A 52158-nucleotide genomic window follows, 5' to 3' on the forward strand; every position below is an offset into this window, starting at 1 on the left:
TTTTCGTTTTACGCATTGCTGCCTCTACTTCCGAAACAGCCAAAATACTGCTATAACCTGGTTCTACATCCTTAACAAAATCAATCATTGGATTTAATACATCTTGTTTGAGACCTGTCATAAAGCCAGCTTCCCCAAGCATCGATTTTTCCATTAAGGCATTACATGGACAAACAGTTACACATTGACCACAACTTACACAAGACGAATCATTAATCGATACACCATTATCCCAAATTACACGCGGACGATCTAAATTCCAATCAATTGATAATGTTTCGTTTACTTGTAAGTTTTGACATACTTCTACACATTGCCCGCATGCAATACATTGATTTGGATCGTAACGATAAAACGGATGAGACATATCCACTTCTGAAGCGCTCACTTTTGGTTCATATGGATATTTCTGTTCTTCAATTCCCATCATATGCACTGTATTATGCACCTTACAATTTCCGTTATTATTATCACAAACAGTACAGTACAATAAATGATTTTCCAGCAACCGATCCATCGCTTCTGTTTGGGCCTCAACCGCCCGCTTTGATTTTCTTTCAATATGCATACCGTCTTCAAGGTTTGTTGAGCAAGCACGCATCAATTTCCCATTTACTTCAACAATACACGTATCACATGTCTGAATCGGATCTACTTCTGGTACGTGACAAATTTGCGGGTGTTCAAGTTCTCTTTCGTTTAATAACTGAAGTATCGTTTTCTTACCAGATGAAATATACTCTGTACCATCAACAGTTACACGAATTGTGTGTTCTGACATCTTTCCCCTCTCCTTACAACCAACCGTACAACACGTTTTAAATACATTTTGAATGCGTTTTCAAAACAATGTTGCTATACGCTCTTTTTCAAAACAGAAAACAGTTCTTAGAGTTAGATTCTTGATGTATAAAATAAGCTTACAATTGATGTATATTACTACTATTCTATTATATCGTAGAACACAAATAATCACCAAGGAATGTAATAAAAATACAAAACGAATGCTTTTCTTTTTCTATTGTTTTATGATAAAAATGGGAGAATAATCGATAAAGGGGAATTTTATATGGAGTCTGTTCAAGATACATATCCAATGATTCAGTACCGAAATGGTACATTTCATCAAAAAGATGACGAAATTGTAACAGAATATCCACTTACAATTAAACTAAATGGTGAAGAATATGTAACGATTGTCTGTACACCTGATCATATTGAAGATATGGTTGTTGGCTTCTTAATATCAGAAGGTATTATTCCTTCCTATAAACATATTGAACAATTATGGATCCAAAAAGAAAAAGGATTTGCTCATGTAACAACATCGCAAACAAATCCACTATATCAAACTTGCTATAACAAACGGTATGTTACCTCTTGCTGCGGAAAAAGCAGACAAGGCTTTGTATTTGTCAATGATGCTGCAAAAGCAAAAAAAATGCACGATATTCATATTACACTCAAGCCCGAAGATTGCTTTCGTTTAATGAAAGATCTACAGCAATCCTCCTCTACTTTCAGACAAACAGGTGGTGTACATAACACCGCCTTATGTGATGCAACACAAATTCTTATTTCACGAATGGATATTGGACGCCACAATGCTTTGGACAAAATTTACGGTTATTGCTTACAAAACAATATTTCAATAACCGGAAAAGTAATTGCCTTTAGCGGCCGCATTTCATCGGAAATTTTACTCAAGGTGGCAAAAATTGGCTGTGAAATTGTCCTATCAAAATCAGCCCCAACAAAATTAGCTCTAGAGCTTGCCCATGATTTAGGTATTACTGTCGTTGGCTTTATTCGTGGTGATTCTTGCAATATTTACACACACCCAGAACGAATCGAAGGATTTATAAAGTGAAACTTCCATAAGTAGGTGGGTTTCCTACTTATGGTTAGTTGAACCAATCGGGCTCTTACAGACGGTTTGTTATTACTTCGCAGCTAAGCACCTTACCGACTGTTAGAGCGGGGTAAAGTGAAACTTCCTTTTGGAGCGCTCTTCTCCAAAAGGTTAGTTGAACCAATCGGGTTCTTACGGGGAGTTATCTCCCACCTCTTCTTTGACTTCTCAGGATCTTAAGGTGGGAGTTTTATTCCCCGTTAGTGCGGGATAAAGTGAAACTTCCAATAAAAAGCTAAAAAGGCCTCTCACATGAGAAACTTTTTTAGTTATAAAAATGTAACATATATAACTGTTGAATAGTTAATAAAGTTAATATATAATTTCATTACATAAAACCATTACATTAGGAGGTTGCTTGTATGAACATTCGTGTCTTAACAAAAGAAGATGCAAGTATATATTTACAGCTTGGCGTAGAAGGGTTAACTCAAAATCCAGAAGCATTTAGTTCCTCTTATGAAGATGTTATGAAACAAGAAAATCCTGTTGCTGCAATGGCAAAACGATTAGATAATCCTGAAAAATTTACAATAGGCGCTTTTAAAGACGATGAATTAATTGGCATTGCCACACTTGAAATTAAACCTTTTATTAAACAAGAGCATAAAGCAAAAATTGGCTCTGTGTATGTTTCTCCGAAGGCACGTGGTCTTGGTGCTGGAAGAGCATTAATTGAAACAATCATTGAAAATGCACCAAGATTAGATATAGAACAAATCATGCTTGATGTTGTTGTCGGAAACGAACCGGCAAAGAAACTATACGAATCACTTGGTTTCCAAACATACGGCGTACAAGAACGTGGTTTAAAATATAACGGACAATATTGGGATGAAGAGCATATGGTTTTATTTTTAAATGCTTAGTCTTCTTTTACACATAAAGTGAAACTTCCATCAGTGGAAGTTTTTTCCTCCTCCACTGATGGTTAGTTGAAATAATCGGGCTTTTACGGGCAGTAAGACCACTAAAAAAAGCCTCGCACACATTGTGCGAGGCTTCTTATTTTTATCCTGCTCTAACAAGCGGGTGTTTAATACGAAATCATCTATAAGAGCCCAATTGGCTCAGTCCATTATCAGTAAGGAAACCCTTCATTGATAAAAATTTTACTTTATAATAATTAAAAAAACTTCCTAGCATAAACAACGATAGTCATCATCATTAATGCAATGCACACTATAGCTGCATTGTGTTCCTACTTTTCAAGGAATTGTTCTTTTTATTCACTATTTAAATCCTTTTTATTAACAAAAAAAATGTGAGATAGAAATTTTCCTTATCCGATGCGAGGTGAATACGAAAAATGTTCTCTATCTCACTTACACAATAGAATGGAATTTGTCATTTTGAAAAACAAAATGACATGACGTTATGTCGCAACATAGGGTATTTTTGTGCTGCTACATTCTCATTATAAAAGAAAGATTTGCAAAAGTAGTGCATTTTTTATGGCAATTGTCCTTTTCTTCATAATATGAACAGTGTTTTTTGTAAAAGTTCATGTAAAATATATAAGGGAAACTTCCTTCAGTGGTTGGTTTTTCATCCCACACTGATGGTTAGTTGAACCAATCGGGCGCATGCCAGCAGTGTGATCTCACCTATTTTCTTCGCTTCTCTCTGAATATTAAGGTAGGGTCTTACTGCCCGCGAATAGCGGGATAAACATAAATACTGGAAACTTGAGGTGTACATCATTATGGCAAAACTATTATTAGTAGATGATGAAGAACGCATGCTGCGCTTATTAGATTTATTTTTAAGTCCGCGCGGGCATTTTTGCATAAAGGCAACTTCAGGACAAGAAGCACTTGAACTCGTTCAACAAAAAGAGTTTGATCTTATCTTATTAGACGTGATGATGCCAAAAATGGACGGCTGGGAGACTTCCTTTCAAATTCGGCAAATAAGTAGCGTACCCATAATTATGCTAACAGCACGTAATCAAAATTATGACATGGTAAAAGGTCTCACCTTAGGCGCTGACGACTATATTACAAAACCGTTTGATGAGCAAGTATTAATTGCTCGTATTGAAGCTGTATTGCGTCGTACGAAGAAAGAAGGATTCATAAGCTTTAACGGAATTGACTGGGATAAAACGAGACATACGGTGACTGTCTACGATGAAAAACTCTCTCTTACACCAATTGAATTTTCATTACTTGGACTCTTTTTACAAAATATAAACCGTGCTTATAGCCGTGATGAACTTATCGAAAAAATATGGGGATTTCAAACAGATATTGAATATCGTACCGTTGATTCTCACATTCGTAATATACGCGAAAAGCTTCGAAAAGCAGGATTCCCTATCGAAGATTACCTGGAAACCGTTTATAAAATCGGCTACAAATGGAAAGGTAACTAATCGTAAAGATAAAGTGAAACTTCCTTTTGGAGCGTTCTTCTCCAAAAGGTTAGTTGAACCAATCGGGTTCTTACAGACGGTTTGTTATTACTTCGTAGCTAAGCATCTTACCGACTGTTAGAGCGGGATAAAGTGAAACTTCCATCAGTGGGGGTTTTCTTCATCCCCCACTAATGGTTAGTTGAACCAATCGAGCGCATGCCAGCAATTATTCCCCACCTAGCTTCTTCGATTTTCTCTCAATCTTGAGGTGGGGGTCTTACTGCCCGCGAATAGCGGGATAAAATGAAACTTCCACTAGTGAAGAACCTTTATTGGAACCACTCAGGCATATGCCGGCAGTTTTTCTTCTACTGAATTTCATTATTCCTTCAGAAATTTATGGCGGGAGTCTTACTGCCTGTTAGTACAGGAAAAAGGTTGTGAATCATAATGAATAAACTTTCTATAAAACTTGGTACATACTTTTTATTATTATCTCTTTGCATTGAATCGGTATTATTTGTATCCTTTCATACAACACTGGCGCAAATGCGTGTAAATGAAGAAACTACGTCCTTATTGGCAAAAGGAAATTGGTATCGTGATATTATTGAAAAACGCTATAGCGAACGAGCCGTTGAACATGTCGCGGCGATGGAATCTAACGCCCCTTCTCATACGAAACTCGTCATAACAAATGCAGAAGGTAATATTTTATCTTCTTCCGATCCCATTACAGAAGGCATGCACAAACAACTTGAACAAAAGATTAAGTATATTCCTAGAGACGGAATGATAACAGAAGATCGCTGGAAAGAATCAAAATATATTTCAACAGTCAGTCCTATTACAAAATATGGGGTAGTGGTTGGCTATGTCCATATGTTTTTAGAAACTGCTTCTATAAAAGAAATGATTTTCCGCCTAACAAAACAGTTCGTTTCCGTTGGTGCTTTGACAGTAGCTCTCACAACAATTTTAGTGTTTTTATTTTCAAGAGTTATTACAAATCCACTTATCAAAATGAAGCGAGCAACCGAAAAAATGATGAAGCAAAATGAACCGATTACATTAGGTATTAAGAGTAAGGATGAATTAGGAAGTTTAGCAAAAACAATTGAACAGCTTTCTAGTGAGCTAACCTATATGAAAAAGGAACGAAATGAGTTTCTCGCAAGTGTTGCACATGAATTATTAACCCCGCTCACATATGTAAAAGGATATACAAAAGTTGCAAAAAGAACGTCTTTATCTAAAGAAGAACGGGAAGAATATTTACAAATTATTGAAGAAGAAACAGAAAATATTACCGAACTCGTACAAGATTTATTTGAACTTGCACAACTTGAACAACACCAATTTGCTATAAAAAAGCAACCTGTTTCACTGCTACCATTTGTAGAGCGTATGGTTGAAAAAATAAAGCCACCTCTTCAAAAAAAGAAAATAGGCATCTCTTTATATTGCCCAGAAGATTTATATGTCTGCATAGACGAACGCCGCATGGAGCAAGTCATGCTGAATTTGTTACATAATGCACACCAACATTCTCACGAAGATTCTCAAATTACAGTACGAGTATTAAAAAAGGCGCATACTTTTCTTGTACAAGTGCAAGATGAAGGAGAGGAATTCCAAGTGAAGACTTACCACATATTTTTGAACGCTTCTACCGGGTCGATAAATCCCGAACGCGAGCAACTGGTGGAAAAGGTATTGGCTTAGCTGTTGCAAAAGAAATCATAGAATTACATGGTGGTTCTATACATGTAACAAGTGAAGTTGGAATTGGAACTATATTTACGATAGAATTACCAATTCAATAGACATTTTTATTATTTTAGTAAATAATTTTCAATCAATAACATTAACCATAAATACTATATTTTTGAAATTATTATTACTTTAATATAAGATGTATATGTACAACTACCAAAGATTTAGAAGGTGATATGATTGGAAATTCGTGTATTGACAAAAAAGGATGCAGAAATTTATTTAGCACTTCGCGTTGAAGGATTAAAGCAAAATCCAGAAGCGTTCAGTTCCTCTTACGAAGATATCATTAACAAGGAAGACCCTGTTGAATATAAAGCAGAAATATTATCTCAAAATGAAAATTACACACTTGGTGCTTTTAAAGATGGTGAATTAATCGGTGTTGCAACTCTGGAAACGAAATCATTTTTAAAGCAAGAGCACAAAGCAAAAATCGGTGCTGTTTATGTCTCTCCAAAAGCACGTGGACTTGGTGCTGGTAAGGCACTTATGCAGGCAGCAATTGAAAAAGCAAAAGAATTAGAAGTAGAACAACTTATGCTTGATGTTGTCGTTGGCAATGAAGGCGCGAAAAAACTCTATGAATCATTAGGCTTTAAAACATTTGGCGTACAAGAACGTTCGTTAAAATATAACGATCAATATTGGGACGAAGAACACATGGTATTGTTTTTACATGAAGAAAACGAATAAAGGAAAAGGGACTTGTTTAAAAGTCCCTTTTCCTTTATAACCTATGTTAATGAAATAAAATTGCTTGCTCCTTGTAATATCCCTTCAATCAAACCATGCTTTTGCCAGCAATTGAACCGCTTTATCAATTTCTTCCTCAGATAAAATTGCAAAACCAAGCAAGACGGTTTTATTATCAGCCCTCACATCATCATAGTACATGGAAACCGGATGTACCTTTATACTATATGCTGCCGCTCGTTCAATAAGCTCTCGTTCTGTCATACCATTATTTGTGCGCAATAATATATGCAGCCCTGAATCTTGTCCAATTATTTCAACATATTTCGGAAAATATGTTGAAATTGCTGAAACCAGTGTATCTCTCTTCTTTCGATACACAACTCTCATTTTATGAATATGCTTTTCCCAATGTCCACCCTCGAGAAAACGTTTCACAATTTCTTGATCAATTCGCGATACAGTCTGCGTATAAAAGAAATAGTCTTGTTGATATACTTCAATTAGCGCTTTTGGGAGCACCATATAACTGATACGTAACGATGGAAGTAGTGCTTTCGAAAAAGTACTCATATAAATAACCTTCCCATTTGTATCTAATCCTTGGAGGGCTGGAATTGGTTTACCAGAATAGCGAAATTCACTATCATAATCATCTTCTACAATATAACGTCCTTCCTCTTTCTCTGCCCAATGTAAGAGCTGCATCCGCCTTGAAATTGGCATAATCATCCCGCATGGAAATTGATGGGACGGTGTAACAAACACGACATCTGCATCGCTTTCTTCTAAATGTGAAAGCATAATTCCATCTTCATCAAGAGGAAGCTGTTCTACATGCTCTATCCCTTTTTCATACGTAACCATTTTTCGATGGTATCCTGGATTTTCTACCGCAAATGTACTTTCCTTTAACAATTGAAATAGCATTCTTATTAAATATTGCGTTCCTGCTCCAATAATAATTTGGCTCGGTGAACAATATACACCACGCGATTCATATAAATATTTTGCAATTTCTTTTCGCAGTCCAAGTTCACCTTGCGGATGCCCAAGTAGCAACACTTCTTTATTCTCAATCTGCAGCACTTCATTTGCCAATTTACGATATAGGGCAAATGGAAATGACTGAGCATCAACACCTGTATGCGTAAAGTCAAATACGTAGTCTCGTTCATAATAAGGTATTTCTTTTACATGTTGCATCTTTTGTTCTACATGCAATACAGTTTGTTCCATTTCACATACGAAATATCCTTTACGTGGAATCGCCTCTATGTAACCTTCTGCAACAAGCTGACCATAAGCGGCTTCAATTGTATTTTGGCTAATTTGCAAATAGTGAGCTAATTTTCGCTTCGATGGTAATTTCGTATAAGGCGGGACATTTCCAGATTTCATTTCCTCTTTCATGTAATTATATAGTTGTACATATAGTGGTTCTTTACTATGAATATCAAGTTTCGGTGTAAATTCTAACATACAAACTGACCCCTCTATTTTATAGAAAACTGATACTTTTTATGGTATCAGAAGTTATATATAATCATACTTATCATTTCTGTTTTAAGAAATCAAGTCATACAAAGGAGGATACATCATGAAATCACCTCGACATCTCGGTCTGATGATGATTATTAGTGGAGCAATATTATGGGGGTTATCTGGTCCTATGATTCAGTGGCTATTTAACCATACTGAACTATCATCTACTGATTTTTTAGTCATTCGTCTACTATTAGCGGGCATGTTTATTTTAGGCTCCCTACTATTTACAAAACAAAATATATTTGGGATTTGGAAGTACCCGATTCATTGGATTCAACTACTAATTTTTGCGATTGTTGGCATGCTTGGTGCTCAGTATGCATTTATTGAAACAGTGCATATAAGTAATGCTGTAACTGCAACACTATTTCAATTTCTTGGTCCGGTTCTTATTACTATTTATGTTGCAATGCAGCATAAAAAACTTCCTTCCTTTATGCAGGTTATAGCAATTTCTGCTGCACTGACAGGCACGTATTTCCTTATTACCAATGGTTCAATTGAAAATATTGTTCTTTCTAAACAAGCAATACTATTTGGTATTTTAACAGCAGTCGGCTTTGCTTTTTACACACTTCATCCCGCTTCTCTTATTAAACAATGGGGGACATCAGTAATTGTTGGCTGGGGGATGTTACTTGGAGGAATTTCTTTATTTCTATATAATCAAGAATTTCATTTCCGTTATGTAGCAAATACATTAACTATAAACACATTTTCTATGCTTATTCTCGTGATTATAAGCGGGACACTTTCTTTCCTTCTCTATATTGGTAGTCTAAAATATTTATCTGCAACAGAAACAAGTATTTTATCAAGTATTGAACCACTCGTAGCAGCTATTGTTTCAATTATCTGGTTAAATGAATCATTTGGAGCCTATCAATTATTAGGTGGTATTTTCATTATTGTCGCAGTTGTCTTTTTAACAATGCCAGAAAAATCTAGCAACAGAACACATGTAAGAAAAGAGGAAACGCTATCCGCGTAGCCTCTCTTTTTCTTTTACAGGAATTGTTCTTTATTTTGTCCAATACAATTAAAATACAAATATGAATAGGAGCGTGGCCAAATGAAAAAACTTGGAACCGTGCTACTTCTCTCCTGTCTCATCACTGGCTGTACGACTACAGTAAAGAAATCTACTTCCCCAAAAATAATTGAAACGATACAACCACAAAATAACATTCCCTCTTTCTTTCACCTTAGCATTCTTAAAGATGTCAATTGGGAAGAAAGTCCATCATTTCAGCACGATAAAATATCTGTAAAAGGTATACAAGACAAGGTTGCAATTGTAGATGCTACTTGGATTGCTAATCAACCAAATAAATATATGTGGTTCTTTCTCAACTCAAATATACCCTCTGGAAAACTAACCGTCATTGCAATAAAACAAGGCTCAACGAAACCAGTTCCTGTCTTTTTTCAAGATGAGATAACAGGCAATGTTTGGACAGCACCGCAAGAGATTACAAAAGATATCACAAGTATTCCCTCTAGTATGTTACTCCCTTCTTCTGGCTTATGGCTATTAAATGTATACATTGGAGAAAAGTTGTATGGGCAGATTGTTGTACATGTAGAAGAAGGTGATAAACCATAGTATTTTCCTTACAACACTGTAATCCTTATGTCATCTAATTCAATAGTTCCGAAATGAGCTTTTCACTATACTAAAAGTAAGAAATGAAACCAAAAACAAGGAGAGATAAGAGATGAAAAAAATAATGGAAGTTGTAGTAGCAGTAGTCCTAGTTTTAGTGAATGGTAAAAATATTGCGATGGAGTTAAACAAATAATGAATATCCCCCATACAATCACATAAAAAGAGATAAGGTTTCATTGTTTTGATCCCTTATCTCCCTCTTATTATGAAAGAACAGCATACTATATTAAACTCCTTTTTCTGTCCATTTCTTTTCCCTTTTCAAAACATCAACCACTTGTTAAATAATAATAAAATGCCTCTGCATCTGTTTGTACCCAAGGTGAAAAATGAAGTTCTTGTACTCGATCTGGTTGTTGTTTTTCAATTTCCTCTGTAAGCTTCTGTGTATCCTTATCCGTCACATCTATCCCAAGTTCTTTTGCCACTTGCAAAGCCTTTTGTTCATTAATTTCTTGTAGCACTTGATAAATATCTTTTCCATACAGATCAATATGAAGGTTTTTCGCTTCTGTTTGAATTTTCGTTTCATATATTTCTTTCGCTAACGCTTCCATACTTTTTCCCTTTTCTGAAATACCAAGTTGCTTTGCTTCGTTTTTTATTTTTGTGCCATAAAGCTCCTCAGCTATCGCACCAATCTCTTTACCTTCTGTAGAAACTCCTAATTTCTCTGCTTCACTTTTTATTTTTATCTTATTAATTTCCGCTATTAAATCTACAATTGCTTTTCCCTCTACTGGTATCCCAAGTTTTTCTGCTTCTTTTTTAACCTTCGCTTCATATATTTCTTCCGAAAGTGTTCCAACATCTTTGCCCTCTGTGGAAACCCCCAGCTGATTTGCTTCTTTCTCTACTTCCGTTTCATGAATTTCCTTCTCAAGTGTAAGTAGCTCTTTTCCTTGTGTTTCAATTCCTAAATTCTGCGCTTTATCTTCTGTATATGCAGCATGTATAGTCTCACCATTCACTTGTGCACTACTAGGTTGAGATGATTGTATTCCTTTATCTATCTCCTTATTTGTACAAGCTGAAGCTCCACCCATTACACTGAGACTTAATACTCCAACAACTAGTAGACCAAACGTCTTTTTTCTAATCACCTTTCACTTCCTCCCTTCATCATAACTGTTCCTTAAGCCGTTATGTCTTTTTGATGCTTTACTCTCCATTTTGCTCGCAACATGACAAAAGATATACATAGTCCAGTTCCAGTTAAAATAAGCATAACAATCGCACCGATTAATCCAATTACTCCTGTATGCAGTTCCTTAACTAATTTTGATAGAGAATTGAGTCCCCCATTATTTCTATCTTGAAAAAATTGTCCATTTGTCGCTGCACCTCTTTGATTAAAATCGGAATTCCCAGCTTGCATTCCTTGTCCATTTTGTCCATTCCCTATAGCACCATTTCTGCCAAATCCTCGTTCTCTAAAATTAGCAGCTCCTCCACCGTGGCTTTTTTCATTAAAATACATATATACCCCTGTTGCAGATTGAATAAAAATAAATACCGAAGCAATTAACCCAATCCAAAAATGAAGTTTTCTCATTCTTTTCATTTTCCACTCTCCTTTTTCATCATTTATCATTTGTAATTCGTCATTAGGTCTATATTTATTATGAAAAAGGTTCCTTAACTTTCCCTTAAAAAAGACGACCCTGTATAAAACAAGATCGTCTTTTTAATTACCTATTTTTCTTTCTTATAAATATTTCGTACTTTTGATTCTTTGGAAATATAATTTCAAAACAAGTACCTTCTCCAATTTTGCTATGCACTTTTATTTTTCCGGAATGCTTTTCAACAATCCAGCTTGCGATAGAAAGACCTAATCCAGCTCCGTTTGATGCTGATCTTGATTTATCACCTTGATAAAAACGGTCAAAAATTTTCGGGATATCTTCTTCAATGATGCCAATCCCATCATCTTTTACTTGGATGACAATTCCATTTGTTGTTTCAAAGCAAGATACTTTAATATTTCCACCTGCATTTGTATACTTCATCGCATTATCTAATAAAATTACAATTAATTGATGAATACGCTCTTTATCTCCAATAAAAGAAATAGAAGGAACTACATCTAAAGTAATTGTTTTTTCTTCATACAAAGCAATTTCCGAATAAGGATTTACAATTTCACTTAGCAATTTATCTAATGCAAAATCTTTCTTGTCCATTTCAATTTGATCTGAATCAGAACGTGCTAATGTTAGTAAGTTTGCAACTAGTTTGGATAAGCGTCGGCATTCCTTTGATATAGTTGAAATATCCATCGCCTTATCTTCTATTGTTGCGGTAGGTGATTGAAACAATACATCTGTTTTAGATTGAATCACTGCTAAAGGGGTTCGTAATTCATGTGAAGCATCTGAAACAAACTGCTGCTGTTTATGCCAAGCATTCTTAATTGGTACAAGCGCCCTACCAGCTAAAAAAGCCAATCCCCACCGCACATATACTTCCTATACTGCACCCAATTACAAGAATAAGTAGAAGTGTATGCAGCATTTCCTTTTCAGGGTTTATGTCCCGCAATACTTGAAACGTGACTTTCCCTAAATCTGTATCTCCCTGAACTGCAATCATCCGAAAGTTTACGCCTTCCACTTCTATATCCTGCCGTTCTCCAAATGTTTTAGGAAATAAATTAGATTGATTTCTCTCAAAAAAGTTTGGATCTATAAATCGCGGTTCCATATCTACCAGTTGATTCTTTGCATCCCATTTTAAAACGATAATCCGCGAATCGCCAATATGCACATCTTTGCTAAAACCAAACTGACCCGGAATAGACTTGTCTTCTTTTTCTTGTTTCTTAATGAATCTGTCAATTGAATCATCTATTCCTTCATATAGTCGTTTATGTGTATAAGAATAAATAACATTTCCTAACATACCAATTAATATAATAAATACCAATGAATTCAAAATCGTAAGTTGAATGCGCGTCTTTTGAAACATGCTATGTTGTCTCATTGTTCTTTTAAGATATATCCAATACCACGTATAGTTTGAATATCTTTATGATAGCCAAATGGCTCTAGCTTCTTTCGCAAATGATGCACATATACCTCTACAATGGCTACTGTTGTATCAGAATTAAATCCCCATACTCTATCAAAAATTTGTTCACGCATTAAAATCTTCCCACTATTTTGAATCAGATATTCTAATAGTTCATATTGCTTTAAAGTTAATTTTATAGGTACCTCATCCACTTGAATGTCTTTCTCTTTTCCAAACAGCTCAATACCACGGTACCGAATTGTTTGATTAGTCGTTAAGCTTCCACTCCTTCTTAATAAAGCGCGAATTCTCGCTTGAAGTTCTGGCGCCTGAAACGGTTTCACTAAATAATCATCTCCGCCAAAGTCCAACCCTTTTACCCGATCTTCTAAAGAGTCTTTTGCAGTAAGGAATAAAACAGGCGTTTGAATGTTTTTACTTCGAATCCGCTGAATTACTTCAAATCCATCCATCTCTGGAAGCATCACATCTAGAAGAATTGCATCATAAATATTTTGCAATGCTAGAAATAACCCTTCCTCACCATTTTTTGCCGTATCTACTTCAAATTCATTTCGTAAAATTTGTGTAATTGACTCCAATAATGGAGGATGATCTTCCACAACTAATAAACGCATCTCACTTCTTCACCTCTTATTTTTTCTTCCGTTATTCACGAACAATAAGACTTTCACCTCATAATTCTAAAAAACAAAGAAGATAGGTGGACGATAACTGTCCGTAAAATTCTGATTGATGATGCTTTCCATCAGTAGGAATGAAAAAATCGCTGATGGAAATTTCATTTTATCCCACATTAATGGGTAAGACCTCCACCGATCGAAGTTTCACTTTATACTAGCAAAAGAAAGCGGCCGCAGTATGCGATCGCTTCAATTTCTAGGCAAAACTACTGCCGATAACATGTTCTATTCATATCGAAGTGCTTGAATAGGGTGCAGCTTCGATGCTTTATTGGCTGGAAATACCCCAAATCCAACTCCTACTAATAAGGAGAATAAAAATGCAAGCAATGTAATAGGGAGAGAATAAGCAATTGTCATGCCTGTTGCCATGGAAATAACCTTTGCAACCAAAAGTCCTATTCCCATTCCTATTAAACCTCCAAGTGAACTTAGCACTACCGCTTCAATTAGAAATTGTAGTAAAATATCCCTTCTTTTCGCCCCAATTGCTTTACGAATGCCAATTTCTTTCGTTCGTTCTGAGACAGATACAAGCATAATATTCATAATTCCGATTCCGCCAACTAATAAAGAAATGCAAGCAATTCCTCCAAGCATCATCGTCATTGTACCTGTTACCGAACTCATCGTATCTACTAAATCTTTTTGATTAAATACGCTGTAGTTATCTTGCTTATTCGGGAACATTACAGCTAATTTATTTTGAATTTGTGCCATGACAGTATTTATTTTTTCCTCACTGCTTACTTGCACATACAACGTTTGTATATTTGTATTCTTTACAACTCGCTGCGCTGTACTCAACGGCATAATAATAACATCGTCACCGCTTTGTCCCATAGAACCACCTTTTGAAGCAAGTACACCTACTACTTTATAAGATCCACCATTTACTTGTACATCTTTTCCAACTGGATTTTCAAATCCAAATAGATTTTGTGCTGTATTCGCACCAAGTACAATGACTTTTTGTCTATATTCTACATCCATATCTGATAAAAAGCGACCTTCATTTACTTTCATATCGCGAACTTGCTCATAAGAGCTATTTGTTCCAGTAAGCGATACCTGTGTTGAAACCTTACCATTTTTTACAGTAACTCGTCCTGAGACAACAGGGGACATTTCTTTTATCCCATCAATCTTTTGAAACTTCGCAACATCTTCTTCAGTAAATTTTATCGTGTCAGATCCCATCATATTTACTGTTAACAAATTCGTACCCAAACTATTAATTTGATTTGCTACAGCTTGACTTGATCCTTGACCAATCGAGACAAGTACAATAACAGACGCAACACCAATAATAATACCTAGCATCGTTAAAAATGCTCGTAACTTATTACCTTTGATACTGCGCATTGCCATTTTGACGGATTGTATTAGTCCCAATGTACTCACCTCTACTTTCAAATAATTGCCCATCTTGTATACGAACAATCCGGCTTGCTTGTTTTGCTACTTCTAAATCGTGCGTAATTAAAATAATTGTATGTCCCTGCATATGAAGCTCTTTCATGACCTCAATAATTTCTTCACTTGTTTTGCTATCTAATGCCCCTGTCGGTTCATCGGCTAATAAGATTGGCGGATTTCCAACTAAAGCGCGTGCAATCGCAACGCGCTGCTGCTGTCCACCTGACAATTGGCTCGGCAAATGATGAGCCCTCCCTTGTAAACCAACTTTCTCCAAACAGCTATACGCAATATTTGTTCTTTCCTTTTGACTCATCCCTCGATATAAAAGGGGCAATTCAATATTTTCAAGCGCAGTTAATTTTGTAAGCAAATTAAAGTTTTGGAAAATGAATCCGATTTTTTCATTTCGAATCGTGGCTAGTTGATTATCATTCATCTTATCTACTGCATCTCCATCCAATAGATACTGTCCATCATCTGGACGATCTAAACAACCAACCATATTCATAAACGTAGATTTTCCTGATCCAGAAGGACCGATAATGGAGAGAAAATCACCCTCATAGATTGTAAGAGAAACATTATCGAGCGCACGTACAATTTCGCCACCCATCTCATATGATTTGGCCATATTATGAATCTCAATAATTGGTTTCATTCTCACCCTCTCCCTCCAGCTCTATTTCTATTCATACCTCCACCGCCGAAGCCGCCTCCCATGCCTCCGCCTGGTGACATCATAAAGCCTCTTTGTTTATTATTGGAGTTATTTGTTCCATTTCCTTGCGCAGCCATAGGCAATTGAACATGTTCTCCCTCTTGCAATCCTTCCGTAATTTCTACCGAATCTTCATTATGAATACCTGTTTTAACAACTTTTCGCTGCATATTTGTCTTTCCATCAGAATTTGTCTTTCCATTAGAAGAAGCTGCTGAAGATTGAACAAGGACGAATTTTTGATCTCCTCTTGTATGAACTGCTTCTACTGGAACATATAGAACATTATCTTTACTATCAGTCAAAATGCTAGCTTCTGTTGTCATTCCAATTTTCACATCTTTTGGATCATCAATATGAATCGTTACATTAAAGGAGGATACACCATTAGAAACTGTTCCTTCCTTCGCTACATCTGTTACCTTTCCTGTATAGGTTGTATCTGGGAATGAATTCACTTTTAATGTTACACTTTGTCCAACCTGCACTTTTGGAATGTCTAATTCATCAACTTGAATAACTGTTTCTAAATCACTATAGTTCGTAATATGAGCAACAGCCTTCCCACTCGTTACACGATCTCCAGCTTGCACTGATATAGATGTAATCGTTCCATCAGCTGGTGCTACAATTGAATCACTTCCATCTGTAAATGTAATTAACTCCTGACCCTTTTTTACTACATCATTTGCTGAAACTAATACTGAATCGACTACTTTATTTGAGTCTGCTGTAATATCTTCATTTGTCACAGATTGAGTAGAACCAGAACCTGTTACTTTCACATCTAGTTTCCCTTTTTGAACTGCCACACTTACTGCTTGATTCGTCACTGGTTGCGATTTATCCCTAAATACATACCAAGCCCCTGCACCGAGTACAATGATAAGAACTCCTAAAATACTAATCCACTTTTTCAAAATCGTGTCTCCTTTCCTACACCTCATTGTTCATTACGTAAGACTTATTATCGAATCTATTCCTTAAAATTCCCTTAACAAAAATAAAAAGAGATAAGGTTTCATGATCGTTTTGATCCCTTATCTCCTCTTTTCCCCTACATTAGCTCGTTTGTATAGGGAATCTTTCTTATTTTATAGAATATACTTTTTGACTTGGCAATTCTAAACAGTTCAGCTGGCCGCCGTATACAGCCCCTCCATCAATACCAATGATACGATTTTCACCAAAATACACGCCAAAATTCTCGTTATCCCCGTGAAGAATTTTCGTTTCTGTATGCCCAAAGACAACCACTTTCTCGCCAGTATATCCATTATGAAACTCATCTCTAATCCACATTAATGTATACGCATCCGTTTCAGAAACAGGTGTCATTGGTTGTACACCCGCGTGAGCAAAAATATAATCATCTGTTTCAATATAGTGGTCTAGCTCTTTTATAAATTCTATATGTTGTTCTAGCACCTCAGACTGTAACTGTGGTCTTATGAATTCCTCTTCACTTACAGCAATATCACTTTCAGAAAAGCCATAGCTATGTAACGTTTGATCTCCTCCGTTTCTCTTTACCCAATGATTCCAGAATTTTTCTTCCTCTGTCGTTAAGGCTTTTATCATCATATCTTCATGATTACCTTTTAAGACGAACGCGCCAACTTCTTTTAATTGCATTACTTTTTCAATTACCTCTTTAGCATTAGGACCACGGTCTACATAATCCCCTAACAAAATTAATTGATCATTTTTTGGATTGTACTCTACTTTTTCTAATAACTTTTCAAACTTCTCTAATTCACCATGAATATCACTTATCACAAACATCCTTCTCATATCTATTCCCTTCTTTCTAGTTGTAAAAGTTAATTCATATTATAGAGAGGCTCTATTAATATCTCAATTTTCAAACTAAAAATATTATTAAAACAAAAGACTAGCGTCTATTTAGACACTAGTCTTTAAAACATACTTCATATACTATAATCAGGTTGATTTCACATTTATATTATTTTATTCCGTAAAAAAGCATTTTTCATCCCCCTTCCTAAAGTAACTTAACTTAGGAAGGGTTTCTTATCTACGCTACTTCGACATCCGCTGCAAACCCTGTTTGCTCATGGAATTGTAAGTCAATACGCAAACTTTCTGGAATAAAGTTGTGATATTCCCTTAGATAAAATGCAATTGCATCAATTAACTCCTGCTCACCAAGCTCTACAGTTCGGTACGGTAAACGAGCACTGGCACCAAATCCTCTATCCGGATGAAACTGCAAATCAACATCAATTTGTTCCGGACGATACGCGTGGATAGAGGCCGCATGTACACAAACCGCATCAACTACATCCTGTTCAATAAAGAAAATCTTCATCGCTCTCTCTCCTTCTTAACGTCTTGCGAAAATACGACGTATAATCCAAATAATTCCTAAAATAATGAGGATATCTATTAATAAACCACTAGAAAAGAAGCTTCCGCCTACTCCACCAACTCCATGATTTCCAAATGGATGTAGCATACTACCTAGTAAAGCTCCTGCCCCAAATGATGCTGCATGACCCCAAAAGCTAGATTTCTTAGGAGCTGGCTGTGACTGTGGTGTACGATCTACAGAAGCTGGTTTCTTCGATTGCACATTTGATGACGAAGATTTATAGCCAGAATGATATGTCCCATCTGAAGAACGAGAGCTGCCAGAAGTCGATCCTTTCGTGCTGAATCCTCCGCTACTAGAATGAGATGAAACTGACGATTTACTGCCACTATAGGTTTTTGCTTGTGCAAATGTTGGTACGGCAAACAAAGTGAAAGCTAACATTAGTGTGAAAATTTTCTTACTTATATTCATCTGAATCCCTCTTTTAATAAAAAATGAAATGTAGCACTAGTATAATTAACTTTTCTATTTCTTGCACGTATTTTGTACAAAGGATAGCTACAGTTGAAAATCCTTGCTAACACTATGTTTTTTAAGATAAAACAACCAAAATCAGAACAGTTCTTCTGCATTTTCCGCTGTGATTGTAATAAAGTAAAACTTCCATTAGTAGGAGGCTTATCCCCACTGATGGTTAGTTGAACCAATCGGGCTCTTACGGAGAGTTATCTCCCACCTCTTCTTTGATTTCTCAGAATCTAAAGGTGGGAGGTTTACTCCCCGTTAGTGCGGGATAAAGTGAAACTTACCTCCCGCTAGATTGAGATGAAAAAAACTCTTCATTAATAACCAGAAGGATAAAGTCTTTCTTCTATTAAATGTTTCATAGTAGTATATTGAACGTTCTTCGAAAAATCCTTTCCTCTTGTACATACTGAGAGAATATACTCTCGGTGGAAAGGGATATGTTTTATAAACCAAATTCCCTTCAATTGTTCATCGTATACTCTCCCTTCTGAAAGAGAAACTGTAAAAGAGGACAAGTTTTTAGATACGCCTGTTCCAATCGCTTTTATATAACTTTCCTTTGCAGTCCAAATGCGATAAAAAGTCTCTAATTGTTTTTCTTCTGTTATTTGCTGCCACCACTTTTGTTCTTGTGGCGAAAATAAATGCTTTGTTGCTTGAAAGTCAACTGCTTGCACACGTTCTATATCTATTCCAATAGGCTGCGTATCAACTGCGCATACAACCCATTCGCCTGCATGGGATAAACTAAATTGAAATGAAGATAGATTATGAATATAGGGCTTTCCATATGAATTCTTTCCCCACTCTATCGTACTTTTTACACCATATTTTTCATATACAATGTGCTGTACAAGTACATCGCATACTATTTCTCTGATGATATCTTCATACGTTTTTCGAAGCGAAATTCTCGCACGTCTTTCTTCACTTATATAAGGGAGAAGACGTTCCCAATTGATGAACGTCTCTTTCTCCATATGCACAGCATATATTTCTGGCATATGAAATCACCCGACTTCCTTATCTTGTCTCTGTGTGGCATAACAATAATGAGCAGATGTTCCTTCCCAATGGGTATACGCAGGTAAGGTTTCTCCTTTCATGACAAGCGAAAGATTTCCAAGTGATGATCCCTCATTCATAACCGTATCATATAAGACAACAGAACCATTTCCGATTGAACAATTATCACCAATAACAAGATTGGACATTTTCATAACACGGTCTTCAAATAAATGCGTCTGCAATGTACTGTTCAAGTTAATAGCAGCCCCATTTCCAATATGAACTAAATCAAATTCTGATACGTGTGTAGAATCTAGGAAGACTCTTTCTCCTACTTTCACACCAAACCAACCAAGAATATACCGAGCAAATGGTGTACCAAGAAAGAGATTTAACAAATAAGGAACAGTCACATTTTCGTATAAAGCTGTCACTAATTCACTGCGCCATACAAATGTGCTCCATAGCGGCTTTGCTGTCTGCTCGTAACGACCGATAAGAAGTCTTTTAATAAGAACAACTACTCCCGATGCTAGTAAACCCGATCCTATAGCCAACAATGGAAACAATGTAATTATCTCGAGGGCAGAAAAATAGCGAGTTTCCTCCCAGAGGCTAAACACTAAAAAGCCACTGATCCAAATAGCAAAAGCACCAGGAAGCGTAACGCGACAAAATTCAATCATAAGTCGTTTTATATAAAGATTTCTTGTTGGATGATATGTTTCCTCTTCCGAAAAAGACGTATTAATGTCTCGGTTTGGTAAAAATATAGATGGTGAACCTAACCATGATGTATCATCCGAAATCTCTTTTTCTTCAGGAGGAATAGACATAACTCCAATTAAACAACCATTTCCGATTGTTTTTCCTCCTTCAATATGAGCGCTATTTCCAATAAACGTACGACTTCCAATCTTTGTTTTCGCAATATGAATTTGATTATGAAATACTTTTGGTGTACCAATAGAAACAGCATCAGCAATAAAGCTGCCTTCACCCGCGATTAGTAAATCTGGGGCAATATTCGTAACTGTAGAAACTTCGACCATTTTCCCCATTTTCGCACCGAGTAGACGTAAAAATGGTGCTGCATAAATTGTTGCATACAGCGAATTGTTGAATACTAAACTCATCATAAGTAGCTTATCTACAAACCATTTTCGTACATAAAATATACTATGCAAAGAATATTGCCCTTCTTTTACTCGACCTAGTATAACTCGTTTTAGCAATACGATTACAAAACTTAACGTAACTACACCAATAAGCGAAAATATAGGTGCTAGAAGCAATTCCCAAGCTCCCATATACGGAAATAAGCCTCGTATTAGAAAAATAGCTGGTAAGAAGCTCATACTTGGAACGAGCATAAGCATAATGATTCCTATTACATACAATACGCCAAGCCCAAACCGATGAAATCTATTATGGTTTGCTGCAAAAGCTGCCATTGCCTCTACATGATCATCTTTTACATTTGTTTGGCGTGCAGGAGAGCCGCTCCAACGTTCATTGAATGGTATAACCATATTAGAAGGAAGCATCGATTGCTCTCCTAATTGCGAGTGATCTTGGACAGTTGTATTAGGAGAAATAACAGCATTTGATCCGATATAACAGTTGTTTCCCACTGAAATTTTACCGATTTTTAGTGTATTCCCTTCAACTGTGTAACCAAGCAGCTGTGCGTCTAATCCAATACTGCTTTCATTTCCGATTTCAATTAAGTCAAACGTATGCACGTGTTGCGTGCCAATATAACACTCTCTTCCAATTGTTGCTCCCATCAGACGATAATACCAATTTAAAAACGGTGTTCCTGTTAAGAAGCTAACCGGTGCAAGTGCTTGAATTCGGCGCACAAGCCACCAACGAAAATAATAACTTCCCCAAAGTGGATACTCTCCCTCTTTAAAACGTCCAATTAAGAGCCACTTTGCCGCAATAGAAATAATAATCATAGCCGGGCAATAAATAGCAAACATAGAAATCACAGCAAGAAAAATTTGCTCATCTCCCCATGGGCTATTAGATAAATGTAAATACACAAGTACAAACGGCAAAGATGCTAGCAGCATAAGAGCATATATGCTTATTCCCTGCATAAATCCATTTCTCTTATACATGCCATCTGACACGGGAGGTAGTTCTTTACGAACTGGTTGTTTTGTTTCCGTTCTAGATTGCGATTGTATAAAATCAGCAAGTTGTTTAATTGTTGGATGTGCATACACATCTGAAACTGCCATTCCCGTCATCATGCTATGTTCCCTAAGTTTTGATACAACAAGCGCAGCAAATAGAGAATGCCCTCCTAAATCATCAAAGAAATGCTCTGTAACAGAAATCATCTCTTGCTGGAAAACTTCTTGCCATGCCTTTGCAATTATTTCTTCCGTTTCATTACAAGGCGCTATATATTCTTTATGGAAACGATGCTGTCCCGTCGGTGCAGGTAAACTCTTACGATCAACCTTCCCGCTTAGAAGAGTCGGAAGCTCATCAAGTACCTCAATGTAAGAAGGTACCATATATGCCGGAAGACGTTCTTTAAGACGATTGTGTATAACCGATATATCCAACGTTTTTCCTTCATCCAATACAAGATAAGCAACTAATACTTGTAGTCCAGGTGCCTGCTCATGTACATTCACAACCGCATTGCGTACATCAGGAACGGCCATAATAACTGCTTCAATTTCGTTAAGCTCAACTCGATATCCACGAATTTTTACTTGACTGTCAATTCTACCTAAAAATTCAATGTCTCCTTCCTCGTTAAAACGAACTAAGTCTCCTGTCCGATATAAACGTGAAGAATCAAAAGGTGTTTTACAAAATGGATTATCAACGAACTTTTCTTTTGTTAAATCTTCTCGATTCACATAACCACGCGCTAATCCGGCACCTCCAATATATAATTCACCAGATTCTCCAATCGGCACGGAATGCATCTGTTCATCAAAAATATAAACAGTATAGTTAGGAAGAGGTTTTCCAATTGTCACCGGTTTGTTTGGATCACATTCTGCATAAGTAGCAATTACCGTTGCCTCTGTTGGACCGTACGTATTCATCATGCGTCTTCCAAGGCGACACCAGCGCTTCACAATATGACTTGGACACTCCTCTCCTCCTACAATTAGCAAACGAAGTGTCGGAATATCTTCTTCCCACATAGTAAGCAATGTTGGTACACAAGAAAGAACCGTCACACCAAGCTCTGTCAACCTCTTTGGTAACTCCATTCCACTTTGCTGTAACTTACGTGTACCAACTACAAGAGCTGCACCATTTGAAAATGCCATCCAAATTTCTTCCACAGAGGCATCAAACGCAGTCGTAAACCCTTGATACACTCGATCTTCTGGCACAACTTTATAAAAAGTTTGCGAAGCTCTCACAACATGAGCTGCAGTATGATGCTCGATTAGCACACCTTTTGGACGCCCTGTAGTGCCTGAAGTGTAAATAATATAGGACAAATCCTCACATTGTACTTGCACTTCTTCTTTACATAAGCGTTCACCGTCTTGTTTTGCAATCAGCGCAGCCTCTTGATCCAATAGTATAGCTAAGCATCCTACATGATACCGAGCAGCAATTTCCTCAGTCATAATAACTGCAGCAATACCACAGTCTTGTACAATATATTGCACCCGATCTTCCGGATAACTCGGATCTAGCGGTACATATGCAGCTCCCGCCTTCATAATACCTAGCATCGCAATATAAGATTCTATAGACCGCTCTAGAAGAATCGCCACACAGCCGCCGCGTTTAATTCCTTTCAATCGTAAATATCTTGCTAATTTATTCGACTCTATTTCTAGCTCTCTATACGTTATCGTTCTATCGTCACAAATAACAGCTATCCTGTTTTCGTAACGATCTACAGTTTCTTCAAATATATAATGTAAACATTCCTCTTTAAGAAGTTCTGGCTTTCTTTGACCGTAATTCCATTCGAAAGGAGGAAAATGCATATGTGTAGATGTTTCTAGTATGGACTTCATACAATCCAATCCTTTCCAAAAACTAACAGGTAATGAATAACAAATCGTTTTTTACCACTGAAAGCTGTATGAATGGCATACTCGTATTATTACGAAAAAAATACGAAGAACAAGAACAAACAGCTTTAATTTGAAATATAGCACACATATATGTCAAATGTGTGTCCGCAATGTGTTTAATATATATACAAAAAAATTTATATATATCAATTCCTACTTCAATAGGAATTTTCTTCATCATTCACCGATGAAAAGCTCTCATCAATCAAGGCTTTCCTCTCTGTTAATAGCAAGATAAAGTGAAACTTCCATCAGTGGAGAGTTTTTTCATCTCCCACTGATGGTTAGTTGAACCAATCGGGCTTTTATGGGCAGTTATCCCCCACCTATCTTCCTCGCTTCTCTCTGCATCTTGAGGTGGGGGTCTTACTTCCCGTTAATGCGGGATAAAATCGCTATTATTTTATTCCAGCACAAAAAATTAATAACGGTCATCCAAAAGATACAAAAGAATGGTAAGTGGTATTTGGATACAAACCAAAAAATAATGCTTTTAATAATAAAAAAACACCTCACACAATGAAACGTGTGAGGTGTTTTCATCAATAAGCACCTGCTTTTTCTAGTATGGATTGGATTCTTGTAAATCCTCTTTCTTTGGCATGTTGGAGCGGGGTAACACCTTCTTTATCAGGAATGTTTACATCAGCATTGTGCTCTATTAACATCTGTACAATTTGCTGATATTCTTTACCTCCATTTCCTAAAAGAACAGCTTCCATTAATGCAGTCCAGCCAAGATTGTTAATATGATTGACATCGATATCTGTATGAGTGAGAAATTCCCTTACAACTTCAACATGGCCACGTTCTGCTGCTGGAATTAGTGCCGTACCGCCAAATTGATTCATTATCTTTGGATCCGCGCCCGCTTCAATCGTTAGCTTTAAAATTTCTAAAGTCCCCTCTGCTGCAGCATATAAAAATGGATTATCTTTGTGATTATCTTGGATATTTACATCTGCTCCTGCTGCCAGTAATGTTTTCACAGTATCAATATGGTTATAATACGTCGCTGCCATAACCGGTGTTTCCCCTTGTGTACCTCTTACATTCAGATTTGCCCCGCTTTTTATCAATTTTACAACTGTTTCTGTATCTCCGAGCTGTGCTGAAAGTAATAACTGCTTATCCATCCAGTTCTCTTCCTTTGTATCTACGTCTTCCTTTTTCACTATCATAAACTCTGCTTGATTCTGTTTTCCACAAGCTGTCATTACCACCAATAGTCCAAGTAACATGAGAAATGAAACGTTTTTTCTTCGCACAGTCTCATCTCCTATGGAAGATTGTATTTTGCTAACCAATCCTTCATAACATACAATAACTCTTCTTGAATATTCTTATCCACAAGCCCCTTATATTCCTTCATTAGGCCTAGTATTGTATGATTTTTCTCGACTTCTCGTAAAATATGATTCATGTTCGGGATGACATGCCACTCTGCCTCACCAGCTACATATTCAGCAATATCCTTTGCCTGTTCTGGCGGCACTTGTATATCTCGATCTCCAGTAATCGCCAAAACAGGACATGTTACTTTCTCTAAATACTCTACGACATTGTATTGAAATTGTTCACGTATCCACTTTGCATTTACTTTTGCCCCTTTTATTCGCATAACAGGATTTGACGATTGTTGTATTTTTTCCATCACCGCTTCATTCTGTTTCTTAATACGCTTTGGAAGTTTTAAAAAGCGGTATAGCCACCCTCGAAATCCAGATGCTGCTTCCAATTCTTTCACTACCGTTTCCATTTGTCTTGGAAGTAATGTTTTCGAAGGCTCAGCTCCGCCGCTAAGTAAAATTAAGTTAGCAACTGATTCTCTTACATAAATAGCTGGCGCAAGTAAAGCACCTTCACTATGACCTACAATTACGATTCGCTTTGGATCAATTTGCGGATGCTCCTTTAAAAAACGTACGCAAGCAACCCCATCATCAATTAAGTCTGCAACACCTGTTTTATAATAATCGCCTTCACTTTTGTGCGTACCACGCTTATCGTAACGTAACGTTGCAAATCCTAATGAAGTGAAATAATCCGCTAAATCTTTATATAAATGTAGTTTTAAACCGCGAACATTTCCATCCCGATCTCCTTTTCCAGTTCCGCCAATAAGTAAAATAGCTGGGTATGTTGGTGCGTCATATGCTGGAATTGTTAACGTTCCTTGAAGTGAAACCGTACTTTCAATTGTAACGAACAATTCTTTTCCCATCTTTTTTATTCTCCCTTCCCATTTCTTTCAGGAATTATAATTGTTGAAAGCGTTCTTCGCTTTCGCTCTGGAGATGGCTTACGCTTCATTGCTTTTAAAAATACTCCACTCATTTCTTGTATAAATTCTTGAAACTCCTCATCACTCATGTAAAAACTTGCTTGACGATACCCCACTCCATCTTTCTCAAAATCAATCTGATCTTGCTGCAAATAATCTTTAAAATTTGCTGTAAGCTGTGTAACAAACATCATGAAATATTGCATATGTTCTTCTTTCGTTACATCTTGCAAATCCTTTTGTGAAATGCTGGCCATACTGTTATTTAACACATATAATTTTTCAACCGTTCCTCGTATTTGTGTTTCCTGAGCAACTTGTAAAATATGTGCTGTTGTTAATTTTTCTAAATGGCGATATAACGTCGCTTGTGGAATATGAGGTAATTTTTTAGCAAGCTGCTTTGCTGTTAATTTTTCTCCTCCAATAAACTCTTGAATAAGTTGAAAGCGAATTGGATGAAATAATATATCCATCTTTTTTTCTTTCATATATAAAAACCTACTTCCTTTTCTATATCTTATGATTATATTATCAATTATGATAACAAAAATAAATAAAAAATAAGGTGAAACTTCCATCAGTGGGGTTTTCTTCATCCCCGCTGATGGAAAGCTCTCACCAATCGGGCGCATGCCAGCAGTTATTCCCCACCTATCTTCTTCGTTTCTCTCAATCTTCAGGTGGGAATAGCGGGGTAATCTTTATTCATATTAAAAATATTGATGGATAGCAATGAATAGAACCCTCTGGTATATCATTTTTCATTACAAAAAACGAGTACATGTATTACTTACACACATACTCGTTTTTGTTTTTTATATTTTAATAAAATGAAATTTATTCGCATCCCGTTATTAAAAAATCATCTTCTACTTTACACAATACCGTATTCGTATCTACTTCCTGTCCAACTACTACATCTACAGATACTATATTTCCACTAATCCCAACCGCTGCTTCTTCTAATACACCTTTATTATTTCTAATAATAAGTAACTTTTCCCATTCATATATATGAGACGTTTCATTGATTAACACTTCTTCTACTACTCCATTACATGGACTATAGACACTTTCAATAACTACTTTCATACAAGCTCTACTCCTTACTTTCCTATTCAAAATCTCATTTTCCTCACCCATTCTATCACTGTTATTCCAGATCTTTTATATTTTAAAAGATTTGAATTGTATTACATTTTTTAGTTAGCTATACCAATATAATAAACTTCCATCAGTGGTTTTTTTCATCCTCCGCCTATCTTCTTCGCTTTTCTTTGAATCTTGAGGTTGAGATCTTACTGGCCTCGAATAGCGGGGTAAAGTGAAACTTCCATCAGTGGTTTTTTTCATCCCCCACTGATGGCTAGTTGAACCAATCGGGCTTTTACGGACAGTTATCCCCCACCTATCTTCTTTACTTCTTTCTGCATCTTGAGGTAGGGGTCTTACTGCCCGTTAATGCGGGATAAATTTGTTCCATCATAAACCTGTGAACAAAATGAACTATATAAAAATTATGCTTTTAATAGAGTTATTTCTCTAATTATTTACCAGATATCCTTTATCACGTATCATGACCGTAATAACGCTATTATCTGAAAATTAAATCATTTATTGAAAGCGCAATCAATTTATTAAGGAGGGGTTTTTCATGTTAGCGATATTAGGATTTGCAATGGTAGTTGTGTTCATGTTTTTAATTATGACAAGGCGAATGTCCGCACTAGTGGCCTTAATGCTTATTCCTACCTTATTTGCTATAATAAGCGGTTTTTATGCTAATGTAGGACCGATGATGTTAGCGGGGATTAAAAATTTAGCACCCACTGGTATTATGTTAATGTTTGCTATTTTATACTTTGGTATTATGATTGATAGCGGTTTATTCGATCCCGCTATTTCGAGAATATTAAAAATTGTAAAAGGCGATCCATTAAAAATTGTTGTTGGAACAGCCATTTTGACACTACTTGTTTCTTTAGATGGTGATGGTACAACAACATATATGATTACTGTATCTGCTATGTATCCGCTATATAAACGCCTTAATATGAATCCGCTCATTTTGGCCGGAATTGTCATGCTAGGCGCTGGTGTAACAAATATTATTCCATGGGGTGGTCCTACTGCTAGAGCAATGAGCGCACTTGGCCTTGACGCTTCTCAATTATTTACACCGCTTATTCCAGCGTTAATCGGCGGGGCACTATGGGTGATTTTTGTCGCTTACATGCTTGGAAAAAGGAACAGAAACGATTAGGAATCGTCGATATTCAATTTTCCAAAGCAGAGAAATCAGCTTTTACAGAGCAAGCAGCAACTGTAGAAGTATATGATTATAAACGCCCAAAATTATTATGGATTAATTTCTTATTAACTGTGGTTCTTATGACATGTTTAATTATGGAAATTTTACCTCTTCCTGTTTTATTTATGCTTGCCTTTGCAATCGCTGTCATGATTAACTATCCGAACCTTGAACAACAAAAAGAACGGATTGCTTCTCATGCTGGAAATGTATTAGCAGTTGTTTCCTTAGTATTCGCAGCTGGTATTTTCACGGGTATTTTATCAGGAACGAAAATGGTTGATGCGATGGCACATAGTTTAGTTGCTCTTATTCCAGATTCCCTTGGCCCGCATCTGCCAATCATTACAGCAATTACAAGTATGCCATTCACGTTCTTTATGTCTAATGATGCTTACTATTTCGGTGTGCTACCTATTCTTACGAAAGCTGCAGCAAGCTACGGAGTTAGTGCTGCTGAAATGGGAAGAGCTTCCTTATTAGGACAACCTGTTCATATGCTTAGTCCACTCGTTGCATCTACATATTTATTAGTAGGAATGGCGAAAGTTGATTTTGGAGATCATCAACGATTCACATTAAAATGGGCCGTTGGAACGACACTCTTTATGTTATTCATTGCTATTCTTACAGGGGTAATTTCTTTATGAAAACTCCCGCCACTTATCTCCTGCGAATCTTGAAGCGGGGGGCTTACTGTCCGTTAATGCGGGATAAAGAAGCCTGCATCACAATAATTTGTAGCATGTATAATCATATTTTAGTCTAATACGATAGAAACAAGAATCGCTTATATTCTATAAAAGAAACTCCTTTCCCATAAGGAGTTTCTTTTTTCATCTACTCTGAGCTACTCCTCCCACAAAAAAGAGCATCCCCTTTGTATGAAGGCTGCTCTTCTACTTTATTTATGAAGAAATAGGAAAATATCTTCTTTCTGGTCGTCCCACATTTCCATAAATCAATTCAGCATAAATTTTCTTCTGCGAAATTAAATACTCTAAATATCGCCTTGCTGTCGAACGGCTGACTCCCGATTCTTTACTAAGCATTTCCGCAGTTATTCCGTTATACTCCATTGTTAGCACACACTGTAAAATTTTTTTAGAGTCAGAGGATCAATCCCCTTAGGTGAATGTTCTGTATGAATACCCACCCCCTGCGTTCTCCTGTTCCATAAACTTTCAATCTGTTCTGGTGATAATTTTTGAGATTGCTTTAATTTCTCCACTTTATTTCGATAGTTTTCTAAACTTTCCTTGAATCTTTCAAACATAAGCGGTTTTACAATATAATCAAATACACCACCACGGAGTGCACGCTGAACAACCTCAACTTCAGATGCTGCAGTAATCATGATAACATCTGTATCTGGCACATTATGACGAATGAACGTTACTAAATCTGTTCCTTTCATATCAGGTAAATAAACATCAAGTAATACAAGTTGCGGCTTTACAAGTTCGATCCATTCCTTTGCTTGCTCCCCTGTTATTGCTGTACCCACCACAGTAAACCCTTCCACTTTATCAGTAAAACGGCGATGAATTTCAGCAATGCGAACATCGTCCTCTACAATTAACACCTCAATAGTTTGAGACATGCTATTCCCCTCTTTCCTTTGGTAACGCCACAATAAATAAAGCTCCCCCTAAGTCCCCTTTTTCAATCGTAATGTTACCATGTAATTCATCTACTAATTCTTTCACTTTAGCCAATCCATACCCGCGCTTTTCTCCTTCTTTCGTAGAAAAACCTTTATGAAAGATATGTGCAACAATCTTATCATCAATTCCGGATCCAGAATCTTCTACTTCAATAATAATTTCATCTCCAATATCTGTTATAAATAAGTTTACTATTTTCTTATTCTCTTCTTTTCTCTCTACTGATTCGAAAGCATTCGTAATTAAATTGCCGAGAATTGATACAACATGGTTACTATCTATATAAGCTGGCAATTCTTTCAAACAACTCTCTCGATCTATTATTAAATCAATTTTTAATTCTCTAGCACGATTATAAAAACCAACTACAATTCCTCCTAACCACGGATTTTGTAATTTTGTCATAATAAATTGCACAAAATCCTGCTGAAGAGCTGTTTCTTTATGAATAAGCTCTATCGCTTCCTCATAAGATTCTAGTTGAATTAATCCTGATAATGTATATAAAAAATTCTTATATTCATGTGTCTGCGCACGAAGTGCTTCTGTATATGTTTTTACTTGTGAGAGTTCTTCGGTTAACTGATCAATCTCTGATTTTAGCCGGAAACTAGAAACGACTCCGATTACTTCATTTTCTACTTTGACAGGCAATCGATTTACAATCACTACTTTCCCGTTTACATCCATTTGTCGATCCAATTGTTCCTCTCCAGTCCGAAGTACTTCTAATATGGAAGAATTGGGCACAATCTGCAAAATAGGCTTCCCAATAACAGACTCCTCTTGCCTTAGAGAAAGGATATCGCAGGCTGCCTGATTTACTAAACTAATACACCCTCGTTTATCAATAACTATAATCCCTTCACGTACAGATTGAATTACAGCGCTATGCTCCTCATACAAAGAAGAAATCTCTTCCGGCTCTAATCCAAACATTAATTTTTTAATACCCCGTGCCAAGTAGACAGAACCAACAATACCTACTACAAGTCCACATACAGCTACCCACAAGATTGGAACACTATGTTTTTCTATTACTTCATGTATATCCTCCGCAAGAAATCCCACGGACACAACTCCTATAACCTTATTCGTTTCATCACGAATTGGAACTTTTCCACGTACAGAAAGCCCTAAAGTTCCAATCGCCTTTGATACGTAAGACCTTCCCTCTTTTAGCACACCTTCGTTATCTCCACCAACCATTTTTTCACCAATTCTATCCGGCACAGGATGCGCGTACCGAATCCCTTCCTTATTACCGACTACAATAAATTCTGCGTCCGTTTCAGTTCGAATTTGTTCTGCAATCGGCTGAATCACTTCAGATGGATGATTTGTGTGAAATGCCTTATGAATTTCTGGTATAGAAGCCACTGTCTTAGCTACCTGTAAAGCTCTCTTCCCAATTTGATCTTCCATGCTATCAGATAATATGTAATAAAATAAAATACTCATTTGAACGATAACGAACAAAACAAGAATACCTATAAATAATGCAACCCTTGGCTGCAATTTTAGTTTTTTCAGTTTCAAAGCAAGATCCCCTAACTGATATCACACTTTAATTTTAAGAATATACAGAAATTTAAATTTACATTATATGAAACACATTCCTCTTATATATATTGTACTAGGAGATCTATTTCCTATACAAGCTATGAATCTATAACCAACCTTATAGCAATGTATTACTTGATTCGATCCTATCTAGTCTTTTTTATAGATATACTAAAAATAAGAAAACTCTAGAATTTTTTCTAGAGTTTTCTTATTTTTAACTAATTATTATCTTTGTTTTCTTCAACTACTTGCACAACCATCTTTTCCTTCGGTGTCTGCTGTACTGCACCTTTCCCAGCAAAACTTTCCAGCAATTCTTTCAAATCAATCCCTGAAGAAGCTTTTAATGTTTCTTGCATCGTTGCCATTAAATCTGTTGCATAGCCTGCTACTTTACCAGCACCGCTATTTTTTCCACCGCCTGTATCCACAACTGTAATTTTGTCGATATTACTAAGCGGGCTTGCAATTTCTTTCGCATAACTTGGTAACATTTTCAGTACCATATCCATAATCGCTGCTTGACCATATAGTTCAAATGCTTCAGCAATTTTTTGTTTTGCTTCTGCTTCGGCAAGACCTTTTAGTTTAATAACATCCGCTTCTGCTGTACCTTGTGCTTTTTGTACTTCTGCTTTTGCTAAACCTTCAACACGCACTTCTTCTGCGCGCGCTCTTGCTTCCGCTTCAATTTTATACTGCTCAGCATCTGCTCTTTTTATTTGTTTCACTTTTTCTGCTTCCGCAGCCTGCTCAACTGCATAACGATCAGCGTCTGCTTTTTCTTCACTTCTGCGTCGTATTGCTTTTCACGACGAGCAATTTCTTTTTCTTCTAATTCGATTTGTTTTTCACGCTCAATAATTTTTACACGCATTTGCTCTTCTGTTACACCTTGTTGTGCTTTCGCCTGTTGTAGCTCATATGAAAGGTCTGCATCAGCACGTGCTTGTTCTTGCTCTCTTTTATATGCTTGCACCTTTAACTCTTTATGTTTCTCTGCTTCAGCAATTTGTGCATCTCGTTGGTACTCGGCCTCTTTTGCCTCTTTTTCAGCACGTGCTTTTTCAATACGTGCTTCTTTTTCTCTCTCTGCATTTGCAATTGTTGCATCACGTTTTACTGTTGCAATTTGCGGCTGTCCAAGTGCATCTAAATATCCATTTTTATCACTAATTTCCTTAATAGTAAATGATACAATGCGAAGTCCCATCTTCTTCAAATCAGTGGAAGCCACTTCATGTACTTTTTGTGCAAATTGTTCTCTATTACTATAAGCATCTTCAACTGTCATAGAAGATAAAATGGCGCGTAAATGCCCTTCTAACACTTCCTTTGCTTCTATTTTTAATTCTTCTGTTTCTTTTCCTAAATATTGCTCTGCTGCTGTTGATACTTCCTCAATTGTAGAACCCACCTTAATAATAGAAACACCATTTACTGTTACAGGAACGCCTTGCTTCGTATATGTATCACGTGTTCCTACTTCTAACTTATAGTTTAATAAACTGAGAGGTTCTGCTTGCTGCATAATTGGTACAACAAATGTACCACCACCGCGAATAATCTTAATCTTCTTACCATCATCTGTTGTAACAACATTTTTCCCACTACCTAGTCCACTTCCCGTTACAATCAAGGCTTCATCTGGACCGACAGTACGATATTTTGTAATAAAGACTAAAATAAGGATAGCTAATATTGCTAATAAAACACCGCCAATAATTAATGGAACCATAATAAATCCTCCTTATTATTTTGGTTTCTTTAAAGACATTGCTAAATTTTGCACAAGTAAAACACCGTCTTGCACAGCTTCAACAATGACATAAGATCCTTGTAAAATATCTTTCTTCCCTATCGTTTTAGCTGGCATTGCATTACTGCCAAATTGAGAAGACACCAGCACCTCACCAAAACCTTCTTTCGGAATCGTAATCAGCACTTCACCCTTGCAACCAATAAATTCATCCATGCGCTGCACTGTATTTTGTTCCGCTTTCGCAATCGGAGATAACACAAGCATTTTCATCGCAATTACCCCAATAAGCGCAAGAAAAAAGGCAACGAAAAAAATAACAATACTTCCCCAAGAAAACATATATTCAAAGATATATCCAAAACCACAAAACATAGCAAGAAAGCTAAATAATATTGTTACAGGTGAAGTCGGTCCGCCTACTATGTGAAATAATGATTCAAACACATCACTAAAAAATAAATATATAACAGTAATGAATGTCGTTATAATAAATCCGTATAAGTAAATTATTTCAAGTCCATGGCTAAACAACAGCGCTTCCCCTCCTTTCATCAATGCGTTCATCTTCTTATATGTATGCATCTCCCCTTTTAAATTTCATATTTTAAAATTTTCAGTTATTTCATCTATAGAAAAAGGGGCCTGCATCACAGACCCCTTAAAAAGGCACAGGAGGAGCCCGTAGTGACAGGCTCCTCCTCAAAAATAACCGATATATTGTATATCCATATAATATATTATTTTACATAAAAAGTAAAGATGTACACGCATTAGAATTTTTTAAAAATTAACTTTACTTGATACTGACGGTGAACGAAAAACTATAAAAAACCAAATAATATTAATAATTGCTGTTGTAATACAAAAACTTATGACTCCTACAAAATCAGAGATAATAGCTTTTGATCCATTTTTATTCATCTAAAAATTATGGTATGATAAAAGGTAAATGATGTAAAATCACATAAATTATGGTTTATTGATATTAATCGTAGAATGCCTTATTTACATAAGATGATTGATAATACTTGTTGGAAATATAACGCACTTAAGTGGCAGAAAATGATGAACAAACGATATACAAAACTCTATTTGTAAACGGTTCAGTTTATATCACATTTTCTACCATCTATCATCGGCTTCTAAGGTCGTGTTTTGACACCTCTCTTAAAAATTGTTATGGTTAATATAACTATTAACTTTATTAAATAAAGGTGGGATTGGATGCTCAAAAAAGAAAACAGTGTATTTTATATCTCTATTTTGCTGACAACCTTGTTTATTATATGGGGTGTACTTCCAGCAAAATGGATACAAGGCTATGATTTACAAAGTGTTACCTCGTCGTTGAACTCTTTTATCCTCAGTAATTTTGGATGGTTTTATTCTCTATTAATGACCGCAATGGTTCTTTTAGCCGCTTACTTAGCATTTTCGAAATACGGTTCCATTCGTCTTGGTAAAGATGATGAAAAACCAAAATATAGTTATCTTTCATGGATCGCAATGTTATTTGGAGCTGGTATGGGAATCGGCCTCGTCTTTTATGGCATTTCCGAACCAATATCACATTTAAATGCTCCTCTTACAGGTGAACCTGGCAGCCAACAAAGTGCTGAACTCGCAATGCAATATTCATTCTTCCATTGGGGATTATTCCCTTGGTCATTATATGCAATCGTCGCTTTAGTTCTTGCATACTTTACCTTTCGCAAACAAAAAGGTAGTACAATTAGCGCTGCAGTTACTCCTTTATTTAATCGATCGAAAACATCACCTATCGGATAGTGGATTACATTACTTATTCCCTTCTATTAGCAATACAGTTGGCACACAGCTCGTACTCATTTTAATCTTTACAGTCCTCTATTTAACGAGTGCACAAACAGGATTAGATCGTGGGATTAAATATTTGAGTAACTTGAACATTTCTCTTGCAGGAATTTTACTCGTTTCCTTTTTAATTTTCGGGCCAACTGTTTTTATTATAAAATATTTCATATCAACATTAGGATCTTATATAGGGTCATTGCCAAGTATGAGCTTGAACTTAGGTGCTTTTAGTGATCACAATTCTGCATGGATTGAAAAATGGACACTCTTCTATTGGGGATGGTGGATTTCTTGGTCGCCATTCGTCGGTACATTTATTGCACGAATTTCACGTGGACGCACAATTCGTGAATTTATTTTCGGCGTTGTATTAGTCCCAACATTAATCTGCACATTTTGGTTTACAGTATTCGGTGGAACAGCCATTCACATGGAGATGTTCCAATCATTAGGAATCGCGGACGAAATTACAAAAAACGGTATAGAAACCGGTCTTTTTGCTGTCATTTCTCATTTACCGTTTTCATCATTTCTAACAATTGTTGCGTTAATTTTAATCGCTACATTCTTTGTTACATCTGCAGACTCCGCAACGTTTGTTGTAGCCATGCAAACAAGTAATGGAAATTTATCTCCTAGCAATCGCTTAAAACTCATTTGGGGACTTACCATTTCAGCAATTGCAGCAATCTTATTACAAGCAGGTGGTTTAAATGCGCTGCAAATTGCAGCAATCCTCGCAGCATTTCCATTTTCAATTGTTATTATATTAATGGTGACATCGCTATTTAAAGAATTACGAAAAGAAGCTTTTACAATACAACGAACACCAAAATCGCAAAGTGTGCAAAAAACTGGATAATCATACTTTTCACTATTCCATCCGCAGTCTTCCAAATAGACTGCGGTTTTTTCCATATTCATAGATTAGGTGAAACTTCTATCAGTGGACCTATCTTCTTCGCTTCTCTCTCAATCTTGAAATGGTGGGCTTACTGCCATACGGGATAAACAATGAATTTTTATGCATGTATGGACAAACAAATAATCCTTTCTCATATGAAGAGCATATCTTAATCACATAGGAGGGAAAACATGAAAAAAGAACAACTCATTCTTACTATACTTGGAAGCAGCGGCGGCGCTGCTCGTGCATTTTTATCTTTATTAAATCATGCCGTGAAAGATAGTCATAATCCTTTATACTCTCAATTGCAGAACTGTTCGATTCATTTAATTGACATAAGGCAAAAACCGCAATCCTATTTTAAAGAAATGTATCCTGCATTATACGAGAGTTTTACATTTCATATGTTCGATCTAAGCGATAACGCATTATTTCGAAACCATCTACAAAAAACGGGGACAACCCTGGTTGTTGATGCTTCCTTAGCAGATGCAGTAGAAATGTTGACATGCTGTAATGAATTTGGAGTACATTATATTAATACAGCATTGCAATCACCAGCAATTGATGCGAATGAACATATAAAGCGATTCAGTTTACTAGAAAGACAAAATTTCTTTGAAGAACATAAACCTACCTTCACAAAAATGACAGGCATTATTTGTTCCGGTATGAATCCCGGTGTCGTCCAATGGATGGCAATTAAATTAATGAAGCAAAATCCTACGGAAATCCCCCTCGCTTGTTTCATCGTCGAACACGATACAACTTTCTATCATGATCCAACCCTTATTAAAGAAAAAACAGTATACTCGACATGGTCTCCAGCAGGTTTTTTAGAAGAAGGCATTTTAAACTATCCTCTTTTTATGAAACATCAAACTCCCATTCTCTTATGTAACACCGCTTATGAACAAGAATTTAAAGTAACGTTAGGAGATAAACAGTTTTCCGGTTGTTTAATGGGACATGAAGAAGTAATTAATCTCGGAAAATTATATGACATGGAGGTAGGTTTTTTATATCGTATCAATGATTATATGACACAATTAATTCATGACAATCAACATAATATTGATGAACTATGGAGCTGGGATCATCACGTATTAAATCCAGAAAACGGACAACTCATCGGTGAAGATTTAATCGGTGTCTTACTTGTGTATAAAGACAAAGAGGTATATATGTACAACACTACTGCTACCCAGCATGTGTACACACAATACGGAACAAATGCAACTTATTTTCAAGTGGCTTGCGGCGTTTACGGAGCACTTGCCAGCCTCTTACTCGATGATTTACCACTTGGTTGTTATTTTGTAGATGAACTTCTTTTAAATACAGATTCGAAGTATGGTGATTATCTTTCATATTATATGAAAGATTTTGTAATAGGAGAAAATGGTACGACAGATGGTTTATTATTTGATCGTATAAAAAAGATTGAGTAGTTTTTCCTACTCAATCTTTTTGGTTTCACTTAAAAACAAAAACCCCTTCACTTAGGGGTTCAAGCCATCTTTTCCTTCGATTCTTCTCGGAAAAAGCTCTTCATCGCATGAAATACGTCAGCTTTTTGTTTTAAAATATAATAGCGAAACTTCTCATCTTTCACATTTTTATATGCTGACATGAGTGTACTATGACGATTATACTGATTCACTTCTCCATACCCAAACATATTAGATACTTTCATTAATTCTTGCACAAGTTTTACACAGCGGGCATTATCAGATGTTAAATTATCTCCATCTGAGAAGTGGAACGGGTATATGTTATAGCGTTCCGGAGAATATTTTGTTTCAATCAGTTCTAATGCTTTTCTGTATGCCGATGAACAAATTGTTCCCCCGCTTTCACCTTTTGAGAAAAATTCTTCTTCTGTAACAACTTTTGCTTCTGTATGGTGTGCGATAAATTCAATATCTACTGTTTCATATTTCGTACGTAAAAAACGGGCCATCCAGAAGAAAAAGCTACGAGCCATATATTTTTCCCAAAGCCCCATCGAACCGCTCGTATCCATCATTGCTAACACAACAGCTTTTGATTCTGGCTTCAAAACTTCATTCCACGTACGGAATTTTAAATCTTCTCGCTTAATTGGATGAAAAGCTGGATTGCCATTCATTGCATTTCGTTTATAAGCAGATATCATTGTCCGTTTTTTATCAATGTTTCCCCAAAGTCCTGTTTTACGAATGTCGTTAAATTCAATGTGTTCAATACGATTTTCATCCAGTTCTTTACGCTGCAAATTAGGAAGCTCTAATTCTTTAAAAAATGCTTGCTCAAGCTCTAAAATCGATACTTCCGCCTCGTAATAATCTTCTCCTGCAGAGTCTCCTGCTCCTTGCCCTTTTCCTGGTCCTTTTTGCTTTTGGCCGCTCGATCCATCTCTCGCTACAACATCACCGACTTTACTATCCCCTGTTCCTTGACCGACATGTTTATTTTTATCATAGTTATAACGAATTTTATATTCATCTAGTGAACGAATTGGTATTTTTACAACATCCCTACCATTGGACATGACAATACTTTCTTCTGTAACAAGGTCTGGTAAATTATTTTTTATTGCCTCTTGCACTTTTTCTTGATGACGTTGTTGATCATCATGCCCTTTACGATGGAGGGACCAATTTTCCTGTGAAACCGTATAATTATATTGATTTTCTTCTGCCATTCCTTTCCCTCCTTACCTAATTTTTTATACTTTCACTTAAACACAGATTAAAACATGAAAATCCTACTAAGAGAAATTTACTTTTACATGAATAAAAAACTGATACACTTTCGCAATTAAGAAAGAAACACAATGCATTGTTGCACACTTTACAGCTGCACAACATATTGTATTGTGTTGACCTTTTTCTTTATGAATGGTTGGTTACTCTATCATATGCTCATTGTGAAAATAATTGACAAATAAATTCATAAGATTGCATTTAAATTTACTCATAGTGGACAAGCACCTCTTATAGTCGAAAATAAAATATAAAAAAAACTGCCCCTTTCCAAGAGACAGCTTTTCTTTTTCTACAACTATAATTATTATCGATTTAACAAACTACCTACATAACGCAATAATTCATTGGCAGATGTGGAATTGTAGCCATGTTCATCAATTAATCGTGCTACAACATTATTAATTTTCTTCAGCTGATTTTCATCCGGCGTTTTCGTTGAAGTCGTAATCTTCACAACATCTTTCAAATCAGCAAATAGTTTCTTCTGGATTGCTTCACGAAGACGTTCATGCGAATTATAATCAAATCGCTTCCCTTTGCGAGCATATGCAGAGATACGAATTAAAATCTCTTCACGGAACGCTTTCTTCGCATTTTCAGAAATGCCAATTTGTTCTTCAATAGAGCGCATAAGTTTTTCATCCGCACTCATTTCTTCTCCAGTTAATGGATCGCGTAGTTTCGATTTATTGCAGTATGCTTCTACGTTATCTAAATAATTATCCATAAGTGTCTTCGCAGATTCTTCATATGAATATACAAATGCTTTTTGTACTTCTTTCTTCGCAATTTCATCATACTCTTTACGTGCTAATGAAATGAAATTCATATAGCGCTCACGATCTTCATTGCTAATAGATGGATGTTGATCTAATCCATCCTTTAAAGAACGTAATACATCTAAAGCATTAATTGATGCTACTTCTTTACGAATAATTGTAGAAGAAATACGATTGATAACATAGCGCGGATCAATTCCACTCATACCTTCATCTTGATATTCGCGCTGCATTTCCTCTACATCAATAGAATTGTACCCTTCTACCATTTCACCATCATATAAACGCATTTTCTTAATTAAATCGATGTCTGGCCGCTTCGGATCTTTTAAGCGTGTTAAGATTGTAAACATTGCTGCAACGCGAAGTGTATGCGGTGCAATATGAACATCAGAAACATCACTTTCATGAATCATTTTCTCATAAATATGCTCTTCCTCACTTACCCGTAAGTTATATGGAATTGGCATTACAATAATCCGCGAATGAAGTGCTTCATTTTTCTTATTAGAAATAAAAGAGCGATATTCTGTTTCGTTCGTATGTGCAACAATTAATTCATCTGCTGAGATCAGTGCAAATCGGCCTGCTTTAAAATTCCCTTCTTGCGTTAACGATAATAAATGCCATAGAAACTTTTCGTCACATTTTAACATCTCTTGAAATTCCATCATCCCACGGTTCGCTTTATTTAATTCTCCATCAAAGCGGTAAGCGCGTGGATCTGATTCTGAACCAAATTCAGCAATAGTAGAAAAATCAATACTACCTGTTAAATCCGCAATATCTTGTGATTTTGGATCAGATGGACTAAATGTTCCAATCCCTGTTCTGCGATCTTCTGAGAAGAAAATACGCTCCACAACTACATCTTCAATTCTGCTTCCATACTCTTTTTCTAGGCGCATTAAGTTTAATGGTGACAAATTCCCTTCAATTCGCACGCCATACTCTGCATAAAAATCATCACGTAAATGATGCGGAATAAGATGAAGCGGATCTTCGTGCATTGGGCATCCTTTTATTGCAAAAACCGAACCGCGATCTGTATGTGAATATGCCTCTAATCCACGCTTTAACATCGTAACCAATGTAGATTTCCCACCACTAACTGGCCCCATTAATAATAAAATCCGTTTTCTTACATCTAAACGTTTTGCAGATGGATGAAAATATTCTTCTACAAGACGCTCTAATGCTTCTTCTAATCCAAATAATTGATTACTAAAGAAATTATATTTTCTTAGGCCGTCTACTTCTTCAATTCCAGCATCCTTAATCATATTATAAATACGAGAATGTGCTGTTTGTGCCACCCATGGTCTTTCCTTAAGAAGTTCTAAATAATCAGCAAATGTCCCTTCCCACTTTAAACGTTCTTCTGTTTCCCGGTGCTGTTCGATTTTCTTTAAAATATCCATTATAGCTCCTCCCCCATCTCCTTGTTCAAGCGGATTATTATAAAAGTATGCGAGGATGTCCTTAAACATTCGTACGAATCCAAATGAAATCGCACACAAACTTTATAAATTTTATTACCAAAATTGAAAGAAAATTCGATATAATACAAGTTATAGGGAATGAATATGAATGGGGGGCTAAATTCTTATGAAACTTTTATTAATTTTAGGTGTTATGCTCACATTTCTCACTGCTATTTTCACATCAGGATACAATGATAAACCAGGAACAAAATAAAGTGAAACTTCCATCAGTGGAGAGTTTTTTCATCTCCCACTGATGGTTAGTTGAACCAATCGGGCTTTTACGGGCAGTTATCCCCCACCTAGCTTCCTCGCTTCTCTCTGTATCTTGAGGTGGGGGTCTTACTGCCCGTTAATGCGGGATAAAAAAAGTGATGAGCTTGATGCTCATCACTTTTTATCTGTCATAAAATAATAACCTTGGGCTAAAATCGCATTTTTTTCTTTCAAAAATTGAATATCATTGCCTCCTCTACTCCTTCGGCAATGATATTCAACCCTAATGAAATTTGTCGATTTTTCAAACAGATGCAAGCCTTTCTTAAAAAATATTAGTTTTCTTCAAAGAAAAACCGTCATATGACGGTTTTTAATAAACAATTTCTACATCTAATCCCGGATAATTTTGCTGGCGCAATGCCTCATAAATTAAAATTGCTGCAGTATTAGATAAGTTTAAAGAACGGACTTTATCAGTCATTGGAATGCGTAAGCAATGATCAAAATTATGTTCAATCACATTTGCTGGAAGACCATTTGTTTCTCTTCCAAATACGAAATAATAATCTTTTTCTACGTTACTATAATCAAATGTTGTGTGTGCTTTCTCTCCATACTTTGTTAAGTAGAAAAACTCACCATTTTCATTTTTCTCATAAAATTCCTCAATAGAGTCATAATACGTAATTTTTACGTGCTCCCAATAATCTAATCCAGCACGCTTTAACGCTTTATCGTCAGTAGAAAATCCAAGCGGTCTAATTAAATGTAATTCTGCACCTGTTGCTGCACAACTACGCGCAATATTACCTGTATTCGCTGGAATTTCTGGTTGATATAAAACAACATGTATTCCCACAATGTTCACCTCAATCTTTTTCTACTACGTATTATACCACTTGGATAAAAAATCTCTAGTCATTATCAAGAATATGAAAAAACTTATATTTCATTTGCGGTGTATACTTACTTGAATCTTCATAATCCCAATAACGTCTGCGACTATTGGCAGAATGTGCATTTACAAGAGGCATACCATTAGCATCTTTTGCCACGACAATTGTCGTATGATTCCATCTGCCATCATTTTCAAAATCATATACAATGATATCTCCAAGCATTAGATCCTGTGGCTTCTCAACTTGCTTTGCTCGAAGTCCTAGAGAATCACTTGATAAATACCAATGAAAAGAATGAGCTACCGCCCAGCTCCAGCTCCATTGGCGATTTTGCTGCCACCATCCACTGCGAATATTCGGATATCCACTCATTGGTGTTTCACCAGCATGCAGACATTGAGAAATAAAATTTGTACAATTATCTTGGAAGTTCTGATAAGCAGGATTCCGATCATCCCACCACCGCTCTGCATATTTCACTGCCTCTAAGCGATTATAACTGTATGGAATATATTGTCCTTTTCCCTTTGTTACTTCACGTTCTAACGTTCCAACTTTCTGTTCATCTATCGGCGTTCCAATTGCTATATCTTGCTTGATACATCCATCTTCTAATCGTAAACGCCTCTCCATTTGTTCTTCCTCTACATAAAATAAATGATGATGACGAATAAAATACTGAAAATGAATTTGATAATCTACTTCATCATAGTTCACACCTTTTAACTGTCTAAGAAAAGATACGTTAGCATTGCTTTTTACAATCTCCGCATTACGCCTTGTAAAGAGCTTCTTTTTACGGTGTAACATGTCAACAATATCATCTGGAATTTCTGCTTCATTCATACGTTTATTTGTTATATAATCCAATTGCCCTTGCAGACACTGTTGAAGATGCTGTTTTATAGACATAGAGTCTCCCCTCCCCTTATTACAATATGAGGGACTGAGGGATAATCTGCTATTTTTTCTCAGCTAACAGTTCAAGACCACGATTCATCTCATGAAGAACTTCTTCATCTTTTTCTCGCTCTTTCGCTTTTTCAATAGCCTCTTGCACACCTTCTCCGCCAATTTTACCTAATGCCCACGCCGCCGTTCCACGAATAACAGGACGAGGATCTTCTTTCATTAAGGCAACTAAATCAGGAATAGCCGTCGTATCTTTAAAATGCGCAAGCGCCAAAATCGCATTTCTCTGTAACGGCTTTTTTCCCCGCCATGACCCAGACATAATGCCATACTTTTCTTTAAAATCACGATTGCTAATCGTAAGAAGAGGTTTTAATAAAGGTTTTACGAGCTCTGGATCTGGTTCCATTTCCGGATGATTATGAAAATCTTTTCCTTTGTTTTTTGGACAAACAGTTTGACACGTATCACATCCATAAATGCGGTTTCCAATCTTATCTCGATATTCTTCCGGAAGAAAACCTTTTGTTTGCGTTAAAAATGCAATACATTTTTGGGCATTTAATTGTCCCCCTTGTACAAGCGCTCCTGTTGGACACACATCAATGCACTTTGTACAACTCCCGCATTGATCTTCAATTGGAGTATCTGGAGGAAAAGGAATATTTGTAATCATCTCACCTAAATAGACATACGAACCAAACTCTGGCGTAATAATGGAGCAGTTCTTTGCACTCCATCCAATGCCCGCTCGCTCTGAAACAGCTCGATCACTTAATTCTCCCGTATCTACCATCGACTTTACTGCTATCCCCGGTAAACGTTCAATTAAATATGCTTCCAGCTTCTCTAAACGATCACGCAAAACAAGATGATAATCTGTACCCCAAGAGGCACGGCAAAAAATACCTCGTCGCTCACCGCGTTTGCTTAGCGGTGCATTTTTTAGTTTTGAAGGATAAGCCAATGCAATAGCAATAATTGATTTTGCACCCGGTAATAATAATTGCGGATTCGTTCTTTTCTCTATATCCGATTCTTCAAATCCAGATTGATATCCTAATTGTTGCTGCTGCATAAGTCGTTGCTTTAACTCTTCAAATGGCGAAGCGCTTGTAAAGCCTATTTTATCAATTCCAATTGTTTTACTATAAGCTATCACATCTTGCTTTAATTGTTCGAAGTTCACACTTACTCTGCTACTGAAAATGTGTACAAACATACCCATTTAGAGTTTTCCAGCTTCTACAAACCCAATCGTTTGTGTCGTTCCCCATAGGCCTAATTTTTTGCCTAGCCATCGGTATATATATGTTGATTGATTAAATTCATACAACATATTCTGCTTATTGAGGTTCCGCCTCTTTTCAGTAACAGTTTTACCACCTTTCTTTTTATAAAGTGAAACTTCCATCAGTGGGGTTTTTTGAGCCCCCACTGATGGAAAGCCCGCCCAATCGGGCTTTTACTGGCAGTTATCCACCACCTATCTTCCTCGCTGCTCTCTCAACCTTGAGGTGGGGGTCTTACCGCCCACGAATAGCGGGATACAATCCATATAGAGGTTGCTGTTCACACTTTAATGTCCTCATTAATTATGTTTCATTTATATTTACAAACGATTCACTATTTCTTAATATATTTCACTGATAAACATTTCACTTTATTATAACAACATATATCATAGGAAATTCCACATTACTATTTTCACGCATATTCATGCATTCCAAACATAAAAAAACGCAATACCTCGTTTATCTGAGAAACGAAACACTGCGTTGATCACAATTATTATAGAAATTTGGAATGATATCTGGAGCGGGTGAAGAGAATCGAACTCTCGACCAGAGCTTGGAAGGCTCTTGTTTTACCACTAAACTACACCCGCAAATATAAAGAAAATATTAATTTTTTGTTAACTTATGTTAAGAAGTATAGCATGGAATATAAGGTGTTGCAAGAATTTTATCGAAAAAAGTCGAAAAAGTGATGAATCACTCATCACTTTTTCGACTCTTTATCAATTGCAGCTTTAATACTATCGTAGTCCGGATTAACAAGCTTACCATTTACGTATATGGATGGTGCACCTTGTACTTTTAATTTCTCAGCAAGGTCAAGATCCTTCTGTACTTTATCTTTTATTTCCTTACTATTTAAATCTTTTTTAAATTCCGCTACATCAATACTAGGAAGCTTTTGTTTTACTATATTTACTAATAGATCCTCTGTAATCCACTCTTCTTGTTCATTCTGTTGATTGTGATATATTTCATCATAAAATGTCCAAAAAGCTTTTGGATCTTGCTTGTAAATTGCTTCCAGCAGCTGCTCCTAAATCAGAATCTTTCCCAATAAATGGAAAATTAATAAAATGCAGCTGAACTTTCCCTTTGTTAATATACTCTTCTTTTAAACGTGGTAATACCGTTGCATCCCATGTACGACAAGCTGGACATTTAAAATCTCCAAACTCAACAATATGAATCGGAGCATCTTTCTCTCCTAACGATTGTTGTGTGCCATATGAAAATGTATCTTTTCCTTTTTCCGTCTTATTACTCACAATGCTATATGCAATCGTCCCAATTACAATCAGTACCGCAACAGTAAAAATAACACCGAGAATTATAATATTTTTTGATTTCATACACATTCCTCTTTAATGTTTTTTATTCTTTGTATGATGCTTATATACATTACTCATGATATCAATTCTCATATAAACAGTCCATTGAAGTTGCTCATAAAATAAGCAAAATTAAACAAATGTGACAATATTGTGTCTCACTTTTCTTAAATTCATTCACGTAAAGTGAAACTTCCATCAGTGGGGGTTTCTTCATCCCCCACCTATCTTCTTCGCTTCTCTCTCAATCTTGAGGTGGGGGTCTTACTGCCCACGAATAGCGGGATAAAGTGAAACTTCCATCAGTGGGGGTTTTCTTTATCCCCCACTGATGGTTAGTTGAACCAATCGGGCTCTTACGGGCAGCTATCTCCCACCTATCTTCTTTGTTTTCTCAGAATCTTGAGGTGGGAGTCTTACTGCCCGTTAGTGCGGGATAAAAAAGAGTAAGTTCATTTTGAACTTACTCTTAACTAACCGCCTTTACATGCTGTACTGGTTGATTTTTAGGAATATCCTGACGAATGACAAGCTTTTCATTTGTAGCTTGTACATATTCTGCATGAGTAATATACCCTTCTTGCTCCATAAGCTTTAACACAATATTACGTCTTTCCACAGCTTTATCATAATGTTGTATTGGTGAATAATAAGTTGGAGCTTTCACAACAGCTGCAAGCATAGCACTTTCACTCAATGTTAATTGATCTACCTCTTTACCGAAATAAAGTTTGGCTGCTTCCTCAACTCCCCATGCTCCTTCTCCATAATAAATATTGCTTAAGTACAATTTTAAAATCTCATCTTTCGTAAATGTTCGTTCTATTTTTTTTGTATAGAAAACTTCATCCCATTTACGAGAAAATGTTCGTTCATTTGTTAAAAAAACATTTTTTGCAAGTTGCTGAGTTATTGTACTACCACCTTGTACAACATGACCAGCTTTTATATTTTCTACTGTCGCTCTGACAATTGCAATATAGTCTAATCCATTATGATGATAGAAGCGCTTATCTTCAGTTGCAATAAATGCATTACCTAATTGTTCTGGCACCTCAAAATGAACAGGTACTTTCAATTTACTTATATCTTTGTTTTCAATCATTTTATTTCCAGCAAATAATAATGCACAGCCTAGTAATAATAATAATAATATAAGAGCTCTATAAAAAATTTTTGTTATCGAAGTTAAAGTAATATGATGATCAAAAGCAGTACGATGTACTGTTCGTTCTTTCACAACAGACACCCCCATTTCTTCTAACATTCATTGTTCTTAATTTAAGAATACCTTGCTTTTTAAAAATATCCAATCGATTTCTCTTACAACTTCCTTACAAAGTTGTAATTTAAATGAAAGAAAAAAACGTTTTCTACTACGGTAGAAAACGCTTGATATAATCAAATTATCTACGCCTATTATACGTCTAGAAACACAAAAAAAACGAGTTATCCTCGTCTAAACAGTACCGATGGTCGGGGTCGAACCGACACTCCTTACGGAACACGATTTTGAATCCCACTCAAACCATCAATCCTTATAAATAACTATACATCAAGGTTTATCGCATTTGTGAAAAAATCGTTGCATCAGATTCCTGTTAATTATACCTCTGTTCGTCAGGAATTTAAAGCGTTTTTTTATTAAACCTACATAACCCCTGCTTCTTATATTTCTGAATTAAGTGGACTTCATACTCTCTTGCGTCTTCTTCCAAATCAAACTCTGCCACGAACTTATATGTAAGTTTTCCTCTCTCCATCAAGCCTCTGTGTTCCGAGTTTTTTCTATAAGTAAATAAAAATAACTATTGTTTTTGATGAGTATTCATAAAAACAGAACCTAAATCCACAATTTTACTCAGAAAAAATTGCAAAAGCATCATATTTTCAATAAAATTAATTGTGAAAATTTAATCGTACGATTGGAGAGGTAGATCATTAGAAAATTTATAGTATCTTATCTGTATTCTTTTATTAGCTTGATTATTTCAGCAAATCTGTTGGGACTGATTATGTCTCCAAATTTATTAGATTGGAAAAATGTTTTAGGTCTTACTATAATGATGATAATTTATGGGGCACCTATGGTTTTAATAGGATGTATAATAGGTGAATTATTATATAGATATTATATAGTACCTAAATCCCTACCTTTTAAATTAGCTTTAGTTATGTATTCTCTATTAGGTAGTATAGTAATGTTATTAATTAGAACTTTAATTGGTGGGATTCCTCAAAATATTAATGAAATATTCAATTTGAATTTTTTTCTACTTTCGACTGTTTGTTCTATAATTTTTTTTATAAAAAGAAATACATACAAATAAAAAAGACAGCCTCATTGACCGCCTGTTACTTACCACTGCCATCCAAGATGAATTAGTTCATCTTTAAGTTCTGCTCTTTCCCAACTGCTTTTTGTATGTCTTAATTGGTCTGCTTTAACTTCGACCTCATGGTTCCATTCGTCTATTGTATAGCTTTGTTCGTCAATTATAGATGGCTCTCTCAATCCGATTAACGATCCAACATATAAAACTGAGACAGCTATAGACATAAGTATAATTAGTTTTGTTCTAGTCTTCATACCGCACCCCCACCTATGAACATTTTACCACAAAAAAAGAGAGCATTAGCTCTCCTTAATTAATTATTCGTAATCTTACTTCTTGAATTCTAATTTGATTACATTGTTGAACAAGGCATAGCCTTGAACGCATGGTTAAGGGTTTCGCCTTTGACCATATTATAAAATGAGAATTTTATTATCTCTTCTTGAACTAACTGGGCAGTTTAGTTTAACAACTATTAGTTACCATCAACGGTAAAGTAAAAAATTCATAGAGGGTAGCGTTAAAATTCGATAATAGGCTATTTCAGGGCTTTGTGCAGTGTTTATGAAAACTTCACAAATAAATCAAGTTTGATATTGAAAGAAGGATATATGCCATTTCCATGTTATAAAAACAAAATATGATAATTTCAGTAATAGAGAGGTTTCTATTGCTAACTTAAGAATTCTTAATGTCTTTTTGTTAGAGATCCACCAGCTCTTTATTTAATGTATTCTTTGCGACTGAAAGCTCGCTTTGGTAATACTGTATAGTTGCTGGTCTTAGATTTCTTAAGTGGCAATCTTTAATAAAGAAAGAAAATGCTTCTTCATCATTTATTCTTTGTGTGATTAAGTTCAACTCAGTATCTGTCAGTTCTCCACGACGTCTCATTATAAAAACCTCCTATGCGTCTGATTCGATGCACACGATTTTGACTTATTTCTGTCGTGTAAAAAAAGACAAAATAAAAAAGCCCTCACATATGAGAAGCCTTGATTTAAAGCTATTTACAGTACCGATGGTCGGGGTCGAACCGACACTCCTTACGGAACACGATTTTGAGTCGTGCGCGTCTGCCAATTCCGCCACATCGGCATAATATGGAGGCGGCAACCGGATTCGAACCGGTGGTAAAGGTTTTGCAGACCTCTGCCTTACCACTTGGCTATGCCGCCATATTAAATTTGGAGCGGAAGACGGGATTCGAACCCGCGACCCCAACCTTGGCAAGGTTGTATTCTACCACTGAACTACTTCCGCAAAAATGGCTGGGCTAGCTGGATTCGAACCAGCGCATGACGGAGTCAAAGTCCGTTGCCTTACCGCTTGGCTATAGCCCATCGAATTATTAATACATTATATGACTTATTATCATTTTTATTACTTTAAATATCCAAACTCGACATTTAGTATATTATCATAACTAATTTAATTTGTAAAGTAATATTAAAAATGGGGCGACTGATGGGAATCGAACCCACGAGTGTCGGAGCCACAATCCGATGCGTTAACCACTTCGCCACAGCCGCCATGCTGTGTTGGCAGGGGCAGTAGGAATCGAACCCACGCCGGAGGTTTTGGAGACCTCTGTTCTACCGTTAAACTATGCCCCTATATAAAATGTAAATGGTGGAGGGGGCAGATTCGAACTGCCGAACCCGAAGGAGCGGATTTACAGTCCGCCGCGTTTAGCCACTTCGCTACCCCTCCGACTTACATGGTGCCGGCTAGAGGACTTGAACCCCCAACCTACTGATTACAAGTCAGTTGCTCTACCAATTGAGCTAAGCCGGCATTATATCTAAAATGGTGGCTCGGGACGGAATCGAACCGCCGACACGAGGATTTTCAGTCCTCTGCTCTACCGACTGAGCTACCGAGCCTTCATAAATGGCGGTCCCGACCGGGGTCGAACCGGCGATCTCCTGCGTGACAGGCAGGCATGTTAACCACTACACCACGGGACCATTGGTTGCGGGGACAGGATTTGAACCTGCGACCTTCGGGTTATGAGCCCGACGAGCTACCAGACTGCTCCACCCCGCGACGATATTTATAAATTTATATGGTGGAGGATGACGGGATCGAACCGCCGACCCCCTGCTTGTAAGGCAGGTGCTCTCCCAGCTGAGCTAATCCTCCAAAGTGGTGACCCGTACGGGATTCGAACCCGTGTTACCGCCGTGAAAGGGCGGTGTCTTAACCACTTGACCAACGGGCCAAAATATTATGGCGGAGAGCAAGGGATTCGAACCCTTGATACGCTTATGACGTATACACGATTTCCAATCGTGCTCCTTCGGCCATCTCGGACAGCTCTCCAATTGGCTCCGCAGGTAGGACTCGAACCTACGACCGATCGGTTAACAGCCGATAGCTCTACCACTGAGCTACTGCGGAATACTGTAAGCCTGGCAACGTCCTACTCTCACAGGGACAAAGTCCCAACTACCATCGGCGCTAGAGAGCTTAACTTCCGTGTTCGGTATGGGAACGGGTGTGACCTCTCTGCCATCATTACCAGACTGTATTTAATTGAGACAATCATCATTATACTTTATTCAAAAATAAAGTCAACAAGTTTTTATATTCTCTCAAAACTAGATAACATCAATGTAGTATACATATTGTATGGTTAAGTCCTCGATCTATTAGTATTCGTCAGCTCCACATGTCACCATGCTTCCACCTCGAACCTATCAACCTGATCATCTTTCAGGGATCTTACTAGCTTAACGCTATGGGAAATCTCATCTTGAGGGGGCTTCATGCTTAGATGCTTTCAGCACTTATCCCTTCCGCACATAGCTACCCAGCTATGCCCTTGGCAGAACAACTGGTACACCAGCGGTGCGTCCATCCCGGTCCTCTCGTACTAAGGACAGCTCCTCTCAAATTTCCTACGCCCACGACGGATAGGGACCGAACTGTCTCACGACGTTCTGAACCCAGCTCGCGTACCGCTTTAATGGGCGAACAGCCCAACCCTTGGGACCGACTACAGCCCCAGGATGCGATGAGCCGACATCGAGGTGCCAAACCTCCCCGTCGATGTGGACTCTTGGGGGAGATAAGCCTGTTATCCCCGGGGTAGCTTTTATCCGTTGAGCGATGGCCCTTCCATGCGGAACCACCGGATCACTAAGCCCGACTTTCGTCCCTGCTCGACTTGTAGGTCTCGCAGTCAAGCTCCCTTATGCCTTTGCACTCTACGAATGATTTCCAACCATTCTGAGGGAACCTTTGGGCGCCTCCGTTACTTTTTAGGAGGCGACCGCCCCAGTCAAACTGCCCACCTGACACTGTCTCCCGGGTCGATAAGACCCGTAGGTTAGAATTTCAATACAGCCAGGGCGGTATCCCACCAGCGCCTCCACCGAAGCTAGCGCTCCGGCTTCAAAGGCTCCCGCCTATCCTGTACAAGCTGTACCAAAATTCAATATCAGGCTACAGTAAAGCTCCACGGGGTCTTTCCGTCCTGTCGCGGGTAACCTGCATCTTCACAGGTACTATAATTTCACCGAGTCTCTGGTTGAGACAGTGCCCAAATCGTTACACCTTTCGTGCGGGTCGGAACTTACCCGACAAGGAATTTCGCTACCTTAGGACCGTTATAGTTACGGCCGCCGTTTACTGGGGCTTCAGTTCAGAGCTTCGCTTGCGCTAACCCCTCTCCTTAACCTTCCAGCACCGGGCAGGTGTCAGCCCCTATACTTCGCCTTACGGCTTCGCAGAGACCTGTGTTTTTGCTAAACAGTCGCTTGGGCCTATTCACTGCGGCTTTCCGTTAAGAAAGCACCCCTTCTCCCGAAGTTACGGGGTCATTTTGCCGAGTTCCTTAACCAGAGTTCTCTCGCACACCTTAGGATTCTCTCCTCGCCTACCTGTGTCGGTTTGCGGTACAGGCACCTTTTATCTCGCTAGAAGCTTTTCTTGGCAGCGGGGAATCAAAGACTTCGCTCCATAAGGAGCTTCCCCATCACAGCTCAGCCTTCGCGGTAAGCGGATTTGCCTACTTACCAGCCTAACTGCTTGGACGTGC

Annotated in this window: 35 protein-coding genes, 16 tRNA genes, 2 rRNA genes and 7 pseudogenes (2 of these 60 cut by a window edge); 10 read left to right on the top strand and 50 right to left on the bottom strand. The window is 36.9% G+C overall.

Annotated elements, in window-relative coordinates:
* Positions 1–781 carry the start of a formate dehydrogenase subunit alpha gene (gene fdhF / locus ACEWFJ_RS21460; RefSeq protein ID WP_473689850.1) on the bottom strand. It extends 2162 nt beyond the left edge of the window, so the window shows 781 of its 2943 coding nt (coding positions 1–781); the start codon lies at positions 779–781; its stop codon lies beyond the left edge, outside the window.
* A gap of 288 nt (positions 782–1069) precedes the next feature.
* Here fdhF and fdhD point away from each other — a divergent pair, with 288 nt between their 5' ends.
* From fdhD to ACEWFJ_RS21485, 5 genes and pseudogenes are all read left to right on the top strand, one after another.
* Complete coding sequence (fdhD, locus tag ACEWFJ_RS21465) at positions 1070–1870, top strand: formate dehydrogenase accessory sulfurtransferase FdhD (protein ID WP_473689851.1); 801 nt, start codon at positions 1070–1072, stop codon at positions 1868–1870.
* 404 nt (positions 1871–2274) lie between these two features.
* Positions 2275–2781 (top strand): GNAT family N-acetyltransferase, encoded by a 507-nt coding sequence (locus ACEWFJ_RS21470; protein ID WP_098308986.1) that lies wholly within the window; start codon positions 2275–2277, stop codon positions 2779–2781.
* Between the two features lie 836 nt (positions 2782–3617).
* A complete protein-coding gene (locus tag ACEWFJ_RS21475) occupies positions 3618–4289 on the top strand; it encodes a response regulator transcription factor (RefSeq protein ID WP_473689852.1) in 672 nt (223 codons plus the stop codon).
* 432 nt (positions 4290–4721) lie between these two features.
* Positions 4722–6097, top strand: a pseudogene (locus ACEWFJ_RS21480) (HAMP domain-containing sensor histidine kinase).
* 130 nt (positions 6098–6227) lie between these two features.
* The gene (locus ACEWFJ_RS21485; RefSeq protein ID WP_098308983.1) at positions 6228–6743 is read left to right on the top strand and encodes a GNAT family N-acetyltransferase; all 516 of its coding nucleotides are present in this window, start codon (positions 6228–6230) and stop codon (positions 6741–6743) included.
* 84 nt (positions 6744–6827) lie between these two features.
* On the opposite strand, the gene pdxR is transcribed toward ACEWFJ_RS21485, so the two are convergent.
* The gene (gene pdxR / locus ACEWFJ_RS21490; RefSeq protein WP_473689853.1) at positions 6828–8225 is read right to left on the bottom strand and encodes a MocR-like pyridoxine biosynthesis transcription factor PdxR; all 1398 of its coding nucleotides are present in this window, start codon (positions 8223–8225) and stop codon (positions 6828–6830) included.
* A 118-nt stretch (positions 8226–8343) separates the two neighbouring features.
* Here pdxR and ACEWFJ_RS21495 point away from each other — a divergent pair, with 118 nt between their 5' ends.
* Both ACEWFJ_RS21495 and ACEWFJ_RS21500 read left to right on the top strand, forming a co-directional pair.
* Entirely contained in the window at positions 8344–9282 is a 939-nt protein-coding gene (locus ACEWFJ_RS21495) for a DMT family transporter (RefSeq protein WP_473689854.1), read from the top strand.
* 81 nt (positions 9283–9363) lie between these two features.
* Positions 9364–9897: a DUF4871 domain-containing protein gene (locus tag ACEWFJ_RS21500; protein WP_473689855.1), complete on the top strand. Its 534-nt coding sequence runs from the start codon at positions 9364–9366 to the stop codon at positions 9895–9897.
* 332 nt (positions 9898–10229) lie between these two features.
* On the opposite strand, the gene ACEWFJ_RS21505 is transcribed toward ACEWFJ_RS21500, so the two are convergent.
* The 16 genes and pseudogenes from ACEWFJ_RS21505 to ACEWFJ_RS21580 all read right to left on the bottom strand — a co-directional run bounded on the left by ACEWFJ_RS21505 (position 10230) and on the right by ACEWFJ_RS21580 (position 27151).
* The gene (locus ACEWFJ_RS21505) at positions 10230–11060 is read right to left on the bottom strand and encodes a transporter (RefSeq protein WP_473692639.1); all 831 of its coding nucleotides are present in this window, start codon (positions 11058–11060) and stop codon (positions 10230–10232) included.
* Positions 11061–11095: 35 nt separating this feature from the next.
* Complete coding sequence (locus tag ACEWFJ_RS21510; protein ID WP_473689856.1) at positions 11096–11524, bottom strand: hypothetical protein; 429 nt, start codon at positions 11522–11524, stop codon at positions 11096–11098.
* Positions 11525–11651: 127 nt separating this feature from the next.
* Positions 11652–12945, bottom strand: a pseudogene (locus ACEWFJ_RS21515) (sensor histidine kinase).
* Positions 12942–13613 carry a response regulator transcription factor gene (locus tag ACEWFJ_RS21520; protein ID WP_473689857.1) on the bottom strand — a complete coding sequence of 224 codons (672 nt, stop codon included), beginning with the start codon at positions 13611–13613 and terminating at the stop codon, positions 12942–12944. The pseudogene ACEWFJ_RS21515 and the gene ACEWFJ_RS21520 overlap by 4 nt, the downstream one beginning before the upstream one ends.
* A 291-nt stretch (positions 13614–13904) precedes the next feature.
* Positions 13905–15074, bottom strand: coding sequence for an ABC transporter permease (locus ACEWFJ_RS21525; protein ID WP_473689858.1), 1170 nt, complete (start codon positions 15072–15074; stop codon positions 13905–13907).
* The gene (locus ACEWFJ_RS21530; RefSeq protein ID WP_473689859.1) at positions 15025–15759 is read right to left on the bottom strand and encodes an ABC transporter ATP-binding protein; all 735 of its coding nucleotides are present in this window, start codon (positions 15757–15759) and stop codon (positions 15025–15027) included. Before ACEWFJ_RS21530 ends, ACEWFJ_RS21525 begins: the two co-directional genes overlap by 50 nt.
* A gap of 2 nt (positions 15760–15761) precedes the next feature.
* Entirely contained in the window at positions 15762–16739 is a 978-nt protein-coding gene (locus ACEWFJ_RS21535) for an efflux RND transporter periplasmic adaptor subunit (protein ID WP_473689860.1), read from the bottom strand.
* 169 nt (positions 16740–16908) lie between these two features.
* On the bottom strand, positions 16909–17613 hold the full coding sequence (locus tag ACEWFJ_RS21540) for a metallophosphoesterase family protein (protein WP_473689861.1): 705 nt from the start codon (positions 17611–17613) through the stop codon (positions 16909–16911).
* A gap of 244 nt (positions 17614–17857) precedes the next feature.
* The gene (locus ACEWFJ_RS21545; protein ID WP_473689862.1) at positions 17858–18151 is read right to left on the bottom strand and encodes a DUF2653 family protein; all 294 of its coding nucleotides are present in this window, start codon (positions 18149–18151) and stop codon (positions 17858–17860) included.
* A 15-nt stretch (positions 18152–18166) separates the two neighbouring features.
* A complete protein-coding gene (locus ACEWFJ_RS21550; protein WP_473689863.1) occupies positions 18167–18628 on the bottom strand; it encodes a hypothetical protein in 462 nt (153 codons plus the stop codon).
* A gap of 371 nt (positions 18629–18999) precedes the next feature.
* Entirely contained in the window at positions 19000–19689 is a 690-nt protein-coding gene (locus ACEWFJ_RS21555; protein ID WP_473689864.1) for a 4'-phosphopantetheinyl transferase family protein, read from the bottom strand.
* A 6-nt stretch (positions 19690–19695) separates the two neighbouring features.
* Positions 19696–23712, bottom strand: coding sequence for a Pls/PosA family non-ribosomal peptide synthetase (locus ACEWFJ_RS21560; RefSeq protein WP_473689865.1), 4017 nt, complete (start codon positions 23710–23712; stop codon positions 19696–19698).
* Positions 23713–24314: 602 nt separating this feature from the next.
* A complete protein-coding gene (locus ACEWFJ_RS21565) occupies positions 24315–25040 on the bottom strand; it encodes an ankyrin repeat domain-containing protein (protein ID WP_473689866.1) in 726 nt (241 codons plus the stop codon).
* Positions 25041–25051: 11 nt separating this feature from the next.
* Positions 25052–25996 (bottom strand): alpha/beta hydrolase family protein, encoded by a 945-nt coding sequence (locus ACEWFJ_RS21570; protein WP_473689867.1) that lies wholly within the window; start codon positions 25994–25996, stop codon positions 25052–25054.
* A gap of 5 nt (positions 25997–26001) precedes the next feature.
* Complete coding sequence (locus ACEWFJ_RS21575; RefSeq protein WP_473689868.1) at positions 26002–26547, bottom strand: helix-turn-helix domain-containing protein; 546 nt, start codon at positions 26545–26547, stop codon at positions 26002–26004.
* 349 nt (positions 26548–26896) lie between these two features.
* Positions 26897–27151: a hypothetical protein gene (locus tag ACEWFJ_RS21580; protein WP_473689869.1), complete on the bottom strand. Its 255-nt coding sequence runs from the start codon at positions 27149–27151 to the stop codon at positions 26897–26899.
* Between the two features lie 562 nt (positions 27152–27713).
* Here ACEWFJ_RS21580 and ACEWFJ_RS21585 point away from each other — a divergent pair.
* A pseudogene (locus ACEWFJ_RS21585) lies at positions 27714–29020 on the top strand (CitMHS family transporter).
* A 258-nt stretch (positions 29021–29278) separates the two neighbouring features.
* On the opposite strand, the pseudogene ACEWFJ_RS21590 reads toward ACEWFJ_RS21585, so the two are convergent.
* The 4 genes and pseudogenes from ACEWFJ_RS21590 to ACEWFJ_RS21605 form a co-directional block, all read right to left on the bottom strand.
* Positions 29279–29973 (bottom strand): annotated as a pseudogene (locus ACEWFJ_RS21590) (response regulator).
* Position 29974: 1 nt separating this feature from the next.
* Complete coding sequence (locus ACEWFJ_RS21595) at positions 29975–31576, bottom strand: ATP-binding protein (RefSeq protein WP_473689870.1); 1602 nt, start codon at positions 31574–31576, stop codon at positions 29975–29977.
* Between the two features lie 245 nt (positions 31577–31821).
* Positions 31822–33344, bottom strand: a pseudogene (locus tag ACEWFJ_RS21600) (flotillin family protein).
* Between the two features lie 12 nt (positions 33345–33356).
* Entirely contained in the window at positions 33357–33917 is a 561-nt protein-coding gene (locus tag ACEWFJ_RS21605; RefSeq protein WP_473692641.1) for an NfeD family membrane protein, read from the bottom strand.
* 672 nt (positions 33918–34589) lie between these two features.
* On the opposite strand from ACEWFJ_RS21605, the pseudogene ACEWFJ_RS21610 reads away from it, so the two are divergent.
* A pseudogene (locus tag ACEWFJ_RS21610) lies at positions 34590–36060 on the top strand (BCCT family transporter).
* Positions 36061–36293: 233 nt separating this feature from the next.
* Entirely contained in the window at positions 36294–37556 is a 1263-nt protein-coding gene (locus ACEWFJ_RS21615; protein ID WP_473689871.1) for an S-adenosylmethionine decarboxylase related protein, read from the top strand.
* A 59-nt stretch (positions 37557–37615) separates the two neighbouring features.
* On the opposite strand, the gene yhbH is transcribed toward ACEWFJ_RS21615, so the two are convergent.
* From yhbH to ACEWFJ_RS21755, 28 genes and pseudogenes are all read right to left on the bottom strand, one after another.
* Complete coding sequence (gene yhbH / locus ACEWFJ_RS21620; protein ID WP_440604375.1) at positions 37616–38791, bottom strand: sporulation protein YhbH; 1176 nt, start codon at positions 38789–38791, stop codon at positions 37616–37618.
* A gap of 368 nt (positions 38792–39159) precedes the next feature.
* Positions 39160–41055, bottom strand: coding sequence for a PrkA family serine protein kinase (locus tag ACEWFJ_RS21625; RefSeq protein WP_473689872.1), 1896 nt, complete (start codon positions 41053–41055; stop codon positions 39160–39162).
* Between the two features lie 652 nt (positions 41056–41707).
* The gene (trmL, locus tag ACEWFJ_RS21630; RefSeq protein ID WP_473689874.1) at positions 41708–42196 is read right to left on the bottom strand and encodes a tRNA (uridine(34)/cytosine(34)/5-carboxymethylaminomethyluridine(34)-2'-O)-methyltransferase TrmL; all 489 of its coding nucleotides are present in this window, start codon (positions 42194–42196) and stop codon (positions 41708–41710) included.
* A 55-nt stretch (positions 42197–42251) separates the two neighbouring features.
* Complete coding sequence (locus ACEWFJ_RS21635; RefSeq protein WP_098308957.1) at positions 42252–43148, bottom strand: amidase domain-containing protein; 897 nt, start codon at positions 43146–43148, stop codon at positions 42252–42254.
* 49 nt (positions 43149–43197) lie between these two features.
* A complete protein-coding gene (gene queG / locus ACEWFJ_RS21640) occupies positions 43198–44337 on the bottom strand; it encodes a tRNA epoxyqueuosine(34) reductase QueG (RefSeq protein ID WP_473689875.1) in 1140 nt (379 codons plus the stop codon).
* A 39-nt stretch (positions 44338–44376) separates the two neighbouring features.
* Positions 44377–44586: a hypothetical protein gene (locus ACEWFJ_RS21645; protein ID WP_473689876.1), complete on the bottom strand. Its 210-nt coding sequence runs from the start codon at positions 44584–44586 to the stop codon at positions 44377–44379.
* Positions 44587–44962: 376 nt separating this feature from the next.
* Positions 44963–45036 (bottom strand) — tRNA-Gly (locus ACEWFJ_RS21650).
* Between the two features lie 113 nt (positions 45037–45149).
* Positions 45150–45804, bottom strand: a pseudogene (locus ACEWFJ_RS21655) (DsbA family protein).
* A 442-nt stretch (positions 45805–46246) separates the two neighbouring features.
* Positions 46247–47017: a transglycosylase domain-containing protein gene (locus tag ACEWFJ_RS21660; protein ID WP_473689877.1), complete on the bottom strand. Its 771-nt coding sequence runs from the start codon at positions 47015–47017 to the stop codon at positions 46247–46249.
* A gap of 1119 nt (positions 47018–48136) precedes the next feature.
* Positions 48137–48367 (bottom strand): hypothetical protein, encoded by a 231-nt coding sequence (locus tag ACEWFJ_RS21665; RefSeq protein WP_473689878.1) that lies wholly within the window; start codon positions 48365–48367, stop codon positions 48137–48139.
* 448 nt (positions 48368–48815) lie between these two features.
* Complete coding sequence (locus ACEWFJ_RS21670) at positions 48816–49007, bottom strand: hypothetical protein (protein WP_473689879.1); 192 nt, start codon at positions 49005–49007, stop codon at positions 48816–48818.
* A gap of 122 nt (positions 49008–49129) precedes the next feature.
* A tRNA-Leu gene (locus ACEWFJ_RS21675) sits at positions 49130–49211 on the bottom strand.
* 6 nt (positions 49212–49217) lie between these two features.
* Positions 49218–49291: transfer RNA gene (locus tag ACEWFJ_RS21680), tRNA-Cys, on the bottom strand.
* Between the two features lie 10 nt (positions 49292–49301).
* A tRNA-Gly gene (locus ACEWFJ_RS21685) sits at positions 49302–49376 on the bottom strand.
* A gap of 5 nt (positions 49377–49381) precedes the next feature.
* Positions 49382–49456 (bottom strand) — tRNA-Gln (locus ACEWFJ_RS21690).
* Positions 49457–49569: 113 nt separating this feature from the next.
* Positions 49570–49645: transfer RNA gene (locus tag ACEWFJ_RS21695), tRNA-His, on the bottom strand.
* Positions 49646–49655: 10 nt separating this feature from the next.
* A tRNA-Trp gene (locus ACEWFJ_RS21700) sits at positions 49656–49729 on the bottom strand.
* A 14-nt stretch (positions 49730–49743) separates the two neighbouring features.
* Positions 49744–49826: transfer RNA gene (locus ACEWFJ_RS21705), tRNA-Tyr, on the bottom strand.
* An 8-nt stretch (positions 49827–49834) separates the two neighbouring features.
* Positions 49835–49910 (bottom strand) — tRNA-Thr (locus ACEWFJ_RS21710).
* 13 nt (positions 49911–49923) lie between these two features.
* Positions 49924–49999: transfer RNA gene (locus ACEWFJ_RS21715), tRNA-Phe, on the bottom strand.
* Between the two features lie 8 nt (positions 50000–50007).
* Positions 50008–50083 (bottom strand) — tRNA-Asp (locus tag ACEWFJ_RS21720).
* 2 nt (positions 50084–50085) lie between these two features.
* Positions 50086–50162, bottom strand: a tRNA-Met gene (locus ACEWFJ_RS21725).
* A 20-nt stretch (positions 50163–50182) separates the two neighbouring features.
* Positions 50183–50258: transfer RNA gene (locus ACEWFJ_RS21730), tRNA-Val, on the bottom strand.
* Between the two features lie 4 nt (positions 50259–50262).
* Positions 50263–50337 (bottom strand) — tRNA-Glu (locus tag ACEWFJ_RS21735).
* 9 nt (positions 50338–50346) lie between these two features.
* Positions 50347–50438 (bottom strand) — tRNA-Ser (locus ACEWFJ_RS21740).
* Between the two features lie 3 nt (positions 50439–50441).
* A tRNA-Asn gene (locus ACEWFJ_RS21745) sits at positions 50442–50516 on the bottom strand.
* 9 nt (positions 50517–50525) lie between these two features.
* Positions 50526–50641, bottom strand: a 5S ribosomal RNA gene (gene rrf / locus ACEWFJ_RS21750).
* A 106-nt stretch (positions 50642–50747) separates the two neighbouring features.
* A 23S ribosomal RNA gene (locus ACEWFJ_RS21755) occupies positions 50748–52158 on the bottom strand; it runs 1511 nt beyond the window's last position.

Source organism: Bacillus sp. EA-CB0995 (genome assembly GCF_055814245.1).

Excerpts from the sequence above, each read along its gene's own strand:
- ACEWFJ_RS21560 (WP_473689865.1), bottom strand. The coding sequence starts at position 23,712 with ATGAAGTCCATACTAGAAACATCTACACATATGCATTTTCCTCCTTTC.
- ACEWFJ_RS21540 (WP_473689861.1), bottom strand. The coding sequence starts at position 17,613 with ATGAGAAGGATGTTTGTGATAAGTGATATTCATGGTGAATTAGAGAAG.
- ACEWFJ_RS21495 (WP_473689854.1), top strand. The coding sequence starts at position 8,344 with ATGAAATCACCTCGACATCTCGGTCTGATGATGATTATTAGTGGAGCA.
- ACEWFJ_RS21555 (WP_473689864.1), bottom strand. The coding sequence starts at position 19,689 with ATGCCAGAAATATATGCTGTGCATATGGAGAAAGAGACGTTCATCAAT.
- ACEWFJ_RS21500 (WP_473689855.1), top strand. The coding sequence starts at position 9,364 with ATGAAAAAACTTGGAACCGTGCTACTTCTCTCCTGTCTCATCACTGGC.
- ACEWFJ_RS21580 (WP_473689869.1), bottom strand. The coding sequence starts at position 27,151 with ATGAAAGTAGTTATTGAAAGTGTCTATAGTCCATGTAATGGAGTAGTA.
- ACEWFJ_RS21570 (WP_473689867.1), bottom strand. The coding sequence starts at position 25,996 with ATGGGAAAAGAATTGTTCGTTACAATTGAAAGTACGGTTTCACTTCAA.
- ACEWFJ_RS21665 (WP_473689878.1), bottom strand. The coding sequence starts at position 48,367 with ATGAAGACTAGAACAAAACTAATTATACTTATGTCTATAGCTGTCTCA.
- ACEWFJ_RS21550 (WP_473689863.1), bottom strand. The coding sequence starts at position 18,628 with ATGAATATAAGTAAGAAAATTTTCACACTAATGTTAGCTTTCACTTTG.
- yhbH (WP_440604375.1), bottom strand. The coding sequence starts at position 38,791 with ATGGCAGAAGAAAATCAATATAATTATACGGTTTCACAGGAAAATTGG.
- ACEWFJ_RS21520 (WP_473689857.1), bottom strand. The coding sequence starts at position 13,613 with ATGCGTTTATTAGTTGTGGAAGATCATCCTCCATTATTGGAGTCAATT.
- ACEWFJ_RS21470 (WP_098308986.1), top strand. The coding sequence starts at position 2,275 with ATGAACATTCGTGTCTTAACAAAAGAAGATGCAAGTATATATTTACAG.
- ACEWFJ_RS21615 (WP_473689871.1), top strand. The coding sequence starts at position 36,294 with ATGAAAAAAGAACAACTCATTCTTACTATACTTGGAAGCAGCGGCGGC.
- ACEWFJ_RS21510 (WP_473689856.1), bottom strand. The coding sequence starts at position 11,524 with ATGAAAAGAATGAGAAAACTTCATTTTTGGATTGGGTTAATTGCTTCG.
- ACEWFJ_RS21575 (WP_473689868.1), bottom strand. The coding sequence starts at position 26,547 with ATGAAAGAAAAAAAGATGGATATATTATTTCATCCAATTCGCTTTCAA.
- ACEWFJ_RS21605 (WP_473692641.1), bottom strand. The coding sequence starts at position 33,917 with ATGAAAGGAGGGGAAGCGCTGTTGTTTAGCCATGGACTTGAAATAATT.
- ACEWFJ_RS21545 (WP_473689862.1), bottom strand. The coding sequence starts at position 18,151 with ATGAAGATTTTCTTTATTGAACAGGATGTAGTTGATGCGGTTTGTGTA.
- pdxR (WP_473689853.1), bottom strand. The coding sequence starts at position 8,225 with ATGTTAGAATTTACACCGAAACTTGATATTCATAGTAAAGAACCACTA.
- ACEWFJ_RS21625 (WP_473689872.1), bottom strand. The coding sequence starts at position 41,055 with ATGGATATTTTAAAGAAAATCGAACAGCACCGGGAAACAGAAGAACGT.
- fdhD (WP_473689851.1), top strand. The coding sequence starts at position 1,070 with ATGGAGTCTGTTCAAGATACATATCCAATGATTCAGTACCGAAATGGT.
- ACEWFJ_RS21475 (WP_473689852.1), top strand. The coding sequence starts at position 3,618 with ATGGCAAAACTATTATTAGTAGATGATGAAGAACGCATGCTGCGCTTA.
- ACEWFJ_RS21635 (WP_098308957.1), bottom strand. The coding sequence starts at position 43,148 with ATGTCTATAAAACAGCATCTTCAACAGTGTCTGCAAGGGCAATTGGAT.
- ACEWFJ_RS21670 (WP_473689879.1), bottom strand. The coding sequence starts at position 49,007 with ATGAGACGTCGTGGAGAACTGACAGATACTGAGTTGAACTTAATCACA.
- ACEWFJ_RS21530 (WP_473689859.1), bottom strand. The coding sequence starts at position 15,759 with ATGAAACCAATTATTGAGATTCATAATATGGCCAAATCATATGAGATG.